53 protein-coding genes, 2 tRNA genes and 3 pseudogenes (2 of these 58 cut by a window edge) are annotated in these 56103 nt (G+C 60.6%); 38 read left to right on the forward strand and 20 right to left on the reverse strand.

What is annotated here, in order from left to right:
* Together ISN39_RS05220 and ISN39_RS05225 are read right to left on the reverse strand one after the other, a co-directional pair.
* Positions 1-1179, reverse strand: the 5' portion of a protein-coding gene (locus ISN39_RS05220) for a glycosyltransferase (protein ID WP_074067359.1). It extends 3 nt beyond the left edge of the window; only the first 1179 of its 1182 coding nucleotides appear in the window; the start codon lies at positions 1177-1179; its stop codon lies beyond the left edge, outside the window.
* A gap of 6 nt (positions 1180-1185) precedes the next feature.
* The gene (locus ISN39_RS05225) at positions 1186-1761 is read right to left on the reverse strand and encodes a polysaccharide biosynthesis/export family protein (protein WP_022714777.1); all 576 of its coding nucleotides are present in this window, start codon (positions 1759-1761) and stop codon (positions 1186-1188) included.
* 192 nt (positions 1762-1953) lie between these two features.
* On the opposite strand from ISN39_RS05225, the gene ISN39_RS05230 reads away from it, so the two are divergent.
* On the forward strand, positions 1954-4092 hold the full coding sequence (locus tag ISN39_RS05230) for a Wzz/FepE/Etk N-terminal domain-containing protein (protein ID WP_194729385.1): 2139 nt from the start codon (positions 1954-1956) through the stop codon (positions 4090-4092).
* Here ISN39_RS05230 and ISN39_RS05235 read toward each other — a convergent pair whose 3' ends face one another.
* Both ISN39_RS05235 and ISN39_RS05240 read right to left on the reverse strand, forming a co-directional pair.
* On the reverse strand, positions 4093-5316 hold the full coding sequence (locus ISN39_RS05235; protein ID WP_194729386.1) for a GNAT family N-acetyltransferase: 1224 nt from the start codon (positions 5314-5316) through the stop codon (positions 4093-4095).
* 123 nt (positions 5317-5439) lie between these two features.
* The gene (locus ISN39_RS05240; RefSeq protein WP_074067363.1) at positions 5440-5649 is read right to left on the reverse strand and encodes a DUF2842 domain-containing protein; all 210 of its coding nucleotides are present in this window, start codon (positions 5647-5649) and stop codon (positions 5440-5442) included.
* 111 nt (positions 5650-5760) lie between these two features.
* Here ISN39_RS05240 and ISN39_RS05245 point away from each other — a divergent pair, with 111 nt between their 5' ends.
* A complete protein-coding gene (locus tag ISN39_RS05245; protein WP_194729387.1) occupies positions 5761-6864 on the forward strand; it encodes a COX15/CtaA family protein in 1104 nt (367 codons plus the stop codon).
* Between the two features lie 21 nt (positions 6865-6885).
* On the opposite strand, the gene ISN39_RS05250 is transcribed toward ISN39_RS05245, so the two are convergent.
* The 4 genes from ISN39_RS05250 to ISN39_RS05265 all read right to left on the reverse strand — a co-directional run bounded on the left by ISN39_RS05250 (position 6886) and on the right by ISN39_RS05265 (position 10539).
* Positions 6886-7677, reverse strand: coding sequence for a sulfite exporter TauE/SafE family protein (locus ISN39_RS05250; protein ID WP_194729388.1), 792 nt, complete (start codon positions 7675-7677; stop codon positions 6886-6888).
* Between the two features lie 21 nt (positions 7678-7698).
* Positions 7699-8631, reverse strand: a complete 933-nt coding sequence (argC, locus tag ISN39_RS05255) for an N-acetyl-gamma-glutamyl-phosphate reductase (protein WP_194729389.1) — start codon at positions 8629-8631, stop codon at positions 7699-7701.
* 78 nt (positions 8632-8709) lie between these two features.
* Positions 8710-9663, reverse strand: a complete 954-nt coding sequence (gene speB, locus ISN39_RS05260) for an agmatinase (RefSeq protein ID WP_194729390.1) — start codon at positions 9661-9663, stop codon at positions 8710-8712.
* An 84-nt stretch (positions 9664-9747) separates the two neighbouring features.
* Positions 9748-10539, reverse strand: coding sequence for a phenylalanine 4-monooxygenase (locus ISN39_RS05265; protein WP_194729391.1), 792 nt, complete (start codon positions 10537-10539; stop codon positions 9748-9750).
* A gap of 152 nt (positions 10540-10691) precedes the next feature.
* On the opposite strand from ISN39_RS05265, the gene ISN39_RS05270 reads away from it, so the two are divergent.
* Positions 10692-11153, forward strand: a complete 462-nt coding sequence (locus tag ISN39_RS05270) for an Lrp/AsnC family transcriptional regulator (protein ID WP_074067377.1) — start codon at positions 10692-10694, stop codon at positions 11151-11153.
* A 75-nt stretch (positions 11154-11228) separates the two neighbouring features.
* Here the strand turns inward: ISN39_RS05270 and rpsI are convergent, their stop codons facing one another.
* The 3 genes from rpsI to ISN39_RS05285 form a co-directional block, all read right to left on the reverse strand.
* Positions 11229-11696: a 30S ribosomal protein S9 gene (rpsI, locus tag ISN39_RS05275; protein WP_022714787.1), complete on the reverse strand. Its 468-nt coding sequence runs from the start codon at positions 11694-11696 to the stop codon at positions 11229-11231.
* 2 nt (positions 11697-11698) lie between these two features.
* The gene (rplM, locus tag ISN39_RS05280; RefSeq protein ID WP_022714788.1) at positions 11699-12163 is read right to left on the reverse strand and encodes a 50S ribosomal protein L13; all 465 of its coding nucleotides are present in this window, start codon (positions 12161-12163) and stop codon (positions 11699-11701) included.
* 229 nt (positions 12164-12392) lie between these two features.
* On the reverse strand, positions 12393-12818 hold the full coding sequence (locus ISN39_RS05285; RefSeq protein ID WP_039844541.1) for a PaaI family thioesterase: 426 nt from the start codon (positions 12816-12818) through the stop codon (positions 12393-12395).
* A 73-nt stretch (positions 12819-12891) separates the two neighbouring features.
* Here ISN39_RS05285 and ISN39_RS05290 point away from each other — a divergent pair, with 73 nt between their 5' ends.
* Entirely contained in the window at positions 12892-13722 is an 831-nt protein-coding gene (locus ISN39_RS05290; RefSeq protein ID WP_074067380.1) for an enoyl-CoA hydratase, read from the forward strand.
* A 295-nt stretch (positions 13723-14017) separates the two neighbouring features.
* Here ISN39_RS05290 and ISN39_RS05295 read toward each other — a convergent pair whose 3' ends face one another.
* A complete protein-coding gene (locus ISN39_RS05295; RefSeq protein ID WP_194730107.1) occupies positions 14018-14854 on the reverse strand; it encodes an EamA family transporter in 837 nt (278 codons plus the stop codon).
* Positions 14855-15324: 470 nt separating this feature from the next.
* A complete protein-coding gene (locus ISN39_RS05300) occupies positions 15325-15648 on the reverse strand; it encodes a hypothetical protein (protein ID WP_022714793.1) in 324 nt (107 codons plus the stop codon).
* A gap of 97 nt (positions 15649-15745) precedes the next feature.
* On the opposite strand from ISN39_RS05300, the gene ISN39_RS05305 reads away from it, so the two are divergent.
* From ISN39_RS05305 to ISN39_RS05315, 3 genes and pseudogenes are all read left to right on the forward strand, one after another.
* Positions 15746-16174, forward strand: a complete 429-nt coding sequence (locus ISN39_RS05305) for a CoA-binding protein (RefSeq protein WP_022714794.1) — start codon at positions 15746-15748, stop codon at positions 16172-16174.
* Positions 16175-16278: 104 nt separating this feature from the next.
* Positions 16279-17562 (forward strand): O-acetylhomoserine aminocarboxypropyltransferase, encoded by a 1284-nt coding sequence (locus ISN39_RS05310; RefSeq protein ID WP_194729392.1) that lies wholly within the window; start codon positions 16279-16281, stop codon positions 17560-17562.
* 19 nt (positions 17563-17581) lie between these two features.
* Positions 17582-17746 (forward strand): annotated as a pseudogene (locus tag ISN39_RS05315) (DUF1214 domain-containing protein); the annotation flags it as partial.
* A gap of 93 nt (positions 17747-17839) precedes the next feature.
* Here the strand turns inward: ISN39_RS05315 and ISN39_RS05320 are convergent.
* From ISN39_RS05320 to ISN39_RS05330, 3 genes are all read right to left on the reverse strand, one after another.
* Positions 17840-18583 carry a DUF4239 domain-containing protein gene (locus ISN39_RS05320; RefSeq protein ID WP_194730108.1) on the reverse strand — a complete coding sequence of 248 codons (744 nt, stop codon included), beginning with the start codon at positions 18581-18583 and terminating at the stop codon, positions 17840-17842.
* A 59-nt stretch (positions 18584-18642) separates the two neighbouring features.
* The gene (locus tag ISN39_RS05325) at positions 18643-19029 is read right to left on the reverse strand and encodes a hypothetical protein (RefSeq protein WP_194729393.1); all 387 of its coding nucleotides are present in this window, start codon (positions 19027-19029) and stop codon (positions 18643-18645) included.
* Between the two features lie 247 nt (positions 19030-19276).
* Positions 19277-19600: a hypothetical protein gene (locus ISN39_RS05330; RefSeq protein ID WP_194729394.1), complete on the reverse strand. Its 324-nt coding sequence runs from the start codon at positions 19598-19600 to the stop codon at positions 19277-19279.
* A 405-nt stretch (positions 19601-20005) separates the two neighbouring features.
* On the opposite strand from ISN39_RS05330, the gene ISN39_RS05335 reads away from it, so the two are divergent.
* Entirely contained in the window at positions 20006-20350 is a 345-nt protein-coding gene (locus tag ISN39_RS05335) for a cupin domain-containing protein (protein ID WP_194729395.1), read from the forward strand.
* Here ISN39_RS05335 and ISN39_RS05340 read toward each other — a convergent pair.
* A complete protein-coding gene (locus ISN39_RS05340; protein WP_194729396.1) occupies positions 20347-20838 on the reverse strand; it encodes a MarR family transcriptional regulator in 492 nt (163 codons plus the stop codon). The two genes, ISN39_RS05335 and ISN39_RS05340, sit on opposite strands and share 4 nt — an antisense overlap.
* Before the next feature lie 151 nt (positions 20839-20989).
* On the opposite strand from ISN39_RS05340, the gene ISN39_RS05345 reads away from it, so the two are divergent.
* Both ISN39_RS05345 and ISN39_RS05350 read left to right on the forward strand, forming a co-directional pair.
* Entirely contained in the window at positions 20990-21793 is an 804-nt protein-coding gene (locus ISN39_RS05345; protein ID WP_194729397.1) for an SDR family oxidoreductase, read from the forward strand.
* A gap of 270 nt (positions 21794-22063) precedes the next feature.
* Positions 22064-22831, forward strand: a complete 768-nt coding sequence (locus ISN39_RS05350) for a DUF1194 domain-containing protein (protein WP_194729398.1) — start codon at positions 22064-22066, stop codon at positions 22829-22831.
* 33 nt (positions 22832-22864) lie between these two features.
* Here ISN39_RS05350 and ISN39_RS05355 read toward each other — a convergent pair whose 3' ends face one another.
* Positions 22865-24109 (reverse strand): cytochrome P450, encoded by a 1245-nt coding sequence (locus tag ISN39_RS05355; RefSeq protein ID WP_194729399.1) that lies wholly within the window; start codon positions 24107-24109, stop codon positions 22865-22867.
* Between the two features lie 50 nt (positions 24110-24159).
* Positions 24160-25413, reverse strand: a complete 1254-nt coding sequence (locus tag ISN39_RS05360; protein ID WP_194729400.1) for a GGDEF domain-containing protein — start codon at positions 25411-25413, stop codon at positions 24160-24162.
* Between the two features lie 367 nt (positions 25414-25780).
* On the opposite strand from ISN39_RS05360, the gene clpP reads away from it, so the two are divergent.
* From clpP to ISN39_RS05395, 7 genes and pseudogenes are all read left to right on the forward strand, one after another.
* The gene (gene clpP / locus ISN39_RS05365) at positions 25781-26410 is read left to right on the forward strand and encodes an ATP-dependent Clp endopeptidase proteolytic subunit ClpP (RefSeq protein WP_039844551.1); all 630 of its coding nucleotides are present in this window, start codon (positions 25781-25783) and stop codon (positions 26408-26410) included.
* Positions 26411-26712: 302 nt separating this feature from the next.
* The gene (gene clpX, locus ISN39_RS05370; RefSeq protein ID WP_022714809.1) at positions 26713-27990 is read left to right on the forward strand and encodes an ATP-dependent Clp protease ATP-binding subunit ClpX; all 1278 of its coding nucleotides are present in this window, start codon (positions 26713-26715) and stop codon (positions 27988-27990) included.
* Positions 27991-28391: 401 nt separating this feature from the next.
* Entirely contained in the window at positions 28392-30809 is a 2418-nt protein-coding gene (gene lon / locus ISN39_RS05375) for an endopeptidase La (protein WP_074067394.1), read from the forward strand.
* Positions 30810-31014: 205 nt separating this feature from the next.
* Entirely contained in the window at positions 31015-31290 is a 276-nt protein-coding gene (hupB, locus tag ISN39_RS05380) for a DNA-binding protein HupB (RefSeq protein ID WP_028739578.1), read from the forward strand.
* An 899-nt stretch (positions 31291-32189) separates the two neighbouring features.
* Positions 32190-32807 (forward strand): annotated as a pseudogene (locus ISN39_RS36110) (reverse transcriptase domain-containing protein); the annotation flags it as partial.
* Positions 32808-32894: 87 nt separating this feature from the next.
* A pseudogene (locus ISN39_RS05390) lies at positions 32895-33500 on the forward strand (DMT family transporter); the annotation flags it as partial.
* A gap of 81 nt (positions 33501-33581) precedes the next feature.
* Positions 33582-35792 carry an esterase-like activity of phytase family protein gene (locus ISN39_RS05395; RefSeq protein ID WP_194729401.1) on the forward strand — a complete coding sequence of 737 codons (2211 nt, stop codon included), beginning with the start codon at positions 33582-33584 and terminating at the stop codon, positions 35790-35792.
* A 64-nt stretch (positions 35793-35856) separates the two neighbouring features.
* Here ISN39_RS05395 and ISN39_RS05400 read toward each other — a convergent pair whose 3' ends face one another.
* Positions 35857-36843 carry an aldo/keto reductase gene (locus ISN39_RS05400; RefSeq protein WP_194729402.1) on the reverse strand — a complete coding sequence of 329 codons (987 nt, stop codon included), beginning with the start codon at positions 36841-36843 and terminating at the stop codon, positions 35857-35859.
* 215 nt (positions 36844-37058) lie between these two features.
* On the opposite strand from ISN39_RS05400, the gene ISN39_RS05405 reads away from it, so the two are divergent.
* The 21 genes from ISN39_RS05405 to ISN39_RS05505 form a co-directional block, all read left to right on the forward strand.
* On the forward strand, positions 37059-37460 hold the full coding sequence (locus ISN39_RS05405; protein WP_194729403.1) for a cupin domain-containing protein: 402 nt from the start codon (positions 37059-37061) through the stop codon (positions 37458-37460).
* Positions 37461-37677: 217 nt separating this feature from the next.
* Positions 37678-37754 (forward strand) — tRNA-Asp (locus tag ISN39_RS05410).
* Between the two features lie 47 nt (positions 37755-37801).
* A tRNA-Asp gene (locus ISN39_RS05415) sits at positions 37802-37878 on the forward strand.
* Positions 37879-38124: 246 nt separating this feature from the next.
* Positions 38125-38490, forward strand: coding sequence for an NADH-quinone oxidoreductase subunit A (locus tag ISN39_RS05420; protein ID WP_194730109.1), 366 nt, complete (start codon positions 38125-38127; stop codon positions 38488-38490).
* Positions 38481-39065, forward strand: coding sequence for an NADH-quinone oxidoreductase subunit B (locus ISN39_RS05425; protein WP_194729404.1), 585 nt, complete (start codon positions 38481-38483; stop codon positions 39063-39065). Before ISN39_RS05420 ends, ISN39_RS05425 begins: the two co-directional genes overlap by 10 nt.
* Before the next feature lie 15 nt (positions 39066-39080).
* Positions 39081-39683 carry an NADH-quinone oxidoreductase subunit C gene (locus ISN39_RS05430; protein ID WP_194729405.1) on the forward strand — a complete coding sequence of 201 codons (603 nt, stop codon included), beginning with the start codon at positions 39081-39083 and terminating at the stop codon, positions 39681-39683.
* A 73-nt stretch (positions 39684-39756) separates the two neighbouring features.
* Positions 39757-40947 (forward strand): NADH-quinone oxidoreductase subunit D, encoded by a 1191-nt coding sequence (locus ISN39_RS05435; RefSeq protein ID WP_194729406.1) that lies wholly within the window; start codon positions 39757-39759, stop codon positions 40945-40947.
* Positions 40947-41219 carry a hypothetical protein gene (locus ISN39_RS05440; protein WP_194729407.1) on the forward strand — a complete coding sequence of 91 codons (273 nt, stop codon included), beginning with the start codon at positions 40947-40949 and terminating at the stop codon, positions 41217-41219. Before ISN39_RS05435 ends, ISN39_RS05440 begins: the two co-directional genes overlap by 1 nt.
* 16 nt (positions 41220-41235) lie before the next feature.
* Positions 41236-42366 (forward strand): NADH-quinone oxidoreductase subunit E, encoded by a 1131-nt coding sequence (locus ISN39_RS05445; protein ID WP_074067405.1) that lies wholly within the window; start codon positions 41236-41238, stop codon positions 42364-42366.
* Between the two features lie 12 nt (positions 42367-42378).
* Positions 42379-43683: an NADH-quinone oxidoreductase subunit NuoF gene (gene nuoF / locus ISN39_RS05450; protein ID WP_194729408.1), complete on the forward strand. Its 1305-nt coding sequence runs from the start codon at positions 42379-42381 to the stop codon at positions 43681-43683.
* A gap of 4 nt (positions 43684-43687) precedes the next feature.
* Positions 43688-44296 carry a 5' DNA nuclease gene (locus ISN39_RS05455; RefSeq protein WP_074067412.1) on the forward strand — a complete coding sequence of 203 codons (609 nt, stop codon included), beginning with the start codon at positions 43688-43690 and terminating at the stop codon, positions 44294-44296.
* A 221-nt stretch (positions 44297-44517) separates the two neighbouring features.
* Entirely contained in the window at positions 44518-46599 is a 2082-nt protein-coding gene (nuoG, locus tag ISN39_RS05460) for an NADH-quinone oxidoreductase subunit NuoG (protein ID WP_194729409.1), read from the forward strand.
* Between the two features lie 11 nt (positions 46600-46610).
* Positions 46611-47654, forward strand: a complete 1044-nt coding sequence (gene nuoH / locus ISN39_RS05465; protein ID WP_074067417.1) for an NADH-quinone oxidoreductase subunit NuoH — start codon at positions 46611-46613, stop codon at positions 47652-47654.
* Between the two features lie 40 nt (positions 47655-47694).
* Entirely contained in the window at positions 47695-48186 is a 492-nt protein-coding gene (gene nuoI, locus ISN39_RS05470) for an NADH-quinone oxidoreductase subunit NuoI (protein ID WP_028739580.1), read from the forward strand.
* 142 nt (positions 48187-48328) lie between these two features.
* Complete coding sequence (locus ISN39_RS05475; protein WP_074067420.1) at positions 48329-48943, forward strand: NADH-quinone oxidoreductase subunit J; 615 nt, start codon at positions 48329-48331, stop codon at positions 48941-48943.
* A 24-nt stretch (positions 48944-48967) separates the two neighbouring features.
* A complete protein-coding gene (gene nuoK / locus ISN39_RS05480; protein WP_022714828.1) occupies positions 48968-49276 on the forward strand; it encodes an NADH-quinone oxidoreductase subunit NuoK in 309 nt (102 codons plus the stop codon).
* A gap of 7 nt (positions 49277-49283) precedes the next feature.
* A complete protein-coding gene (gene nuoL / locus ISN39_RS05485; protein ID WP_194729410.1) occupies positions 49284-51284 on the forward strand; it encodes an NADH-quinone oxidoreductase subunit L in 2001 nt (666 codons plus the stop codon).
* Positions 51284-52795: an NADH-quinone oxidoreductase subunit M gene (locus ISN39_RS05490; RefSeq protein WP_194729411.1), complete on the forward strand. Its 1512-nt coding sequence runs from the start codon at positions 51284-51286 to the stop codon at positions 52793-52795. Before nuoL ends, ISN39_RS05490 begins: the two co-directional genes overlap by 1 nt.
* Before the next feature lie 18 nt (positions 52796-52813).
* Positions 52814-54259, forward strand: a complete 1446-nt coding sequence (nuoN, locus tag ISN39_RS05495; RefSeq protein WP_074067425.1) for an NADH-quinone oxidoreductase subunit NuoN — start codon at positions 52814-52816, stop codon at positions 54257-54259.
* Positions 54259-55023: a biotin--[acetyl-CoA-carboxylase] ligase gene (locus tag ISN39_RS05500; RefSeq protein WP_194729412.1), complete on the forward strand. Its 765-nt coding sequence runs from the start codon at positions 54259-54261 to the stop codon at positions 55021-55023. The genes nuoN and ISN39_RS05500 overlap by 1 nt, the downstream gene beginning before the upstream one ends.
* Before the next feature lie 8 nt (positions 55024-55031).
* Positions 55032-56103, forward strand: the 5' portion of a protein-coding gene (locus tag ISN39_RS05505) for a ribonuclease J (protein WP_074067428.1). 599 nt of this gene lie beyond the right edge of the window; 1072 of the gene's 1671 nt are visible here — the first part of the coding sequence; its start codon is at positions 55032-55034; its stop codon lies off the right edge, out of view.

Consider the following 56103-nt stretch of genomic DNA (forward strand, 5'->3'; position numbering starts at 1 on the left):
AGAAAGATTTACGGATGCCTCATAGGTTTCGGAGGCTGAAGACCCCTCCGCGAGCGCGTGGTACAGTTTCAGGACATCTCTTGCCATTACGGAAGAGGAAAAAACGGACTTCACCGAGTCGATCGAAGGCATCACGGCATTATGCCAGCCGGGTGTCGTCAGCGCGTCGGCCATGACGCGGGCTAGGTCATCCGCGTTGTCGGGCGCGACGAGGGCAGGGCTGCTCCTGCCGAGCACTTCCGGAATGCCGCCGACGCGGCTGGCGATGACCGTCTTTCCGGCGCCGAGCCCTTCGAGGATGATGTAGGGCATTGCTTCGGCGCGGGATGGCACCACCAGGTTCTGCGCCATCGCGAAGGCTTCCTGCACACGCATCGGCGGCAGCATGCCGATACGCTTGCCGAGGCCGCGCTCGACCATCATGTCGCGGTATTTCTCCCGGTCCGGCCCGTCGCCGATCATCAGCGCGGAAAGAGGGCGACCAATCAGCCGCTCGGTCTTGGCAAATGCATCCACAAACAGATCGGGACCCTTAAGGTCCCGGAGCATGCCGACATAGATGAAATGTACGGCATCGGATCGTGTCGGAATGATCTGGAAATCCCGCTCCCCGATCCCGTTGTAGATCAGCCGCGTCATGGGTCTCGGCCGGCCCACTTTCTGCGCATAGGTGTCGCGCTCGTATTCGCAGATGAAGACGAGGGCATCAGTGAAATATTCCTGCAACCGCTCCATCCGCAGGACGAACTGTCCGGTGAGCGACGAGCGGGAATAGTGCAGGCTTCCGCCGTGGGCGGTATAGAGGCGGGCTACGCGATACCTGTTCACCCGCAAGGCTGAGCCGACAAGGCGCGCGAGCACGCCGCCCTTGGCGCCGTGTCCGTGCAGCACGTCCGGCCGCAAACTTTTGATTTTCTTGTATGTCTCCCATATCACGCCGATATCGGAAAGCGCCACGGAACGCCGGATCGGTATGCGCGTCAGCCCGAGCGAGAGAAAGGGACGGATATCGTCGAAAAGCCGGTCCTCGTGCTCGCCGCCGGTGGAGCTGTCGCAGAGGATGCCGATCTCATGCCCGGCCGTGCTGTGTTCTTCCACCAGATCGCGGACATGGCGAAATATCCCGCCGACGGGCGATCTGAAACAATGGAGTATGCGGAGGGGGCGCTGTTCTGCCATCAGCGATCAGAACAGCCGTTCGCGGACATAGATCGTGTCGCCGGCGATGATTGAGGACGAAATGTTGACGCGTCCGGTCAGCACCTGGCCGTTGATCTTGCGGGTGACGTCGACCGTGCCCTGATTGGCGCGGGAGGTGAAGCCGCCGGCAACGGCGATCGCGTTCTGCACCGTCATGCCCGGTACATAGGAATACTGGCCGGGCTGACCGACTTCACCCATGATGAAGATGGAACGGTAGCGGTCGACATCGATCGTCACATCGGGATCGCGCAGATAACCCTGCTGCAACTTCTGGGCGATCTGGCCGGAAAGCTGCTGCAGCGTGCGTCCGCGCGCCGGCACCTGTCCGACGAGCGGGAAGGCGATGTAGCCTGCCTGATCGACCATATAGGTATTGGTCATGCTCGGCTGATCGAAAACGGTGATGCGCAGCCGGTCGCCGCTGTCGAGCGTATAGGGCTGGATCGTTGCCTGATTGAAAGCTCTCGGCGCGGGCTTATAGGTGTTGCAACCGCTCAATGCCGCCGTCATGGCGACAAGGCTCAGAGCCAGAAGCGTCTTGGGCTGGACGAAAAGCATCCGCGTTATGCTCACAGGAAACGAACTCGGTGCTGCCGTTATCGATCCGTTAGGGTTAATGGCTGGTAAAAATACGCCGCATTTTTTGCTTTTTGCCCGTCACGCTTCGCTTTGCTTACGCCGGGCAACATTAACCCTCGGGTTACTATAGTCGTTTACGCTTCGCGCCATGTTTGTTCTCGGAGTACGAGTATGTCCGGCGTAACGGGTAATCAGGATGTGGACATCGACCTTGGCCAGCTCGTTCGAGCCGTCTGGGCCCGCCGGCTGAAGGTTGTCGCCGTCACGCTGATCGGGGCAGGGGTCGCCTTTGCCGGCGCCAAGATGATCTCGCCGAAATACAGTGCCGAAACGCGTCTGCTGATCGAGCAGCGTGCACCGGCTTTCGCCAACACCCAATCGAACGACGGCAATGCCGGTCCGCTGCTCGACGAGTTGAACATTGCGAGCCAGGTTCAGCTTCTGCAGTCCGCCGATATCATCAAGCAGGTCATCAACAGCGAGAAGCTCTATGAGCTGCCTGAATTCGACGATGCCGTCAACGGCTCTGCGCTGAGCGACATCCTTGTGGCGCTCCATATCAAGAAGAACCCGCTTGAAAATCCGCCTGAAGAGCGCGTGATCGATGCGTTCATCGAGCGCCTTCAGGTCTACCAGGTTCCCGGTTCGCGCGTCATCGGCATCACCTTCACGTCGAAGGATCCGAAGATTGCCGCGCGCATTCCGAATGCCATGGCGAATGTCTATCTCGCGACGCAGAGCGGCGCCAAACTCGATACGAACTCGGAGGCCACCCGTTGGCTCGAGCCGGAAATCGAGAACCTTCGCAAGAAGGTAAACGACGCCGAGCAGAAGGTTGCCGAATACCGCGCCAAGCACGGTCTCCTGCCGACGAACGGAGGCAGCAACTTTCCGCAGCAGCAGCTGAACGATATCTCTGTTGAGCTGACCCGCGTACGCGGCGAAAAGGCGAATGCCGAGGCGCGCGCCCAGTCCGTCCGCAACGCGCTCGCCTCCGGTGAGGCGTCGGATACGTTGCCGGACATCATGTCCTCGCAGTCGATGCAGCGGCTGAAGGGCACTGAGTCGGGCCTCCAGTCGCAGATTTCCGATCTCAGCACGTCGCTGCTCAACAACCATCCGAAGTTGAAGAGCCTGCGGGCGCAGCTTGCAGACATCAAGACGCAGATCCGCCAGGAGACGCAAAAGATCCTGGCCAGCGTAGAGGGCGAGGCGAAGGTCGCCGGCCTTCGTGCTGCCGAACTCGAGCGCCAGTCCGGCACGTTGCGGGCAAACAGCGCCCAGGCGGGCGAAGACGAGGTCGGCCTCAATGCCCTGCAGCGCGAGGCGAACGCCCAGCGCCAGCTGCTCGAGACCTACCTCGCTCGCTACCGGGAAGCCGCTTCCCGCGCCGACAGCAATTCGAGTCCGGCGGATGCGCGCATCGTCTCGCGCGCCATCGAGCCTGTCGATCCGTACTTCCCGAAGGTCGTGCCGATCGTCGTCGTCGCTGCCGTCGCGACGTTGGTCATGAGCGCGATCGTCATCATGCTCGCGGAACTTTTCAGCGGCCGGGCACTGCGTCCGGTCGACGGCAGCGTCGAGCCGGCTGCGCCGATCGAAGAAAAAACGCAGGCCGCCGCTGCGCCGAAAGCCAAGCGTGACGTCAAGCCCAGCATGCTTTCGGCACCGGTGGAAGAAGAGCCTGCGCAGGAGGCGCCTGCACCTTTGGAAGACGAAAGCGAATTCTCGATCAGCTCTGTCGCCCATTATCTCACGAGCAGCCGGGCAACGCTCGCTGTCGCGATATCGCCGACTGGCGACGATGGTTCCGCGGCGACCGTTTCGCTGGCCCGCGCGCTTGCCGACGTCGGTCAGCGCGTGGTTCTGGTCGACATGACCGGCTCCGGCTATCCGACCGAGTTGATGGGCGACGACCCGAATGCGCCGGGCGTCACCGATCTGCTCTGCGGCGCTGCCGCTTTCGGCGAAACGATCCATGGCGACCGTGATTCAGATGCTCATCTGATCCCGCAGGGCATCAGCGACATCCGTCAGGCGATGCGCGGCGCAGACCGGCTTTCGCTGCTGCTCGACGCATTGTCCTCAGCCTATGATCTCGTGATTGTCGAGTGCGGTGCAGCCGATGTTGCCGGCGTCTCCCGCCTGACGCGCAGCAAGGATGTCGAGATCATCCTTTCGATGCCGGACGTGATCGAAGAGGAGTTCGTCGTCGCGATGACGGAATTCGAAAAGGCGGGCTATCAGCGCGTCGTGCTGATGTCCGGCGACGAGACAATTGCGGAGGACCTCCCGCGCCGCGCGGCCTGATCAGACGCCGATCTTTGAACGAGCGCGCTGCGCGAATTTATAGAGGCCGGGCCGAGCCTTGATGTGGGCCTTGCTCCGCGTGATGGCCCGGTGCGCAAGCCCGGCGATCCTTCCCACGAAGGACAGCGGCAGCACTATATCGTGATGATCCGTTTCGATCGGTGCCCAAGAACGTTTGTAGACCTGATCGCCGAGACCGAAATCGAAGAGGGTGACGCCCGTCCCGTGCAATTTGGAAATCATCTGCCAAAAGAGGAATTCGCCCGGGCTTGCATCCGCCGCAATGCTTTCGTTGATCGAACTGAACTGGCAGATCACGTGATCGCCCTTGCGCGAGATACCGGATAGCGCAGCGATATGCCCTTCGTTTTCGCCCTTGAGGCGGATCGCATGCATCTCAAGCCCGAAATCGTCGCCCTCGCGGATATCGATCAGGCCATGGAGAAAGGTCCGCGTTTCGGCGTCCGCAAACACGTCGGGCAGCCCGAGTGCCTTGAAGCGCTCGGCCTTCTGAGCGAAGAACTGGTCAAGAAAGGCGTGCTGCTGGCCGGCCGTCCCGCCAGCGACATAGTCGAAGCCGCCGATGGCTTCGAGCCGTTTCGACTGCACCCGGAACTTCTTCCGGCGGCTCTTGGAGTTCAATTGCCTGAGCGTCGCCTCGAAATTTTCAAGCAGCGGCAGCTGATAGGCGTGGTTCTGGTTCTGCACCAATGGCAACAGACCGAGCGGGCTCTTCTGGCCGCGCCATTCCAGCGGGATGTTCTGCAAGAGCAGCAGATCGGCCTTGCCGCGAAGGGCGTGACGAAGGCTCTCGGCGAAGCAGTGCGCATCGAGGTCAACGGCGCGGCGCAGAAAATGCTCCGTGATAAGTCCGGTATTGATGTTGCTGTGATTGGCGCCGATGAATTTCGCGATCCGCACGCCATGGGAGCGCTCGATTTCGACCGGCAGGATAAAGGCCGATTCTGGCCCGCAGACGCCTCGCAAAATGGCGAGCGGCCGCCGATAGGCGCCGACCCAGCTATGGCACCAGTCATAGCCCTGATGGAGAGACGTCAGATTGTCGAGCTCCAAGGCGCGCCAATCCTTTTCCAGCGGCGCCATTGTGTCGAAGACCGTGACATCGAGTTCCGCGCTCAGCGAGCGAGGGTTCGCAATGCCTTCCTCGACTTTCGCCGCTTCGTCGAGCGGTCGTTGATGGGCATCGAGCTTTTGCGTCTGCACGGGTCTTCTCCGGTCAAGATGGCTTGGCCGGAAGCATAAAGGGCGAGCGCCTTCATTTGGCTTAAATGCAATAGGGCAGACCGTCTTTTCCGCGGATCACGGTTATTCCGGCGTTAACGGCGTTCACTTCTGCCGCGGACCGGCCATCCATTTGATGATCAGCATCGCCGGCAGGACCCAGACAAGGCCCGTCACCGAGAAATAGAGGAGGTGGACCCACCACGACGATTCCCCAAGTGTCGCGACGGCAATCGTGTTCGCCAAAAGCGCATAAAGAAGCACGAGAACGACGATGAGGATCGTGCCGATGAATTTGCGCAAGCGGATGGGCATGAATTCTCTTTCCGGAGTATGTGGACCCGCGCGACGGCATGCCGCAAAGGTTCGGGGCTTGTTTTGCATGAGCCGTTGGGGCAAATCAACTGCCGGAAAGAAGGAACAATCATGGCCGTCGCGAACTTGACCACGCAACAGACGATCTTGAGCGAGGTCCGCAGGTTGGACCGGAACCGCCGCGCACTGCGCATCTGGCTGGGTATCGTGCTCCTCGCGCTCGTCTGTCTCGTGCTCGTCGGCGGCGCGACGCGTCTTACCAATTCCGGCCTTTCGATCACGGAATGGAAGCCGATCCACGGCGTCATTCCGCCGCTCACTGCCGCTGAATGGGAGGAAGAATTCAAGCTCTACCAGCGCATTCCCGAATTCCAGCAGCTAAACAGCGACATGACCGTGGAGGATTTCAAGACCATCTTCTGGTGGGAATGGGCGCACCGGCTGATCGCCCGCGGGATCGGCGTCATCTTCGCTCTGCCGCTTGTCTTTTTCTGGCTGACGGGCATGGTCGAACGGCGGCTGCGCTGGCCGCTCGCCGGCATCCTGGCGCTCGGAGGCCTGCAGGGCTTCATCGGCTGGTGGATGGTCTCGTCCGGTCTTTCGGTGCGGACCGACGTCAGCCAGTATCGCCTCGCGGCGCACCTCGTCATGGCCTGTCTGATTTTCGCCGCCTGCATGTGGATCATGCGCGGCCTTTCCCCGCATTCGAACGACGCCGCGCCCACCGAAAGCTCGCGGGCATGGGCGGCGATAATTGCCATTTTCGCGCTCTTCCAGATCTATCTCGGCGCGCTGGTGGCCGGTCTTGATGCCGGCTTCACCTACAATACCTGGCCGCTGATGGACGGCGCGATCATCCCCTCCGATCTTCTCATCCAAAAGCCCGCTTGGATCAATTTCTTCGAAAACCCGAAGACCGTTCAATTCTTCCATCGCGCCGGCGCCTACGTGCTCTTCGCGCTCGCTTTCATCAATATGGTGGTTGCGCTCCGCGCAGCTCCCCAAACCACACACGCCCGCCGCGCTGTCGTTCTCTTCGCGCTCGTCACGCTGCAGGCCGCAATCGGCATCGCTACGCTCCTTCTGCAGGTCCCGTTTCATTGGGGTCTTTTACATCAGGCAGGCGCCCTGATCGTCTTGGGCTTCGCCGTCGCCAACTGGCGCGGCTTCTACGGTGAGTTTGCGCACGACACGATGATTGCGGAAAGGGACTGAGCAGGAGGTTGCGTCAGGCGCTTACCGCAAGATCCCGTCGAGCGCTGGCATGCCGATGATGGCGGCCGCGGCGATGAGCAAATAGCAGATCAGCCGGAACGTGCTCTCCTTCGCCAAGCCGAACAGCTTCGAGCCGCCATAGAGGCCGAGCGCATAGCCCGGCAGGATGACGGGCGTCAGAGCAAAGACGGCCTGCACGAAAAGCCCTCCGGCATAATAGCTGATTGCGCTGAAGCAGGTGGAGATCGAGAAGTAGAGGATGACATTTGCCCGGACGCGGGTAAACTCGCTCTTGCCGCCGAGCCAATAGGCAACGACCGGCGGGCCGCCAAGCTGTGCCGCGCCGCTGAAAAGACCGGCGATAAGGCCGACCCCGGCACTGAGCGGCGCGCGCGGCTCGCCGTGATGGCGCCAGCCTGACAAGAGGAGCGCCAGCAGCGATATAGCCACGGCGGTGATGATCCAGCGCAGCGTCAAGGTATCCATCAGCGCAAGTGCAACTGTGCCCGCGGGAACGCCGAGAGCCGCGCCGATCGCCATCGCGAAGACTTCACGCCGGTTGGCGCTGCGCCAGGCAGGCGGGATCATCCCAAGTGTCGCAAGCCCGTCGATGAGAAGCAAAACGGGAGAAATCAGCTTCGGGCCGACAATCGCGCCGCCAAGCGGAATGAAGATCAGCGCCGCCCCGAAGCCCGAAAAGCCGCGCGCGAGCCCGGCAATGAAGGCAAAGAAGATTAGCGCATAGATGCCGTGATCCGGCAGCGCAGCGGAAAACCATTCAGCAACGCCGGCCGAAAGCGTATCGATCGGCATGTCCTTGGGGCTCCGGAAGGTTTACGAGGCGAGCATCAGATCCATGTTTTGGACGGCCGCCCCCGAGGCGCCCTTGCCAAGATTGTCGAGCAGAGCGACGAGGTTGACCTGACTGGAGCCCGGCGTGCCGAACACGAAGAGCTTCATCGTGTCCTTCCCGGCAAGCTCCACGGCATCGATACGGGCAAGTGTACGACTCTCCTCGAGCGGAACGACCGTGACGATATCCTGACCGGCATAATGCGCTGTCAGGGCCGCATGGATGCTTTCGAGCGTCGCATCGCCCGAGAGATCGTCGAGATGCAGCGGCACCTGGACGATCATGCCCTGCGCGAACTTGCCGACCGAAGGCGAGAAGATTGGCGCTCGGTCGAGCAGGCCATGGATTTTCATCTCCGGCACATGCTTGTGTGTCAGCGGCAGGCCATAGAGGAAATGCGGCGCGGTGATTGCATCGTCGCGGCTCTGGTCTTCAATCTGCGCGATCATCTGCTTGCCGCCGCCGGTATAGCCGGAGACCGCATTGACGGTGACTGGATAGCCGTCCGGCAGAATGCCTGCAGCGCGCAACGGCCGGATGAGGCCGATGGCGCCCGTCGGGTAGCAGCCGGGGTTGGCGACAAAACGGGCGGCCCTGATCTTTTCGGCCTGCTCCTTGTCCATTTCGGCAAAGCCGTAAGCCCAGCCGGGATTGACGCGGAAGGCGGTCGACGTGTCGATAACGCGCACATTGTCGTTCGCCGAAACCATCTGGACGGCTGCTTTCGACGCGTCGTCGGGCAGGCAGAGGATGGCGATATCGGCGCTGTTCAGCATGTCCTCGCGCATCGCGGCATTGCGGCGTTCAGCCTCCGGAATGGACAGAAGCTCGACATCGCGGCGGCCGGCCATGCGCGTGCGGATCTGCAGACCCGTTGTGCCGTGTTCGCCATCGATGAAGATTTTCGGTGCCATGATAATCCTGCGCTTTCAATGAGTTCGGATTGCTTGCGGAATCAGTGTGCCATGAAGTTGAATCAGTTTGATAACGGCCTAGCGTGCCGCTGCGTGCCTCTCGGCGCGGAGCCCCAGCATATACATCGCGACCGTCGCCCCTGCAATGGCGGTGATATCGGCGTGATCATAAGGCGGCGAGACCTCGACCACGTCTGCGCCGCGGATATCGAGCTGCTGCAGGCGCTGCAGGACCGAAAGGATCTTGGCGCTCGACGGCCCGCCCGCTACTGGCGTGCCGGTGCCTGGCGTATAGGCCGGATCGAGGCAGTCGATATCGAAGGTCAGATAGGCCGGAGCGTCCTTGGTGTGCGAGACGATTGCCGAGGCGATCTCAGCGGCATTCATTTCTTCGACCTGATGGCCGTAGAGGATGCGAATGCCGAAATCCTCCGGCGCGTGGGTGCGGATACCGATCTGGATGGAGCGGCCCGGGTCGATGATGCCGTCGCGGGCCGCGCGTGCGACGAAGGAGCCGTGATCGATCCGCCGGTTATCGTCGAGCCAGGTATCTTGATGCGCGTCGAACTGCACCAGCGCCAGCGGACCGTGCCTGGCCGCATGCGCCTTGAGGATCGGCCATGTGACATAGTGGTCGCCGCCTAGCGTGAGCAGGAAGGCGCCGCTGTCAAGAATCATATTCGCCTGCCGCTCGATTGCCGCCGGCGTCTCCTGGTGATTGCCGTAGTCAAGCAGGCAGTCGCCGTAGTCGATCACCGCCATTTCGGCGAAGAGATCGCGATTGAAGGGATATTGCGGATCGTTGTCGAAGATCGCCGAGGCGCGACGGATCGCCTGCGGCCCGAAGCGCGTTCCCGGCCGGTTGGAGGTTGCCGCATCGAAGGGAATACCCCAGACGACGACGTCGGCGCCTGTCAGAACCTTGGTGAACCGACGCCGCATGAAGGAGAGCGCTCCGGCAAAGGTTGGGTCAGTGGCCGACGATGTGAGGCTGGTCGCCATAAAGGCGTGATCGATCGACTTCTCTGCCATGGCGTCCCTTCATCACATGTTGGCAGGACGTTGGACAATCACGGCCGACAAGGCAAGCCCCGAACGAAACGAAATTCCTGTCGCTCAGGACGCCTTGGCTTCGAATGCCGGCGGAAAGTCGCCGAGAGCCTTGGCCTCGTTGATGCGGGCACCGATATCTTCCTCGATGATCGACTCCAACTGCGAAAAGCTGTCGATCACGTAGTAAATCGGCTGGACGATATCGATCCGGTAGGGCGTTCTCAGCGCTGTCATCAGGTCGAAAGGCCGGAATTCGCATGCCTTGCCTTCCATTGCCGCCCGCGTCTCGTTGGGCGAGGAGACGATGCCGGCGCCGAAGCAGCGGCGTCCCTGCGGGGTGTTGATGAGGCCGAATTCCACAGTGAACCAGAAAATCCGAAACAGATGCCAGGAATACCCCTTGCCGAGGCCGACGGCCTTCTCGCCGAAGCGGCGGACGAAATTGGCGTAGCTCTGGTTGGTCAGCAGCGGACAATGGCCGAAGACCTCGTGGAAGATATCCGGCTCTTCGATATAATCGATATGCTCGCGGCGCCGGATGAACGTCGCCAGCGGAAACTTGCCCTGCGACAGCAATTCATAGAAGCGCGACGGCGGGATGAGGGCAGGGACGCCTTCCACGCCGAAGCCGGTGGTTTCGTTAAGACGCCGATTGACGTCGCGAAGCTGCGGAACTTTTTGCGGCTTCAGCCCGAGGGTCTTCACGCCGTCCAGATATTCCCGGCAGGCCTTGTCGGCGAGCAGCGTCATCTGGCGCTGATAGAGCTCGCTCCAGATTTGGTCTTCTTCAGCGGTGTAGTGATAGATGCCGTTCGCATCCGGCAGGTTCGCCGTGTAGGTGCTTTCCTTGGTCATGAGCGGCCTCCCGTCCTCTGATCCAATGAGCCGGGCGATTTCGACCTCCGGCTGTCATGTCACCATTATATCCCTGGGAATGCGGGTAAACATTTCAGCATTGCCGGATTATGGTTGGAAAATGGGAGAATAATCCGTGAGGAGGGGAAAGAATGAAAGAAAATTTGAAGGCGGCCCGCAAGCTCCTGCAGCTTGTGCAGGCCGGCAGCACTCTGTCGCTCGCCGAGCTGGCGGAAAAGGCCGGCATGTCGCAAAGCACCGCCTGGCGCAAGATGCAGGAACTCGAGACGGAAGGCGTCATTCGCAAGCGTGTGGCGCTCCTCGATCCGGCAAAGCTCGATCTCAAGCTCTGCATCATCGCCCATGTAACCTTGGAGGACCACCACGAAGAGGCGATCGAAGCCTTTGCCGCCGCAGTGCGCGACCGGCCCGAGATCATGGAATGCTATGCGCTATCGGGGACGTTCGACTATATGCTGAAGATCAGGGCGCGCGACGTCGAAGCCTACGAGGCCTTCATGACACGCTACCTGATGCGCAATCCACATGTGCGCAATGTGGTTTCGAGCTTCGTCCTGCGCGAACTGAAGTCGACGACAGAGCTGCCGATCTGAGGGCCGGCTGCGAGTGGTGGCAAAAGAAAAGGCCGGGAAAGACCCGGCCTTTGCAAAATCCGTATTCTGGAGCGATTAGCGCTTCGAGAACTGGAACGAACGGCGGGCCTTGGCCTTGCCGTACTTCTTACGCTCGACGACGCGGCTGTCGCGGGTCAGGAAGCCGCCCTTCTTGAGCACGCCGCGAAGGCCCGGCTCGAAGTAGGTGAGGGCCTTCGAGAGACCGTGACGAACGGCACCGGCCTGGCCGGAAAGACCGCCGCCTGCAACCGTTGCAACGATGTCGAATTGGCCGTCGCGGGCTGCAGCGACGATCGGCTGGCGCAGGATCATCTGCAGGACCGGACGGGCGAAGTATGCCGTGAAGTCCTTGCCGTTGACGGTGATCTTGCCGGAGCCGGCCTTGAGCCAAACACGGGCTACGGCATCCTTACGCTTGCCGGTCGCATAGGAGCGGCCAAGCGAGTCGACCTTGCGGACGTGAACCGGAGCAGCTGCTTCCGACGACGTGCCGAGGTCCTTCAGGGAAGAGAGGTCAGCCATTATCAGGCGCTCCTTACGTTCTTCTTGTTCAGCTTGGCGACGTCGAGGACGGTCGGCTGCTGTGCTTCATGGGGATGGTTGGAACCGGAGTAGACGCGGAGGTTCTTCATCTGGCGACGGCCGAGCGGACCACGCGGGACCATGCGCTCAACGGCCTTTTCGAGGACGCGCTCCGGGAAGCGGCCTTCGATGATCTGGCGAGCGGTGCGCTCCTTGATGCCGCCGGCATAACCGGTGTGCCAGTAGTAGACCTTGTCGGAATACTTCTTGCCGGTGAAAACGACCTTGTCGGCATTGATGACGATAACGTTGTCGCCGTCGTCAACGTGAGGCGTGAAGGTTGCCTTGTGCTTGCCGCGCAGACGCATGGCGATGAGGGAAGCGAGGCGGCCAACGACAAGCCCTTCGGCGTCGATGATCACCCACTTCTTCTCCACCTCTGCAGGCTTCTGGGAGAAGGTTGCCATAGTGATTCTCTCCTTTGGATCCCTGAACCCGAGGGCCAAGGGCGTTTCTTGTTGCTTGGTTTGACGCACCCGAAAGCGCGCCAAAAAGAAAGCAGCCCGGAAAGGCTGCGTTTCTGGCGCGGTGTATAGAGGGAAAGGCCTTAACGGTCAATATCATCCGTCTGCGCCACCGTAAAAAATACGAAACAAAATCAATGTGTTAATTATGTGGTAATATGATACCGTAATTTTATCGCGGTGGAATCGAATAAGTTGCCGTCGCATGGGCCACCAGCTCGGCCGGATTTTCCTGAAAGATGGCGGCGTCGATAACGGCGAGCCGCTTTCCGAGCTTGAGGATCCGGCAGGTGCAGGTTGTCGGCTGCGGCTTCGGCAGGCGCAGGAAATTGATGTTGAGGCTGGTCGTGACGGCAAGTGCGACCGGGCCGATATGGGCAAGCACCGCTGCATAGGCGGTGACGTCCGCCAGCGTGAAGAGGGCAGGACCGGACACGGTGCCGCCAGGGCGCAGATGCCTTTTTGACGGATCGAACCGCGTCGAGACACTGCCGGGCGTAATATCCGTCACGGTAAAGACGCGCCCGTCCGTGTGGATCTGCGGGAAATCGGTCTCCAGAAACTGGTGGACCTCCTCGATCGTCATGACCGGCTGCATCGCTTCTCCTCGAAATTGCCGATAGCTTGTGACAGAACTGTTAGCACGAAATCGCAATGCAAGGAGTTAGTCCATGGCCGAAGTCGTATCCTTCCGGAAGGGCGCAAACGAGGATGGGAGTGTCCTCGTTACCCGCTCGCTTGCCGATGGCGTGCTGCGGCTCACGCTCAACAACCCGCCGGCGAACGTGCTTTCGATCGCGGTGATGGAACTGTTGATGGGCGAGCTTCAGAAAGCCGCTGAAGACGGCGAAGTCCGCGTAGTGGTCATCGCCTCGACCGGCGATGTGTTCTCTGCGGGGCACGATCTCAAGGAGATGACGGAGCATCGTGCCGATGCCGATGGCGGGGTGGCCTTCTTCGAGGAGACATTTGCGCTTGCAGCCGATCTCATGCTGGAGATCACCCGCCTGCCGAAACCGGTGATCGCGCAGATCGACGGCCTTGCGACCGCAGCCGGCTGCCAGCTCGTCGTCTCCTGCGACCTTGCGATCTGTACCGACACCGCGACCTTCTGCACACCTGGCGTCAATATCGGGCTGTTCTGCTCGACGCCAATGGTCGCCGTTACGCGCGCCGCGCACCGGAAGCAGGCGATGGAAATGCTGCTGACCGGCGAAACGATCGATGCTTCGACCGCCAAGGACTTCGGCCTCGTCAACCGGATCGTACCCAAGCAGTATCTGACGCAGGTCGTGAGCAAATACGCTTCCGTCATCGCTTCGAAATCACCCTTGACGCTGAAGATCGGCAAGGAGGCCTTCTACCGCCAGCTCGAAATGCCGACAGAAGAGGCATACAGCCATGCGGCCCAGGTGATGGTCGACAACATGCTGACTGCAGACGCGGAAGAGGGCATCGGCGCGTTTCTTGCAAAACGGGTGCCGAGTTGGACCGGCGAGTAGCGCGCTCGACATTCTGCGGGACGAGCAGACAAGGCCAAAAGGCGAGTCGTGCTCATTATGCGAAATCGCTCGACGATTTAAGCCCGCTAAATCTGTTGGACTGCATAGATTGAGCGGCGATCGGAAAGGTCAGTGGGCAACGACAATCAACGGCCCTTGGCGTCTATGCTTTCGAGAAACGATCCGCAGCTTTTGGCTCAATTTGCAATTTGCTTGCGATCTGGCTGTTGCAGAACGTGAGAAGGGCGAGCGGATCTCAAAAGAGGTTATTCCAGCGCAATCTGCCGCGTAGTTCTTACCCGAGCTTCAGGATCAGTCCGCCGCTCGCGATGATCACGCCTGCGACATAACGCCATGGGCTGGCTTTCTCCTTCAGGACCAGCACCGAAATGATGAGCGCGAAGAGGATCGACGTTTCCCGCAGCGCGGCAACGGTGGCGACGGGCGCCTTGGTCATGGCCCAGAGGGCGAACCCGTAGGAGGCGATCGAACCGGCGCCGCCAATCAGACCGCGCCACCAATTGTAGCGGACATGAACCGCGACTGCGAGAAGGCCGCGGCGCGAGATCGCCCATGCAAAGAGCAGCACCGGCGGCAGCAGCGCCATCCACAGCGTATAGGACACCGCATTGCCGGAGACGCGTGCGCCGATGCCGTCGACATAAGTATAGGTAGCGATGACGCAGGCGTTGACGAGCGCGAGCATGATGGCATGTTTGCTGCCGCGCCGCGCCTCGAAGGCAAGGGTCAGAATGCCGGCGCAGATCGTCATCGTGCCGATGAGCGCGCCGCCCGAAAGGCTTTCGTTCAACACGAAGCCGCTTGTGGCGGTGATGAGGAGCGGCGCACAGCCGCGCATCAGCGGATAGACGAGGCCGATATCGCCTGCGCGGTAAGCGGCCGCGACCAATTGAAAATACGCAAATTGCAGGACGGCCGACGCTCCGATGAAGGGCCAGGCCGTTGGCTGCGGCAGCGGCAGAAAGGGCAGGAACGGCAGCGCCGCCACTGCCCCGCCGGCCGAAACAAGCGCCGCGTCCAGCGACTTGTTGGTCCCCGCCTTGATGATCGCGTTCCATGTCGCATGCAGGAATGCACCGAAGAGAACGAGCAGAATGACGTCGAGGGGCACGATGCGGACCGGAATGAAAGGGAAGGCTATCTGGGGAGAATGGGTATGGGCCGTGTTGACGCGAAAATCAATCTTGCGAGCGGATTTTGCAACCGGTGGCTGGTCTCCTGCTTGAAAATGAGAATCGTCATGCTCGGTTCCGGCGCTAACGTGCAGCATCATCGGGGCGTAGCGTGCGCGCTCGAAATACGTTTATTTTGGCCGCGCACACTCAACTATGAGGTGTTTCTAATAGACGCAAGAACGAAAAAGGAACAAAACGAAGACAAAAGAAGTTTAATAGATGATAATATTTCTCCGCTTAGTCCATTCTCGATTTATACTTCTGTAATATAGAGATTGTTCTATAATTTTGCTATATCCATTTTGATGCAAATCCAAGTAGCAATTCGAACCGCTTCTGATTTACAATGGCCGGAAGCTGCGTGTTTCCGGCTCTTGCGAAATCGTTTTCGCGTCCCGAACACCTGCTACAGGGAGTGGTTTGGTATGAAGAACATCCCGTCAAGATTGTCGATACTCTGGCAGTTGAGGACGGGGCAGGACCGGTCGTCTCTGGTCGGTATGTTCTTCCACTCCGCATATTCGTTAGCGTCGCAGTACCGACTGTTGCGGACGTAGCGATCGTAAAGCGGAAGGCCGCGCGGCGAGGTCCAGCGGAAGATGACGGCGCCTTGATTGTGGATGGCGGCGCGGGCACTTTGGCAGGTCATGGACATCGGATTGTAGCGGGAGATCGCCAGCGATGGTGAGGCCGCAAGGAAAAGCGCTGCGGCGAGAGCGAGTTTTTTCATGGGTTATTCCTCCTTGGGAACCCGGATGCCTATATATACGCCCGAAGGAACTGTCAGTTTCAACGCTCTGCAAATAATGTCGACTGGAGGAAAGCTGATGAATCACGACCGTTATCCGGACGATTACATTGCCGGAATTTTGAACTCCGTGAAGACGATCGCGCTGACCGGGGCGTCGCCCAATCCGGCCCGGCCGAGCAACGGCGTGATGGGCTATCTCCTGTCGCGCGGCTACAATGTCATTCCCGTCAACCCCGGGCAGGCGGGCAAGCAGATCCAGGGCCAGCTCGTCTATGCCCGGCTTGCCGATATCCCGGTGCCGGTCGATATGGTCGACGTGTTCCGCGCCTCGGAATATCTCCATGGCGTCGTTGATGAGGCTCTGGCTCTTCCCTTGCGGCCGAAGGTGATTTGGTCGCAGCTCGGCGTGCGCGATGATGCTGCCGCAGCGAAGGCGGAGGAAGCTGGCATAAAAGTTGTGATGGACCGCTGCCCGGCAATCGAAATCCCGCGCCTTGCCGCGTGAGTGCACGGATTTTTCTCCAGACGCCCGATGGTTGAAACGCAAAGCGATTAACATTTGCGGATCGTAGTCTATGCTCCCGCCATCGATAGCGACGGGAGGACGACATGGCGACGAGCGATCCGGGTTTCAACACGCTGGCAATCCATGCCGGTGCGCAGCCGGATCCGGCGACGGGCGCGCGGATAACGCCGATCTATCAGACGACAGCCTTCGTCTTTAACGATTCCGATCACGCGGCCTCGCTCTTTGGCCTGCAGGCCTTCGGCAATATCTATACTCGCATCATGAACCCCACGCAGGCGGTGCTGGAGGAGCGCGTGGCAGCCCTTGAGGGCGGTACGGCAGCGCTTGCCGTGGCTTCGGGTCACGCGGCGCAGGTCATCGTCTTTCATACGATCATGCGTCCGGGCGAGAATTTCGTCGCGGCCAGGCAGCTCTACGGCGGCTCGGTCAATCAGTTCGGCAATGCCTTCGGGAATTTCGGCTGGCAGGTGCGCTGGGCCGATTCCCTCGATCCGGCAAGCTTTGAAAGCCAGATCGATGAGAAGACGCGGGCGATCTTCATCGAAAGCCTGGCCAATCCCGGCGGCACGTTCGTCGACATCGCGGCGATTGCCGAAGTGGCCCACAGGCACGGCCTGCCGCTTATCGTCGACAACACGATGGCGACGCCTTACCTCATCCGGCCGATCGAGCATGGCGCCGACATCGTCGTGCATTCGCTGACGAAGTTCCTCGGCGGCCATGGCAATTCGATGGGCGGCATCATCATCGATGGCGGCACCTTCGACTGGTCAAAGTCCGGCAATTATCCAATGCTGTCCACCCCGCGCCCGGAATATAACGGCATGGTGCTGCATTCGACCTTCGGTAATTTCGCCTTCGCGATCGCCGCCCGCGTGCTCGGCCTTCGCGACCTCGGCCCGGCCATCTCGCCCTTCAACGCCTTCCTGATCCTCACCGGCATCGAAACGCTGCCGCTAAGAATGCAGCGCCACAGCGACAATGCCATAGCGGTCGCCAGATGGCTGAAAGCACACAGCAAGATCGCCTGGGTGAATTATGCGGGTCTCGAAGACGATCCGAACCACACCCTGCAGCAGCGCTATTCGCCGAAGGGTGCAGGCTCGGTCTTCACCTTCGGCGTCAAGGGCGGCTACGAGGCGGGCAAGGCGCTGGTGGAGGGCCTGGAGCTCTTCTCCCACCTCGCCAATATCGGCGATACGCGCTCTCTGGTCATCCACCCGGCTTCGACCACCCACCGCCAGCTGACCGACGAACAGAAGGCCGCCGCCGGCGCCGGTCCCGATGTCGTCCGCCTCTCGATCGGCATCGAGGACGTAAAGGACATCATCGCCGACCTTGAACAGTCACTTTCGAAGATCTGATGTTGTTCATCACAAACGTCTGATTTTTCCGCACGCCCAGAATGAATCATCGGGCAAGGACAAGGAGCCCAACTGGCTGCCTGCTCCCAAGGGGCCGTTCTCGGCGATCATGCGCCTCTACTGGCCGAAGGCGGAAGCATTGAATGGAACGTGGAAACAACCACCGATGACAAAGGTCCAGTAGGCCTTGGCATACCTCACGACCACGGAGCGCGTAGAGCGCCCGTGGTCGACTTGCCAACAGGACGCCGCCGAATAGGTCGTAACGAGACCAGCCCTATTGCTTTCCGATATGGGCGAGGGCGGACCTCAGCGGCGCATCCGAGACGTGGATGACCCCGAGATACGGATGCGCCATGTCGACGACTAGGAAGACCGCCGCGGCCACCGACAGCGAACACACCAGCATCACGCAGATCACGGTGGGATTTGCCGGAGCCTGAAGCCCGAACGTCGCGAACAGCCATGCCAGCCAGAACACCAGGATCACGAGAAACGCGGTCGGCAGTCCTTCGCCGTTGGTCTCGACCATCATCCAGTGCGCTTCCGCAAGGTTGCCGCTGACCTCGAGGGCGCGTGCCTGAAGCATCCGGTGAGCTTCGTCGTTCGGAGCCAGGGACCGGAGTTCGACCTGTATCGGCTCGACGGTCTGGGATACGTCATAGGGATCGATGGGGGCCTCATTCGGGAGCGGATCGCCCCAGCCCTGCCGCAGCCTGTCCTCGATCAATTCACGAAGACGCGCCCGCGCTCCTGACGTCTCCGGTCCGTACTGCGCCATCAACCTGTCGAGCAGCACCACGCGTGCGACCGAGCTGCGCAGTTCGGCCTCCGTGTCGTCATAGACGTTCTTCGCAGACGCGATGAGCAGACCAAGGGCGAGTGCCGACAGCGTTCCGACGACGGCCGTCGCCAGCCGGATCACGTCTCGGGACTCGGAGTCGAGATGATGATCCGGTATGCGGGAACGCAGCAGCATGCCGAGCAGGGCCGCCCCGAACAGGCAAGCGAAGACGGCCATGCCGATGAAGATGGAACTCAAGTTGTGGCCTCCTTGGCAATGTCCGGGCAGGTCGCCCCTTACTTCGGGCAGACATCCCAGAACCCCGTCGTCTTGGCGCTGTTGGTATAGTACCAGCAGTAGCCCGGCTGTGGAGGTGTTCCGGCGTCGGACGCTGCGCCCGCGCCCGCGATAAAGCCGATGGCGGCACCTGCGGCGATCGCACAGCCAGGCCGCCAGTAGCGGTTGGGACTGACGACTACCACCCCGCGTGGCCGGGGGCGACGGGTGGCCGCCCCTGCGGCGCAGCCTCTCGGGCCGTAGGCCGCGGCCGCGCAACCATGGCGGCCACACGCTGCGGCTGCCCGACGGGCCTCCGCAGGCGACGCCAGGAAGATCGGAGCAGCCGCAAGCACGAGAAGAACAAGGAGCGTTGCGACATTGGTGACGAGCGAAATGGTTTTCACGTGAATGCCTCCAGGTTTTTTCAATGAAGTCAGGCTTGCGGCCTCCGGGGTGCTTCTTTGTATTGGTGTGGGAACTCCGACCCGGATTGCTTTGGAGAAGCCTTCGGACAGGCCGTTCTTGCGTGCGCGTTCGTCGATGTGGGCCAGCGCCCTGAGCTCCGAGAGCGGAATCGTCGTATCGACAGCGCCGCGGTCGTAGGCATAGTCGGGAAGGTAGCCGTTGACCAGATCGCTCAGGCCACTTCGGCTAAGCCAAAATTTTGACCCGCTCAGCTCTCGGAGCCTTCAGCGCGTTCGCCACTTCCACTGGATTGAAACGTTTGTCACCCGTCGCGACGCAACGGGCGGTAGTGGGGTCTTCGAGGTTGATGCAGCTACCCGTACCGTGGACCCGCTCGAATTCTCCATCGCCAGCAGTTTTGCGCATATCGCCTTGAACCGAGGCTCTAGCGAGTGATTTCTCGAACTTCCAGCTGTCACGATCAACGATCTCTCGAATCTTGGCTGTTCGGCCAATCTCCAAGAAGGCATCAATGATAAACAGTGACACCTCTGGATCGGACGGTTTCATGGGGCACCTTCTCGGTTGCATTGCTTCGTCTATTCTGGTCGCGGGAACAGCCGGCGCAAGCGTAACAGCACAGGCTGGTTTGTTTCAGGGACGAAGACTGGGTAGGTCCGAGCTGGATGATCCGCAAAATGTGACACCTCCTACTGGTGGTGCGGGGCGGCGGTCTTCGCGTCGGCACGAGAGCAGCGCCACGCAAGTCAAATCATGAATTGTGCGCACAGACCGGCCGTTAGGGCACAACCGCACAGGTTGTGTAGTCAAACATATGTATCTGATGTGACCGACCGACTTGGCTACAGGTATGCGATGAACCTATAGTGGGTATTTGATGTTGCACGTCGGAAAACCCTGCAACTTCAAAGAGCGCATTGTTAAACGTATCTGATGAACCACATCTGAGGTCCCATGGCAAGCCACATCACCTTCGGCATAGACGGAACTGAACCCGAGTTCGGCGCACCGGATGCGGACCGCATCGTTTCCGGCAATCCGCAGTTCCGCACCTGGAACCTGGAGGAGGCCGAAGGCGGCCTCTATTCGGGCATCTGGGAGGCGACGCCCGGCAAATGGCGGATTTCCTATGACGAGTGGGAATATTTCAACGTGCTCTCCGGCCACTCGATCGTCACCGAGGACGGCGGCGAGCCGGTGCATCTGAAGGCAGGCGACCGGATGATTCTAAAGTCCGGTTTCAAGGGAACCTGGGAAGTCGTTGAAACGACTCGCAAGGATTATGTGATCCGGGTTTAGGGCGCAGAGCCTCTGTCCTTTTCAGGGCCGGCGAGGAATTTCTTCGCAAAGTCCGGCGAAGCGATGCGGTTCATCGCATTGCGCAGCGCTGCCGATTCCTCTTCGCCGAAGGCGTTGTCGAAACGCGAATGCGCCTCGCGCCAAAGCAGATGCGCCTCTTCCCATTTTTTGACGCCGATCTCCGTCAATCTTGCCCGCTTCACGCGGCGGTCCTTCTCGTCAGGCACGAGTTCCACAAGCCCGTCGCGGATGAGGGGCTTGAGTGTGTGTCCGAGTGCGGAAAGATCCATCACCAATCCATCGGCCAGAGATTTCAGGGAAGGGTTGCCGTTGAAGTGAATCTGGCTGAGCAGGCCGTATTGCGTCGCCTTGAGCCCGCTTGGTGCCAGCACATCGTCATAGAGCTGGCCGAGTTGCCGGGTGGCGCGGCGTAATGCGCTGTTGCTGCAATAGGCCCAGCTTTCAAATCCTTCTGTCTTCTCGTCCATAATCGCTCTCCTGAGGCGATGTCTGCGGATTGTTGATGATCAGTCAATCGCCACTCGGGAATTTTTCCATCGATCGCTCTTGCGGAAAATCAGGTTCCGATCAATATGGTGGCATATACCACTAAATTCAGATCTCGGAAAGGATTGACCAATGTCTCGCTCGTCTCTTGGAACTGCACTCGTGACCGGCGCCTCCTCGGGGATCGGCGCGACCTATGCCGATCGCCTGGCAAAACGCGGCTATGATCTCCTGCTTGTCGCCCGCGATGCCAGTCGCCTGCATGCGCTTGCCGAAAAGCTGGCGGCAGAGCAGGGCATCAAGGCAGAGGTGCTGCCGGCCGATCTCACGGAGCGTGAAGATGTCCGCAAGGTCGAACAACGGCTGCGTAATGATGAAGACATCACTCTTCTCGTCAACAATGCCGGAATCGGTCCGAAAGGCACGCTGCTGGAGGATGATATCGACTATCTCGAAACGATGATCGAATTGAATGTCGTAGCCGTGAACCGGCTCGGCATCGCCGCGGCGCAGACATTCGCCAGACGCGGCGAGGGCGCCATCATCAACATCGCGTCGGTCGTAGCGCTGATCGCCGAGCGTTTCAACGGCACCTACAGCGCCACCAAGGCCTTCGTGCTCAATCTGACGCAGGCGATCAACGCCGAAGCGGGGCCAAAGGGCGTGAAGGTCCAGGCCGTGCTTCCCGGATTGACCCGGACCGAAATTTTCGACCGTGTCGGCAGCTCCTTCGATCGCTTCCCGCCGACGATGATCATGGACGTGACGGACATGGTGGATGCGGCACTGGCAGGCTTCGATCAGGGCGAACTCATCACCATTCCCTCTCTTCCGGACAATGCCGACTGGAACGCGTTCACCGCTGCCCGTTCGGCGCTTGGCCCCAACCTCTCGCACGACCACCCGGCCGCCCGCTATGGTGTCCCGAGGGCCTGAGGCGGCGCGCCTTGGGACTGCGGCGAACCAACGCAGTCCCAAGTGCCCTTTTTTGAGCAAGCGTTCCGTTTTGATCGAGGCGCTAATTCCGAAGTATTACTACAGCTGACCGCGAGCAAATCACGTTCGCTCATTATATTATATTTAGCTAATTTAACTTGAGATCGCTTTCCACTATTGAAACCGCCATCCGGCCCGATCGCCGCGCCGGCAATTTCGTCCGTACGCCTCTTTTCACGCAATCAATCAACTCTTCTTGGGGAGGGTGACATGCAGGTGTGGAGGGAAACATCCAGAGGGCACCGCCATATCGCTGAATTGCTTGCCGGCCTTTCGATGGCTGCGACAATATTCAATGTCGCCGTGGCCGGCGAGCCTGTGGATATGCAGCTGGTGATCGCGGCTAACGTATCGACATCAATGGATGCGGAGGAAAAGGCGCTGCAGCAGCGGGGCTTCGTCGAAGCGTTCCGGCGCCCGGAAATCATCGAAGCGATCGCAGCAGGCAGGCACGGCCGGATCGCCGTCACTTATGTCGAATGGGGCGGCGACGGACAGCGAAGGCTAGTCATGCCATGGACCATCATCACGAATGAGATCGATTCCTGGATGTTTTCGCTGAAGCTTGAGGTGAGTTTACCGGCAAAGATACGCCGAGGCACGTCCATAATCGGCATACTTTCCTATGCCGATTATCTGATCCGCTCCAGCGGCTATGAGGCGACGCGCTCGCTCATCAATATCTCCGGCGATGGCGTCAACAACAAGGGGCGCGATGTCATGCCCGTCCGCGCCGGCGTCCTTGCCCGCGGCATCACCATCAATGCCTTACCTGTTGTGTATGGCGGATTGCTGGGCGATGAAGGAGAGGTCATATCGCCCGAATACTTGCTTGCCTATTTCCGGAGCGAGGTGATCGGCGGACCGGACGCCTTTGCTGAGCCAGTCGCAGCTCCCGAAGAATATTCCCCGGCAATCTATCGCAAGCTTTTGCGCGAAATCTCCAACATGAGCGAAAATCGCAGCGATCGGCGATAAGGCCCGGCATCGCTGAGCTTTGGCGGACAATCGTCACCAGGCGAGATTCAGCGCATCCAGCCCGTGGAAGTGGTAGACGTCCTTCACAGACGGCGTCTTCGCCAACTTGAGGCCCGGCAGCCGTTCGAAGAGGATCGGCAGGACGACGTTGAGTTCGAGCCTGGCGAGCGGCGCGCCGATGCAGAAGTGAATGCCGGCCCCGAAGGAGAGGTTCGGCGCTTCGTTGCGGTCGGGCCTGAAGCTGAGCGGATCGGTGAATTTCGCCGGATCGAGATTGGCGGCGGCAAGGATCAGGCTCACCTTGTCGCCGCGATTGAAAGAGATGCCATCGATCTCGACGGGCTCCAAGGCCCAGCGCTGGAAGATATGCACCGGCGCGCAGATACGCAGCGTTTCCTCGACCGTGCGCTCCGTCGCCGCTTCGTCTTTGAACAATTCGGCGGGATCACAGCCGCTTTCCAGGATGACGCGGACCGAGTTGCCGATCTGGTGCACGGTCGCCTCGTGGCCGGCATTGAGGAGCACGATCGTTGTCGAGACCAGCTCGGCATCGGTCAGGTACTGGCCCTTGTGCTCCGTGTGGATCATGTGCGTCAGCAGATCGTCGCGCGGGTTGGCGCGGCGCTCGGCAATCACCGCCTTCACATAATTGGAAAATTCGCTTGCGGCTCGCTCGGCGCCGTCCTCGTCTTCGCGCGTGCGGCCGAAAAGATACATGCGGATATAGGCATGTGACCAGGCAAGAAGCTGCGGTCCCATTTCTTCCCGAATGCCAATCATGCGGGCGATCATCGTCACCGGGATGATATCGGCGAAGGCGGAAAGCAGTTCGACCTCGCCCTTGTCCTTGAAACCGTCGATGAGCTTGTTCGCGAGCTCCGCAAGCTCCGGCTTCATCTTCTCGACATGGCGTGAGACGAAGGCGCGGTTGACGAGGGTGCGCAGGCGCGTGTGCTCCGGCGGCTCGAGTTCGAGCAGCGAGTAGCGCTCGGCCAGATCGAAATTTGCCAGATGCTGCTCCGGCTCGGCAAGGCCCAGCTCTTCGCGCGTGGCGATATGCAGGATCTGGCGGCCGAAGCGCCGGTCGCGCAGCAATCCGTTCACATGGTCGTAGCCGGTGAAGAACCACTGCTTTTGCTGTTCCCAGTAAAAGGTCGGACAATGGCAGTGCAGCGCCTCATAGACGTCGTTCGGATTGCCGTAGAAAGCCGGATCGCTGCTGTCGAGGGAAACGCGGCGGGTGGCGGGATCGATCGAGAAAAAGGGCGCTATCATCATGTTCGCAGGCTTAGCGGATTTGACATGCCCCGAAAAGATGGATCGGAAGGTCAGCCGGCGCGCGACAGCGAGCCCATCCGCCGGAGCGCGTCGACCTGATCGTCAACCGTCGGGACCAGCTCGCCGGCATTCTTGTCCATTTCCGCAGGTGCGGGGGCGGCGGCTTCTTCCGCTCCGAAAATGACGCTGCAGTTCCGGCCAGCGGCCTTTGCCGCATAGAGTGCGCGGTCGGCTGCGGAAATCAGCTTGTCCATATTGGTTTCGGCCGCAGAACTGAGCGCAATGCCGATGCTGACGGTGGCCGGCACGATCGCCTCGCCGGTTGCGACCGGCACGCGGCAGAATTCGGCGCGGATCGATTCGGCAAGCGCCTCTGCCTCCATCTGGTCGGCAACGATCGCGAAGGCCGCGAATTCCTCGCCTCCCATGCGGCCGAAGACGTTATCCGGCACGAACTGGCGCGCCGTCCTCGCAAAAGCCGAAAGAACGGCGTCGCCCGCCTGATGGCCGAAACGGTCGTTGACGCGTTTGAAACGATCGAGATCGAAAAGCAGGACTGCGATCTGGCGCTTGTCGTCGAAGGCCTTCTCATGCATTGCATCGAACCGGGCGAAAAGGCCGCGGCGGTTCCAGACGCCGGTCAATGAATCGGTGAGGCTCAAGGCGCGCAAGTGCTTTTCCGAACGTTCCATGATCATGCGGCAGGTGAATGCGAAGGCGATCGTCAGCAGAAAGGCGCTCGCCATGGCAGCTGCGCCGCTGTAGTTGGTCGCTTCCGCGTCGCTCGGCAAGGTCACGGCCATCGTCAGAGCCACGGCAAAGCAAAGCCATGCCTGGACGATGAAGACGGCGGCAAGTTTGCCGCGCGTCGGTTCGCGGCGCATGCCGGCGCTGCAGACGGCCATGGCAAGGCCGGTGGCGCCGGTCGCCGAAGCAAGATTGTAAAGGATGACGCGGTTGCCGGAGTCGTCGTTGACCCAGGGCAGGTAAACGCCGGCAAGCCATATCGCCGGCGGCAGCAGCGCCCACCATTCGATCTTCCGGCGATCGAGCGCCATGAAGCCTGCAACCCAGGCGCTCTGGCCGAGGAGTGCGGTCGCGTTGCCGGCCTCGATCGATAGGATATCGGGGATTTGGCTGCGCAGCGCGATCATGGCAAAACCGGTGCCGCTCAACAGGAAGCCGAGACTCCAATAAAGATAGGCCCTGTTGCGGACGTTATGGCGCCAGGCCATGAACAGCAGCAACGCGAGCGTCATGGCTTCCGCGCACCAGATGGCTAATCCTGTAGTAATATTGAACACGGCAACACCCCTTGGAATGCGGGCATTCTCGCCGCCGAAATTCTCCAGTCGATTAATGCCGGAACGCCTTCTGCCCTATATTCGCCATTAGGCTTTCCACAAGGTAAACCGCCTCGGGACTATCCGAGTGGTATTTAGGGTTCGTTCATCCTGTCGCGGAGAAAAGCTGTGAGCCCCCTTGGTGGCCTCTCCCGGTCAAGCGGCGGCTGGGAGATAGCCCTGTCATGAGGTTCATCCTGCGCCGGCTCCGCTTCTTAACGTTATCCTTATGCGTGTCTTGAAGAAGAGGGCGGTGACACTCTATGTAGGGATGAAGCATTTTCTTTGATTCCCGGCGGCAGCCGGCAGACGTTGGCAAAGGACGCACATGAGAAACCCAGTCGATACCGCTATGGCCCTCGTGCCGATGGTCGTGGAACAGACCAATCGCGGTGAACGCTCCTACGACATCTATTCCCGCCTGCTGAAGGAACGCATCATCTTCCTCACGGGCGCCGTCGAGGATCACATGGCGACGCTCGTGTGCGCCCAGCTTCTCTTCCTCGAGGCCGAAAACCCGAAGAAGGAAATCGCGCTCTATATCAATTCGCCGGGCGGCGTCGTGAGTGCCGGCATGGCGATCTATGACACGATGCAGTTCATCAAGCCCGCCGTTTCGACGCTCTGCATCGGCCAGGCGGCCTCGATGGGCTCGCTGCTTCTGGCCGCCGGCCACAAGGATATGCGCTTTGCCACTCCGAATTCCCGCATCATGGTTCACCAGCCCTCCGGCGGCTTCCAGGGGCAGGCATCCGACATCGAGCGCCACGCCAAGGATATCCTGAAGATGAAGCGCCGGCTGAACGAGGTCTACGTGAAGCATACCGGCCGCAGCTACGAAGAAGTTGAAAAGACCCTCGACCGCGACCACTTCATGGATGCCGACGAGGCTCAGAGCTGGGGCGTGATCGACAAGGTCCTGACGTCGCGCATCGAAATGGAAGGCGATCAGGCCTAGTAATTAATAGGGATGGTGTTTTTGCCGCCACAGTTCTATCCCATTTGTGATTGAACAAGGGGTTTAATGCGGTAGCGAAGACGCTAATAGTAACTATTAATGCTATGTTGAATCTGTATGACATAGCATTCGGCATTCGAAGGGGAGTTCGTTGCCGCCGGAACCCGGGCATGTTTTGGTTGGGTACCGGTTTTTACCCCTTAAAGCCTTGGCCGGCTGATGCTCCGGTGGGAGCAGGCCGGCGGGCCATTGAGTGGACCGCGATTTCACCTTGAAATGCGGCGTGCTGGAAGGAAAGTGATATGAGCAAGGTCAGCGGCAGCAACGGCGGCGACTCCAAGAATACCCTGTATTGTTCGTTCTGCGGAAAGAGCCAGCACGAAGTCCGGAAGCTAATCGCCGGGCCGACCGTCTTCATCTGCGATGAATGCGTCGAACTGTGCATGGACATCATCCGCGAGGAGAACAAGTCCTCGATGGTCAAGTCCCGCGACGGCGTTCCCACGCCCCAGGACATCATCAAGGTTCTCGACGAATACGTCATCGGCCAGCGGCAGGCGAAAAAGATACTGTCGGTTGCCGTCCACAACCATTACAAGCGCCTGGCGCATGCCACCAAGAACAGTGAAGTCGAACTGGCGAAGTCGAACATCATGTTGGTCGGCCCGACCGGTTGCGGCAAGACCTATCTCGCCCAGACGCTCGCCCGCATCATCGACGTTCCCTTCACGATGGCCGATGCAACGACGCTGACCGAAGCCGGCTATGTCGGTGAAGACGTCGAAAACATCATCCTGAAGCTTCTGCAGTCTGCCGACTACAATGTCGAGCGCGCCCAGCGCGGCATCGTCTATATCGACGAGGTCGACAAGATCTCCCGCAAGTCCGACAATCCCTCGATCACTCGCGACGTGTCGGGCGAGGGCGTGCAGCAGGCGCTTCTGAAGATCATGGAAGGCACCGTCGCTTCCGTTCCTCCGCAGGGCGGCCGCAAGCATCCGCAGCAGGAATTCCTGCAGGTCGACACGACGAACATCCTGTTCATCTGCGGCGGCGCCTTCGCCGGTCTCGACAAGATCATCTCGGCACGCGGCGAGAAGACCTCGATCGGCTTCGGTGCGACCGTCAAGGCGCCGGATGACCGCCGCGTCGGCGAAGTGCTGCGCGAACTCGAGCCGGAAGATCTGGTGAAGTTTGGCCTCATTCCGGAATTCATCGGTCGTCTGCCGGTCCTGGCAACGCTCGAAGACCTCGATGAGGATGCGCTGATCCAGATTCTGTCGGAACCGAAGAACGCGCTCATCAAGCAGTATCAGCGCCTGTTCGAGATGGAAGACGTGGAACTCACTTTCCACGAGGATGCGCTCCGCGAAATCGCCCGCAAGGCGATCGTACGCAAGACCGGTGCCCGCGGCCTTCGCTCGATCATGGAAAAGATCCTGCTCGATACGATGTTCGAACTGCCGGCGCTGGAAGGCGTTCGCGAAGTCGTTATCTCCGAGGAAGTTGCCCGCGGTTCTGCCCGTCCGCTCTACATCTATGCGGACCGTCAGGAGGAAAAGGCAAACGCCTCGGCCTGATGCCGGTCCTCGTATGGTTAGATTTAGGGGCTTGCCGAAGGCAGGCCCCTTTCTATTTGAAAAACCGTGTATGGTCCTGTTAATAATGGCTGGCAAGACTGGGAAAACGCTATTGCTGACGTTGCGGAATGTTCCGTCCTTAAAGATGATGGAATGATTCCATAGCGGGTTTTCCGGCCTTGTGTTTTAGCCGGTTCGAAAGCGGTAAGCGTCGATCCAGTTAGGCGCTTCATTGTACTAGCGTTCCGTTGTAATAAAGCTGTCACAACCGTGGAACGCGGGCGTTAGCGTGGCTTGAAATGCATAGTCAGAACCTCCACTTGTAGCCCAAGTGAGAGTGCCGGCCAATCGCATGCGGCCGCGCAAAGAGCCCGGAAACGGGACGATGGAAAGGAAATAAAATGACGAAGAAAACGTCTGTAGCGAGCAGCACTGCCTATCCTGTTTTGCCCCTGCGCGACATCGTGGTCTTCCCCCATATGATCGTGCCGCTGTTCGTCGGACGGGAAAAGTCGATCCGTGCGCTTGAAGAGGTCATGGGTTCTGACAAGCAGATCATGCTGGTCACCCAGATCAACGCAAGCGATGATGATCCAGATCCTTCAGCAATTCATAATGTCGGCACGGTTGCCAATGTTTTGCAGCTCCTGAAGCTGCCCGACGGCACCGTGAAGGTTCTTGTCGAAGGCCGCGCCCGTGCCGAGATCGATGCCTATACCAGCCGCGAGGATTTCTACGAGGCGCTCGGCCATGTGCTCGAAGAGCCGCATGACGACCCGGTCGAGCTGGAAGCGCTGTCGCGCTCCGTCGTTTCGGAGTTCGAGAGCTATGTGAAGCTCAACAAGAAGATCTCGCCTGAAGTGGTCGGCGCTGCCAGCCAGATCGACGATTATTCCAAGCTCGCCGATACGGTTGCCTCGCACCTGTCGATCAAGATTACCGAAAAGCAGGAGATGCTGGAAACTACCAGCGTCAAGGCTCGCCTCGAAAAGGCGCTCGGCTTCATGGAAGGCGAGATTTCGGTCCTGCAGGTCGAAAAGCGCATCCGCTCGCGCGTCAAGCGCCAGATGGAGAAGACCCAGCGCGAATACTACCTGAATGAGCAGATGAAGGCGATCCAGAAGGAGCTCGGAGACGGCGAGGAAGGCCGCGACGAGATGGCCGAACTGGAAGAGCGCATCTCCAAGACCAAGCTTTCCAAGGAAGCGCGCGAGAAGGCCGACGCGGAGCTGAAGAAGCTGCGCCAGATGAGCCCGATGTCTGCCGAAGCAACCGTCGTCCGCAACTATCTCGACTGGCTGCTCGGCATTCCGTGGGGCAAGAAATCGAAGATCAAGTCGGACCTCAACCACGCAGAACAGATCCTCGAAGCCGATCACTTCGGCCTGGACAAGGTCAAGGAGCGGATCGTCGAGTATCTCGCCGTGCAGGCGCGTGCAGCCAAGCTCAAGGGGCCGATCTTGTGCCTCGTCGGCCCTCCGGGCGTCGGCAAGACCTCGCTTGCGCAGTCGATTGCCAAGGCGACCGGCCGTGAGTATGTCCGCATGGCGCTCGGCGGCGTTCGCGACGAAGCCGAAATCCGCGGTCACCGCCGCACCTATATCGGCTCGATGCCCGGCAAGGTCATCCAGTCGATGAAGAAGGCGAAAAAGTCCAATCCGCTCTTCCTGCTCGACGAGATCGACAAGATGGGCATGGATTTCCGCGGCGATCCGTCCTCGGCCCTGCTCGAAGTGCTCGACCCGGCCCAGAACTCGACCTTCATGGATCACTACCTGGAAGTCGAATACGACCTGTCGGACGTGATGTTCATCACGACGGCGAATACGCTGAACATTCCGGCACCTTTGATGGACCGCATGGAGATCATCCGTATCGCCGGCTATACCGAAGACGAAAAGCGAGAAATCGCCAAGCGGCACCTGCTGCCGAAGGCCATCAAGGAACATGCGTTGCAGCCGGAGGAATTTTCGGTCAGCGACGATGCCCTGATGGCGATCAGCCAGCAATACACCCGCGAAGCAGGCGTGCGTAACTTCGAACGCGAACTTATGAAGCTCGCCCGCAAGGCGGTGACCGAGATCATCAAGGGCAAGTCGAAGTCGGTCGCCGTCACGGCTGCCAACATCGACGACTATCTGGGCGTTCCGCGCTTCCGCCACGGCGAAGCCGAGCGCGAGGATCAGGTCGGCGTGGTCACCGGTCTTGCCTGGACCGAAGTCGGCGGCGAGCTGTTGACGATCGAAGGCGTGATGATGCCGGGCAAGGGCCGCATGACGGTCACTGGCAACCTGAAGGAAGTCATGAAGGAGTCGATCTCCGCTGCGGCCTCGTACGTTCGCTCGCGCGCTGTCGATTTCGGCATCGAGCCGCCGCGCTTTGACAAGAGCGACATCCACGTGCACGTGCCGGAAGGCGCGACGCCGAAGGATGGCCCGTCGGCCGGTGTCGCCATGGCAACCGCGATCGTCTCGATCATGACCGGCATTCCGGTCAACAAGGATGTCGCCATGACCGGCGAGATCACCCTTCGCGGCCGCGTTCTGCCGATCGGCGGCCTGAAGGAAAAGCTGCTCGCAGCGCTTCGCGGCGGCATCAAAAAGGTGCTGATCCCGGAAGAAAATGCCAAGGATCTGGCGGAGATTCCGGACAACGTGAAGAACAACATGGAGATCATCCCGGTATCCCGCATGGGCGAGGTGATCAAGCATGCGCTGGTTCGCAGGCCTGAACCGATCGAATGGGATGGAACGGTTGAAACGCCGGTCATCGCGACGGTCGAGGGCCTCGATGAGACAGGTGCAGCCATCGCTCACTGAGCGCTGCCTGCCACATTTATGTCAAAATGCTGCAAAACTCGGAAAAGGCTGGCTTAAAACGCCAGCCTTTTTTGTGAAAACGTCACAGAGCCGCTTGCTTTTCCTTGATTTGCAGGGCTTTTGGGTTGCGGCGGGCCTGATGAAACTTATTCTGTGCCTGGCTTACAGATTTGAGTCGTTTCGAACCATTGAAAGGGGTGGAAACATGAACAAGAATGAACTCGTGTCCGCAGTTGCCGAAAAGGCTGGCCTCACCAAGGCTGACGCTGCTTCTGCTGTCGACGCTGTTTTCGACGTTGTCCAGGCTGAACTGAAGAAGAAGGGCGACATCCGTCTCGCCGGCTTCGGCAGCTTCACCGTTTCTCATCGCGCTGCCACCAAGGGCCGCAATCCGTCCACCGGCGCCGAAGTCAATATTCCGGCTCGCAACGTGCCGAAGTTCACGCCCGGCAAGGGCCTGAAGGATGCCGTTAACGGCTAATGAGATTTCTGGCCGCCGGATAACGAGACTGGCAGCCCAGGTTTGGAGGGGTTCGGCGAAAGCCGGACCCTTTTCCACTTGTGCGCCAGGCATGGCGCGTGGTGTGCGAACACCGTTTGGCCGGGGTGGTATCCGGCCGATGACTTGGAGGTGAGCGTCCTCTGCGGGCCCTGGTGATGGGAACCGTTAGCTGAACAGCAAGGGCGTTGCCGCGAGGCGGGGTCTGAAGGAAGCTGTAGGCAAAGTGCCGGCCTGACGAACAGGAAGCGCATATGAGGCGTCCGCATCCGGGCGAGGGAGCAAGTGTGCCCGAAGCCCGATATCACCCGGAGGGTGCGGGCGTAGATGCGACAGGTATTTGGCACGAAGGTCACGCGTCTTACCCTGGGAGGTCTGCCGACCTGCCCCTGATTTTCAGGTGTTGCTACCGGCGTCGAAAGGTGTCGGGATGGGGCGGCAGAAGTCAGCAGACGCCGTAGTAGCCGGACCAACCGGTGAAGGGCCGAACATGGAGTGCCGTACGGAGGCCGGTCTTTCGATGGTGAGGACAGACGCAGAAGACGGGGCTGAGAGGCTCCGTGCCCATGCTGAGAGCAGCGGCCGGAAGCCGCGATGGCAGACATTGGGTGCATCAGACACCACGGCAGGACCGTCATCCTCTCGACCGGAGGCGAATGAGCGACTGATGGAGACGATCCTCAGCGCGAGAACCTGATGGCGGCTTACCGCCGGGTGGTAGCGAACAAGGGTGTGCCGGGCATCGATAAGATGACGGTGGAACAACTGAAGCCTTACCTCACGACGCACTGGCCACATCAGGGAAGACTTGCTGGCGGACCGCTACAGACCGGCGCCGGTGGCGGAGCGCCCATGATGCGGTTCTGGCCGCGCGGGCCTATGTGGCCGGCGGTCACCGCTTTGTGGTCGATCTTGATTTGGAGAAGTTCTTCGACCGGGTGAACCACGACGTGCTGATGGCACGCGTGGCGCGTAAGGTCACCGACAAGCGGGTGCTGCGGCTGATCCGCCGCTACCTGCAGGCCGGGTTGATGACGGGCGGGATCGAAACGACACGCAGCGAGGGCACCCCGCAAGGTGGGCCGCTTTCGCCGCTGCTATCGAACATTCTGCTCGACGACCTCGACAAGGAACTGGAGCGGCGCGGCCATGTCTTTTGCCGCTACGCCGACGATTGCAACGTCTATGTGCGGTCGCGACGTGCCGGCGAGCGGGTCATGGCCTCGCTCATCAACTTCCTCGCCGAACGGCTGAAGCTCACGGTTAACGGTGCCAAAAGCGCCGTGGACCGACCGTGGAAGCGCACCTTTCTCGCCTACACCATGACCGCCCATAAAGCGCCGCGCTTACTGATTGCGGCGCCGAGTGTGAAGCGGCTGCGGGACAGGTTGAAAGGGGCGTTTCGCGCAGGGCGCGGTCGCGCCCTTGCCACCACCGTCAAAGACCTCGCCCCGATCCTACGCGGCTGGATTGCCTATTTCCGGCTGACCGAAGGAAAAGGGGTCCTGGAGGAACTGGATGGCTGGCTGCGGCGCAGACTGCGCTGCATCCTGTGGGCGGGGAGGGGTCAGCAGATCCGGTGCGATTCCTCCGTGCCGATCTGGCAGGCGATCGCGCTGGTGATGACATCGCCGTTTTTCATCATTCTCGGTGCGCGACTCTTGCTCAGGGAACGCGTTGGTCCGGCCCGTTGGACGGCAACGATCGCCGGCTTTGCCGGTGCGATGATCATCTTGCAGCCCTGGTCGGTCAATTTCACTTGGGCGGCCCTGCTTCCGATCCTCTCGGCGCTGCTCTGGGGCGCTTCCTCGCTGATCACCAAGAACCTGACGGGCATCGAGCGGCCCGAAACCATCACGGTCTGGCTGCTGGTGCTTCTGACGCCCATCAATGGCGGGCTTGCGCTGGCGGCCGGCTTCGAATTTCCGGCGGGCGTCACGCTGGGGCTTTTCGTACTCGCCGGCCTGATGACCGTGCTCGCGCAATATTTTCTCACACTTGCCTATACAGCGGCCGACGCTGCCTATGTGCAGCCCTTCGACGATCTCAAGCTGCCGCTCAACGTCTTTGCGGGTTGGCTCGTCTTCGGCTATGCGCCTACCGGTTACCTCTGGCTCGGAGCGGCATTGATCTTTTGCGCCTCCCTCTTCATCATGCGCAACGAACTGCGCCGCGAGCAGACGGCTGCATAGACAGGGCGGTGCAAAACGCGCCGGCTGTCATGTGTCTGTCATCAGCGTCCCTCAAAAATCCCCCGTTTCGATATTCGACACATGGGGGATTTCATGACCATTTCATCGCGCAAGGCAACACTGGCTGCCGTGCTTCTCGCGTCCGTTGCTTTCCCGGCCGCTGCGGAGCCTGTTTTCAATCGTATTGCGTCCTTCCCGGTTGCCGCAAACCTGCCCGCCGGCAAGGACAAGCTTTCCACGACCTCCGCCGAAATCATCACCGCCACCGATGACGGCAGGACGCTGATTTACAGCGACAGCCCGCTCGGCGCGATCGGCTTCGTCGACATCATCGATGCCAAGGCCCCGAAGGCCGTCGGCGCGCTGATGATGGACGGCGAGCCGACATCCGTTACGTCGGCAGCCGGCAAGGCGCTCGTTGCCGTCAACACCGGCGAGAGTAAGCAGAAGCCTTCCGGCCATCTGGCAATCGTCGACGTTGCCACCAAAAAGATCGAGAACACCTGCGATCTCGGCGGTCAGCCGGATTCGATCGCGCTCAACAAGGACAAGACGCTCGGCACCATCGCCATCGAAAACGAGCGCGACGAAGACGTCAACGACGGCAAGATCCCGCAGATGCCGGCAGGCGATCTCGCTATCTTCCAGGTCAAGGACGGAACGGTCGATTGCAGCACGATCAAGCACGTTGCGCTGACCGGCCTCTCGGCCGTCGCGCCGGAGGACCCGGAGCCGGAATTCGTCGCCTTCAACGGCCAGGATGAGATCGCACTGACACTGCAGGAAAACAACGAGATCGTCATCATCGACGCCAAAACCGCACAGGTGAAGACGCATTTCTCCGCAGGCAGCACCGACCTTTCCGGTATCGACACGAAGAAGGACGGGGCGCTGAAGTTTGCTGGCGAACTGAAGGGTGTTCTGCGCGAACCGGACGCTGTGAAATGGCTGGACGACAACCGTCTCGTCGTCGCCAACGAAGGCGATTATGAAGGCGGCTCGCGCGGGTTCACGATTTTCGATAAGACCGGCAAGGTTCTCTACGAATCCGGCAGTTCCTTCGAGCGCGCCGTGGCTGATCTCGGCCATTATCCGGACGGCCGCTCCTCCTCGAAGGGCGTCGAACCGGAGGGCCTGGAAGCAGCCACCTTCGGAAGCCAGCAATATTTCTTCGTGCTTGCCGAGCGCGCTTCTGTTGTCGGCGTCTACAAGGACACGGGCGCCGACCCGGAGCTCTCGCAGATATTGCCATCGGGCGTTTCGCCGGAAGGCGCTGTCGCCATCCCCTCGCGCAACCTCTTTGCGACCGCCAACGAAGTCGATCTCGGAAAGGACGGCGGCCCGCGCTCGCATGTGATGATCTACGAGCTTGCCGAAGGAGAGAAGGCCTATCCGCAGATCGTCGCGGCCGAGAAGGATGGCAACCCGGTCGGCTTTGCCGCCCTTTCGGGCCTTGCTGCCGTTCCGGAAAAGCCCGGCAAGCTCTTTGCGGTCAGCGACAGCGTGCTCGGCATGCAGCCGACGATCTACACGATCGACGCGACGCAGAAGCCGGCCGTCATCACCGAGACGCTGACCGTCAAGCGTGACGGTGCTGCCGCCCAGAAGCTCGACATCGAGGGCATCGCCGTCGATGAGAAGGGCTGGTTCTGGCTCGCTTCCGAAGGCAACAGCGAAAAGCTGCTGCCGCACGCGCTCTACCACGTCAATCCGAAGGGCGAGATCAAGGCCGAGGTCGCCCTGCCGAAGGAACTGACCGCCAACGAAATCCGCTACGGCTTCGAAGGCGTGACGATCATCGGCTCCGGCGATGATGCAACGCTGTGGATGGCAATTCAGCGTGAATGGAAGGACGACGAGAAGGGCTTCGTCAAGCTCGTCTCCTACAATCTGAAGAGCAAGGAATGGGGCGCCGTGCGCTACCCGCTCGACAAGTCCGAAAACGGCTGGGTCGGTCTTTCGGAAATCTCTGCCCATGGCGACAACGTCTATATCATCGAGCGCGACAACCTCGTGGCCGATGCAGCGAAGTTGAAGAAGCTCTATAAGGTGGCGATCGCCGATCTCAAGCCCGCCAAGCTCGGCGGCGAGCTGCCGGCCGTCGAGAAGACCGAAGCCTACGACTTCGTCAACGAGCTGAAGACGGCCACCAACGGCTACGTGCTCGACAAGATCGAAGGCTTCACCTTCGACGCTGGCGGCAAGGCCTATGCCGTCACCGACAACGACGGGGTCAGCGACTCCTCAGGTGAAACCCTGTTCTTCCCGGTCAACCTGGTCGGCACGAACTGAGGTCCCAGAACTGAAAGGAAATGGCCGGGTCAAACCCGGCCATTTTTGGTTCTGAAAGTTACGCTTACCAGCGCTGATGCACATGCGGTGCAATCAGCCGCTCGTAGATCTCGCGGGTCGCGTCCATCACGTCGTGGGAGAGCGGCGCGAGATCGGCGGCCGCTGCGTTGGCCCTTGCCTGTTCGGCGTTGCGCGCGCCGGGGATGACCACGGTCACGGCATCGTTCATCAGGATCCAGCGAAGCGCAAAGGCTGCCATAGAGGCGCCCTGCGGCACCAGCTTGCGCACCTCCTCGACCGCTTGCAGGCCGACCTCGAAGGGAACGCCCGCGAAGGTCTCGCCGACATCGAAGGCCTCGCCGTGGCGGTTGAAATTGCGGTGGTCGTCGCTTGCGAACTTGGTGTCGCGGGTGATCTTGCCGGAGAGCAGGCCACTTGCGAGCGGCACGCGGGCAATCACGGCGACGTTCCTGCGGCGGGCTTCCTGGAAGAACAGGCGATCGGGGCGCTGACGGAAGATGTTGTAGATGATCTGGATGCTTTCAACGCCCGGAAACTCGATCGCTTTCAAGCCTTCCTCCACCGTCGAAACGCTGACACCATAGCCCTTGATCTTGCCGGCCTTCTGCAGCTCGTTGAGACCGTCGAAGACTTCCGAACGGTAAAGCACCTCCGTCGGCGGGCAGTGGAGTTGGACGAGGTCGAGACTGTCGACCTGCAGGTTCTTCAGGCTGCGGTCGATGAAGCCTTCGAGATTGGCCTTGGTATAGCCGCCGGCGACATGCGGGTTCAGCCTTCGGCCGGCCTTGGTGGCGACCATCGGGCGCGTGCCGCCACGGCTCTTCAGCACGTCGGCGACGATCTTTTCCGATCGGCCGTCGCCATAAACGTCCGCTGTGTCGATGAAGGTGATGCCGGCGTCGAGCGCCGCATTGAGGGCCGCCCGGCCGTCAGCCTCGCTAACCTCGCCCCAGGAACCGCCTATCTGCCATGCGCCGAACCCGACATTGGTGACTGAAAACGGCATGCGGCCGAAAGAATGCTGTTTCATGGGAATCCTCCATTCGTGATGAAAAGCTCGCACGGCGACTATCAGCCAGGCCCCGGGCGGACAAGCGCCTGCGGGGGAAATAGGGCGCCGACGTTGCTTATTCGAGAACGGTGCCGATTGGTCTGGCATATCTTCCCGCTCCACTTCAAATGGGTCGACCGATGACCTACTTTCTGTGAGGGACGCGCCGGATCAAAAAACGAAGAGGCAATAGCATGGAAATTAAGACAGCCGGTTCCCGGCCATCGGCGAAGGCTTCGGCGGACTATTTCGCTGGCACCGTGCGGCTTGATCCGTTGATCGAAGCGCCGGATCCGGCCCGCGTGAGGGTCGTGCACGTGACATTCGAGCCGGGAGCGCGCACCGCGTGGCACACGCATCCTCTGGGCCAGACGCTGATCGTCACGTCCGGCAAGGGGCTTGTGCAGAGCTGGGGCGGCGACATCCGCGAAATCCGGCCGGGCGACACCGTCTGGTTCGCGGCCGGCGAAAAGCACTGGCATGGCGCAGCCCCGGAAACGGCGATGACGCATATCGCCATCCAGGAATCACTGAATGGCAGCGTCGCCGACTGGATGGAGCAGGTCAGCGACGAGCAATATGCCGGAAAGGCCTGAAGCGGCGTCAGACGCGAGAAAATGCGTCGGAAGTCCTGTCAACGCTCAGCTCTTGTGCGGCGGCTGGACTTCGCCTTGAAAACAATTTCCGGACTGTCATGGTTTTGTCTCCAAACCTGCTTGACACTCAAATGCGAACCCCTTAGTTAGCCGCTCATCGAAGCGGCCTGTCCGTTTTGACAAGGATGCGAAAGCTCCGGATGACTTGAAATGAAGTGCGGGTGTAGCTCAGTCGGTTAGAGTGCCGGCCTGTCACGCCGGAGGTCGCGGGTTCGAGCCCCGTCACTCGCGCCATTTTAAGATGTGCCGCAAGGCGCTTTCCGGCCTTTCCTTCAAGATGCGCGGGTGTAGCTCAGTCGGTTAGAGTGCCGGCCTGTCACGCCGGAGGTCGCGGGTTCGAGCCCCGTCACTCGCGCCATTCTTTTCTCCGAGCCATGCAGTTTTTGGTTGGCTGCCATGCAACCTCTCGCAACTTGTGCGTATTTGTCGCGACATCGTTGCATCTGCTTGATAATGTCGCATCCTCACAGGTGGAATTGGCTTTCTAAAAGTCTTGCACCATTGCTCCGGCTGCGCTAACCACGGCTTGTTGCAACGCACGTTCGCTTGCCGGGCATTTGCCCGTTGCGCTGCCTGGCGCATTCGGCAAGCAGGGATGAACATGATGACTGAACTGCTCAGTTCCTATATTCCGATCGCTATCTTCATCGGCATTGCCCTCGTCATCGGCCTGGCGCTTCTGATTGCGCCGTTTGCCGTGGCCTACAAGGCGCCCGATTCGGAAAAGCTTTCCGCATACGAATGCGGCTTCAACGCCTTCGACGATGCTCGCATAAAGTTCGACATCCGCTTCTATCTCGTGTCGATCCTCTTCATCATCTTCGACCTCGAAGTCGCCTTCCTCTTCCCCTGGGCCGTTTCCTTCGGCGCCATCGGCTGGTTTGGCTTCTGGTCCATGATGGTCTTCCTTGGTGTGCTGACCATCGGCTTTATCTATGAATGGAAAAAGGGAGCCCTGGAATGGGAGTAGCCCCAAGCGACAAGGCGCTCGTCGCACCGCATCCGAAAGGCGTGATCGACCCGGCAACGGGCAAGCCGATCGGCAGCGACAGAGCCTTCTTCGGTGAAATCAACGATGAGTTGGCTGACAAGGGCTTTCTTGTTACCTCGACCCGCGATCTCATCACCTGGGCCCGTACGGGCTCGTTGATGTGGATGCAGTTCGGTCTGGCCTGCTGCGCTGTCGAAGGCCTGATGCAGGTTTCCGGTCCGCGTTACGACATGGAGCGCTTCGGTGTTGCTCCGCGCGCTTCGCCGCGCCAGTCGGACGTCATGATCGTTGCCGGCACGCTGACCAACAAGATGGCACCCGCGCTCCGCAAGGTCTACGACCAGATGCCCGAGCCGCGCTACGTGATCTCGATGGGCTCCTGCGCAAACGGGGGCGGCTACTATCACTATTCCTATTCGGTCGTGCGTGGTTGCGACCGCGTCGTTCCTGTCGATATCTACGTGCCGGGCTGTCCCCCCACGGCGGAAGCGCTGCTTTACGGCGTGCTGCTTCTGCAGAAGAAGATCCGGCGGACCGGAACGATCGAGCGCTAAGGGCGGAGGACTGTCATGAGTGAAGCCTTGAGCGAACTGTCTTCGTATCTCCGCGAGATGCGCGGCGATCTATTTCTTGATGCGTCCATCAGCCATAATGAGCTGAACGTAACTGCAGCGCCGGAAACGATTCTGGCCCTATTGACGTTCCTGCGTGACGACGCCCGCTGCGGCTTCATCAGCATGATCGATATTTGCGGTGTGGATTGGCCGCAGCGCGAGAAGCGCTTCGACGTCGTGTACCACCTGCTGTCGCCCAAGCAGAACCTGCGCATCCGCATCAAGGTTGCTGTGGCTGACGGCGAGTCGGTGCCGTCGGCAACCGCGGTCTACCAGGGTGCTGAGTGGTTCGAGCGCGAAGCTTGGGACATGTACGGCATCCCTTTCTCCGGTCATGCCGACCTTCGCCGTCTTCTCACCGACTACGGTTTCGACGGCCATCCGCTGCGCAAGGATTTCCCGACGACAGGTTACGTCGAGGTGCGTTACGACGATACAGCCAAGCGCGTCGTCTACGAGCCCGTCGAGCTGAAGCAGGAATTCCGCAATTTCGATTTCATGTCCCCCTGGGAAGGCACGGATTACGTACTGCCGGGAGACGAGAAGGCTGCGAAGTAACGATGAGCCTCGTATCTCTTGAAGCCTCTCGGTTCGCCGTCTCATGCCAATTGCCAGCGCGGAGCGCGTCGCTATGATTGAACATAACGTTCGCAACTTTACGATCAATTTCGGTCCGGAACACCCGTCCGCGCACGGCGTTCTGCGTCTCGTGCTCGAGCTCGACGGCGAGATCATCGAGCGGGTCGATCCGCATATCGGCCTTCTGCATCGCGGCACTGAAAAGCTGATCGAGACGAAGACCTATCTGCAGGCCGTTCCGTATTTCGATCGCCTCGACTATGTCGCGCCGATGAACCAGGAACACGCGTTCGCGCTCGCCGTCGAAAAGCTGCTCAAGCTCGAAATTCCGATTCGCGGCCAGCTGATTCGCGTTCTTTACTCGGAAATTGGCCGAATCTTGTCGCACATCATGAACGTGACGACGCAGGCCATGGACGTCGGCGCTATGACGCCGCCGGTTTGGGGCTTCGAAGAGCGTGAAAAGCTCATGGTGTTCTACGAGCGCGCCTGTGGCGCGCGCATGCACTCGGCCTACTTCCGTCCGGGCGGCGTTCACCAGGATCTCCCGCCGGAGCTCGTCGAGGACATCGGCAAGTGGTGCGATCCGTTCCTGAAGGTTCTGGACGATATCGAAGGCCTCCTCACCGACAACCGCATCTTCAAGCAGCGTAACGTCGATATTGGCGTGGTGTCGCTGGCGGATGCCTGGTCGTGGGGCTTCTCGGGTGTGATGGTTCGCGGTTCCGGCGCTGCCTGGGACCTGCGTCGCTCGCAGCCCTACGAATGCTATTCCGATCTGGAATTCGATATCCCTATCGGTAAGAACGGCGATTGCTATGACCGTTACCTGATCCGCATGATCGAAATGCGCCAGTCGGTTCGCATTATGAAGCAGTGCGTCGAACGCCTGATGGGCAGCGCCAAGACAGGCCCTGTTTCGTCGATCGACGGTAAAGTGGTTCCGCCGAAGCGCGGCGAGATGAAGCGTTCGATGGAAGCGCTCATCCACCACTTCAAGCTCTACACCGAAGGCTATCACGTGCCGGCCGGCGAAGTTTATGCGGCCGTCGAAGCGCCGAAGGGCGAATTCGGCGTCTACGTCGTCTCGGATGGCAGCAACAAACCGTACCGCTGCAAGATCCGTGCACCTGGCTATGCTCACCTGCAGGCGATGGACTTCCTCTGCAAGGGCCACATGCTCGCTGACGTGACGGCTATTCTCGGCTCGCTCGACATCGTGTTCGGCGAGGTGGACCGCTGATGCAGCTAGCCGCGCTTTCAGCAGCCGTTTTCCTCATGGCATCCGGAGCGTTCGCTCAGGATAATCAGGGATTCGGCCAGAAGCTGGGCGCGCAGGATGTAGCGCCTCCGGGCGGCCAGGCCTCTATGGGCGAGCTATTGTCTAGGGGCTATGAAATCAAGGCTGCCGTTCCGAACGGCAACAAGTTCGTTGTGTTTATGCAGAAAGACCAGTCGGCCTATGCTTGCGAGATGCAGTCTCTGACAGCCTCGCGGTGTGGGACCCTAAACTGACAAGGCGTGAGGAAGAATGTCCGTTCGTCGACTAGCCGAAGATCAATTCCAGCCTGCCGCATTCGCCTTCAATGACGAAAACGCGGTTTGGGCGGACAAAACGATCAAGAAATATCCCGCAGGCCGTCAGCAGTCGGCGGTCATCCCGCTGTTGATGCGGGCGCAGGAGCAGGACGGCTGGGTCACCCGCGCGGCGATCGAGAAAGTCGCCGACATGCTGGACATGGCCTATATCCGTGTCCTCGAAGTCGCGACCTTCTACACCCAGTTCCAGCTGGGTCCGGTCGGAACGCGCGCGCACGTCCAGGTCTGCGGCACGACGCCCTGCATGCTGCGCGGCTCTGAAGGCCTGATGAAGGTCTGCAAGAGCAAGATCCACGATCACCCGTTCGAGCGCAATGCCGAAGGCACGCTCTCCTGGGAAGAGGTCGAATGTCTCGGGGCCTGCGTTAACGCACCGATGGTGATGATCGGCAAGGACACTTACGAAGACCTGACGCCGGAGCGCCTCGAAGAGATCATCGACACGTTCAATGCCGGCAATGGGGCGAGCATCAAGCCCGGCCCGCAGATCGACCGTCATTTTTCCTCGCCCGAAGGCGGTCCGACGACGCTTCTGGCGCCGGATCCCAAGCCGAAGGCCTCCGCAAAAAAGGCCGTCAGCGATGCCGTCAGCCTTCCGCCCTCCGAGGCCGGCCGGCCGAAGAGCTCGGACGCCGAAACCAATCCGGCGCTGAAGACGCCCCATACCGCGCCGAAGGCCGCGGCCAAGAATGTCAAGGCCGTCGAGGCTGCACCGCTGCCTGCACCGGCCGAAAAGCCCGCAAGGGCAGCCGCGGCTCCGGCCGTGAGCAAGCCGGCGCTGACCGACAAGAACCGGCCGGTCGGCATCGAAAAGCCGACAGCTCCGGACGATCTCAAGCTGATCTCGGGCGTCGGTCCGAAGATCGAGGCCATTTTGAACGAACTCGGCATCTTCACCTATGCGCAGGTCGCAGGCTGGAAGAAGGCCGAACGCGAATGGGTCGATGGATACTTGAATTTCAAGGGCCGCATCGAGCGCGACGACTGGGCCAAGCAGGCCAAGGCGCTCGCCAAGGGCGGCGAAGCGGAATATATCAAGGTCTTTGGCAAGAAGCCGCGGTAAGAGGTGTGAAGCATGTTACAAGATAAGGACCGCATCTTTACCAACATCTACGGCCTCAAGGACAAGTCCCTGAAAGGCGCGATGAGCCGCGGCCACTGGGACGGCACCAAGCAGATCCTCGAAAAGGGCCGCGACTGGATCGTCAACGAGATGAAGGCGTCCGGCCTTCGCGGCCGTGGCGGCGCAGGTTTCCCGACCGGTCTCAAATGGTCCTTCATGCCGAAGGAAAGCGATGGCCGGCCGCACTATCTCGTCGTCAATGCCGACGAGTCGGAGCCCGGCACCTGCAAGGACCGCGACATCATGCGCCACGATCCGCATACGCTGATCGAAGGCTGCGTGATTGCGAGCTTCGCCATGGGCGCGAACGCCGCCTACATCTATGTCCGCGGCGAATATATCCGTGAGCGTGAGGCACTACAGGCGGCGATTGACGAATGCTATGATGCCGGCCTGCTCGGCAAGAACAACAAGCTCGGCTGGGACATGGAAATTTATATCCATCACGGCGCCGGCGCTTACATCTGCGGCGAAGAAACCGCCCTGCTCGAAAGCCTTGAGGGCAAGAAGGGGCAGCCGCGCCTGAAGCCGCCGTTCCCGGCCAATATGGGTCTCTACGGCTGCCCGACGACGGTCAACAACGTCGAATCGATCGCCGTTGCCCCGACGATCCTTCGCCGCGGCGCCGGCTGGTTCTCCTCGATCGGCCGTCCGAACAATGTCGGCACCAAGCTTTTCATGCTCTCCGGGCACGTCAACAAGCCGTGCACCGTCGAAGAGGAAATGGGCATCACCTTCCGTGAGCTCGTCGATCGTCACGCCGGCGGCATCCGCGGCGGCTGGGACAACCTGCTCGCCGTCATTCCCGGCGGCGCCTCGTGCCCGATCGTTCCCGCCAAGGACATCATCGATTGCCCGATGGATTTCGACGGCCTGCGCGCTGTCGGTTCGTCCTTCGGCACGGCCGCCGCGATCGTCATGGACAAGTCCACGGACGTCATCAAGGCGATCGCCCGCATCTCGGCTTTCTTCAAGCATGAGAGCTGCGGCCAGTGCACGCCGTGCCGCGAAGGCACCGGCTGGATGTGGCGCGTGATGGAGCGCATGGCCAAGGGCAACGCCCACAAGCGCGAGATCGACATGCTCTTCCAGGTCACCAAGCAGATCGAAGGCCACACCATCTGTGCGCTCGGCGATGCCGCCGCATGGCCGGTGCAGGGTCTGATCCGTAACTTCCGGCCGGAGATCGAAGCGCGCATCGATCAGTACACGGCGAGCGCAATGGATCACGGTGCGGTTCTCGAGGCAGCGGAGTAAGAAGATGGCGAAGGCATCCGGTAGCACAGGGAAGGATGGAGCGGCCGATTTCCCGGCAGACTTCGGCCGTCTGGCAGCCGAGATGCTGGAGCGGGCTCTGCCGATGCATCCGCTGATGGCGCCGCCCGTAGCGGCGATGGCTGCGGCAACGGCGATCGGCTTCGGTTTCTCGACGCAGATAGCTGGCGCTTTCTTCGGCGCTCTGCAGGGCGCGTTCGAGGAGACCAACAGGCTGGCGGAAGCGCTTGACGACACGCCGCCGGAAGAACCAAAGCCGGAAGTGCGCATCAAGCCGGAGAATATCCGGCCGGCGGCGGTGGAGAAGGCCAAGCTTTCGATTGTCGGCGCAACTGGATCAAAGCCTACGGCACCGAAGAAGCCGGCGGCACGCGCGAAGAAGGCAGACGACCTGAAGCTGATCGCAGGCATCGGTCCGAAGCTCGAGCAGGTGCTGAACGCAAAGGGCATTCGGACCTTCGCCGAGATCGCCGCCTGGACGGATGCGGAAATCGCAAAGCTCGACGCCGAACTTGGTTTCAACGGCCGCATCGCACGCGACGACTGGACCGGTCAGGCGAAGGCGCTTTGTGCGAAGGGCCGGAAGCGGACGTGATCTTTTCGGCTGACCCAAGCAGCCGGAGGGGAATGGCGAAACGGCAAGCGGGCAGGGGCCTGCGAACTGCCCGCCGATCGGGTTTCGGGTTTTCCGAATCCTGGAAGGACAATTGGGCGACACCGGTGCCTGCGGGGACAAAATCCCGCCTGGCAGCGGTCATGTTGCAAAATAGGTTTGTTTGCCGCCATCCGGCGAACGGGAAACAGGACTGAGTGACGATGGCAAAACTGAAGATAGACGGCAACGAGATCGAAGTCCCGGATCATTACACGCTCATCCAGGCGTGTGAGGAAGCCGGCGCTGAAGTTCCGCGCTTCTGCTTCCATGAGCGGCTGTCGGTCGCCGGCAATTGCCGTATGTGCCTTGTCGAGGTGAAGGGCGGCCCGCCGAAGCCGCAGGCATCCTGCGCTATGGGCGTTCGCGACATTCGCGGCGGACCGAACGGCGAACTGCCGGAAGTCTTCACCAACACGCCGATGGTCAAGAAGGCCCGCGAAGGCGTAATGGAATTCCTGCTGATCAATCACCCGCTCGATTGCCCGATCTGCGACCAGGGCGGCGAATGCGACCTGCAAGACCAGGCGATGGCCTTCGGCATCGATACCTCGCGCTATCAGGAAGACAAGCGCGCCGTCGAGGACAAGTATATCGGCCCGCTCGTCAAGACGGTCATGAACCGCTGCATCCACTGCACGCGCTGCGTCCGCTTCACGACGGAAGTCGCCGGCATCTCGGAACTCGGCCTGATCGGCCGCGGCGAGGACGCCGAAATCACCACCTATCTCGAGCAGGCGATGACCTCCGAGCTGCAGGGCAACGTCGTCGACCTTTGCCCGGTCGGCGCGCTGACCTCGAAGCCCTTCGCCTTCACGGCCCGTCCGTGGGAACTGAACAAGACGGAATCGATCGACGTCATGGACGCGCTCGGCTCCGCAATCCGCGTCGATACCCGCGGCCGCGAAGTCATGCGCATCCTGCCGCGCGTCAACGAGGCGATCAACGAGGAGTGGATTTCCGACAAGAGCCGCTTCATCTGGGACGGTCTGAAGACGCAGCGTCTCGACAAACCCTATGTCCGCAAGGGTGGTCGCCTGCAGCCCGCGACCTGGGCGGAAGCCTTCGGCGCGATCAAGACTGCAGTTTCCAAGACGACCGGCGAAAAGATCGGCGCGATCGCCGGCGACCTCGCTTCGGTCGAGGAAATGTACGCGCTCTCCGAACTGGTGAAGTCGCTCGGTTCCGAGAACCTCGACTGTCGCCAGGATGGGACGGCACTTGATCCGTCGCTCGGCCGCGCAAGCTACCTCTTCAACCCGACGATCGAAGGCATCGAACAGGCTGATGCGCTGCTCATCATCGGCGCGAACCCGCGCTTCGAGGCTGCCGTGCTCAATGCCCGCATCCGCAAGCGCTGGCGCCGCGGCGGCTTCCCGATCGGCGTGATCGGCGAAGGCGGTGACCTGCGTTATGATTACGAATATCTCGGTGCTGGTCCGGATACGCTGAAGGATCTGGTGGATGGCAACCATGCCTTCGCCAAGGTTCTGGCGGAGGCCAAGACGCCGCTGATCATCATCGGCCAGGGCGCGCTTTCCCGCACGGATGGCGCGGGTGTTCTGGCAAGCGCCGCAAAGCTCGCCGTCAACGTCGGCGCGGTAGTCGAAGGCTGGAACGGTTTTGCCGTCCTGCACTCGGCCGCATCGCGTGTCGGCGGCCTTGACCTCGGCTTCGTGCCCGGCGCCAAGGGCGTCAACGGGGCTGCCATGCTGGCCTCCATGGACGTGCTTTTCCTGCTCGGCGCCGACGAGCTGGACTTCACCGCCAAGAAGGCCAAGCTCACGGTCTATATCGGCTCGCACGGCGACAACGGCGCGCACCATGCAGACGTCATTCTGCCGGCTGCCGCCTATACTGAAAAGTCGGGCACTTGGGTCAATACCGAAGGCCGCGTCCAGATGGGCAGCCGCGCCGGTTTCGCACCGGGCGATGCCCGCGAGGACTGGGCGATCCTGCGTGCGCTCTCCGACGTCCTCGGCAAGAAGCTTCCCTTTGATTCGCTTGCCGAACTGCGCTCGAAACTCTATGCGGCGTTCCCGCATTTCGCCGCCGTCGACGAGATCGCCGAAGGCGACAGCGCCAAAATTGCCGCACTGGCCAAAAAAGCCGGGAAGATGAACAAATCCGGGTTTGCGTCACCGGTCAAAGACTTCTATTTGACGAACCCGATCGCACGCGCCTCGGCTGTCATGGCCGAATGCTCGGCATTGGCCCGCAACAACTTCAAAGTCGCGGCAGAGTAAGGGCAGGGACTATGGACTCTTTCTTTTCCACATATGTCTGGCCGGGGATCATCATGGTCGGCCAGTCGCTTCTCCTGCTGGTCTGCCTTCTGGTCTTTATTGCCTACGTGCTCCTTGCCGACCGCAAGATCTGGGCTGCGGTGCAGCTTCGCCGCGGCCCGAACGTCGTCGGCCCCTTCGGCCTGTTCCAGTCCTTCGCCGACCTTCTGAAGTTCGTCTTCAAGGAGCCGATCATTCCGGCGGGCGCCAACAAGGTCGTCTTCCTGCTTGCGCCGCTCGTCGCCGTGCTTCTGGCGCTGTCCACCTGGGCCGTCGTGCCGCTCGCAGATGGCTGGGTGATTGCCGACATCAATGTCGGCATCCTCTATATCTTCGCGATCGCCTCGCTCGAGGTTTACGGCATCATCATGGGCGGCTGGGCTTCGAACTCGAAGTATCCGTTCCTGGGTGCGCTTCGTTCGGCCGCGCAGATGGTGTCCTACGAAGTCTCGATCGGCTTCGTCATCGTCTGTGTCCTGCTTTGCGTCGGTTCGCTGAACCTGACCGACATCGTCAATGCGCAGCATGACGGCCTCGGAACGATGCTCGGCCTGCCGGCGTCCTTCCTGGATTGGCATTGGCTCGCGCTGTTCCCGATGTTCATCGTCTTCTTCGTTTCCGCGCTTGCCGAAACCAACCGTCCGCCCTTCGATCTTCCGGAAGCCGAATCGGAGCTGGTCGCCGGCTTCATGGTCGAATACGGCTCTTCGCCGTACATGATGTTCATGCTTGGCGAATATGCGGCCGTCTGCCTGATGTGCGCGCTGACGACGATCCTCTTCCTCGGCGGCTGGCTGCCCCCGGTTGACGTTTGGTTCCTGAACTGGGTACCGGGTATCATCTGGTTCACGCTGAAGGCCTGCCTGGTGTTCTTCATGTTCGCGATGGTCAAGGCCTTCGTGCCGCGCTACCGCTACGACCAGCTGATGCGCCTCGGCTGGAAGGTCTTCCTTCCGCTGTCGCTCGCCATGGTCGTCATCGTTGCATTCGTGCTGAAGCTGATGGGATGGGCATGATGATGTCCGCCCTCGTTTCCAGCAATTTTGGAGGTTGAAGATGGCAAGCTTGTCCAACGCCGTCAGCTCGCTGTTCCTCAAGGAATTCGTTGGCGCATTCTTCTTGTCGATGCGCTATTTCTTTCGCCAGAAGGCTACGATCAACTACCCCTTCGAAAAGGGTCCGGTCAGCCCGCGCTTCCGCGGCGAACATGCGCTGCGCCGCTATCCGAACGGCGAAGAGCGCTGCATCGCCTGCAAGCTCTGCGAAGCGATCTGTCCCGCTCAGGCGATCACCATTGAAGCTGGACCGCGCCGCAATGACGGCACGCGCCGCACGGTGCGCTACGACATCGACATGGTGAAGTGCATCTATTGCGGCTTCTGCCAGGAGGCCTGCCCGGTCGATGCGATCGTCGAAGGCCCGAATTTCGAATTCGCCACGGAAACCCGCGAAGAGCTTTATTTCGACAAGCAGCGGCTTTTGGACAATGGCGACCGGTGGGAACGCGAAATCGCCCGCAACATGGCGATCGACGCACCGTACCGCTGATTGGAATTTGAAATGCCGCGCGGCGGGCGCTCGCCTCCCGCGGTCAACATGCACCGGAGCTTTGCGGGCTTGACGTCACGCCAAGCTCCATTCGGGCAGGGAAACTCCCGGCTGCCCGGGGGAAGATGAAAAAGGCACCAACATGGGTCTGCAGGCTCTATTTTTCTATCTTTTCGCCTTTGTCGCGGTAGCGTCGGCGTTCATGGTCATCTCGGCGAAGAATCCGGTTCATTCGGTTCTGTTCCTCATCGTGACCTTCTTCAATGCCGCAGGCCTCTTCCTGCTGCTCGGCGCCGAGTTCCTGGCGATGATCCTGCTCGTTGTCTATGTCGGCGCAGTCGCGGTCCTCTTCCTCTTCGTGGTCATGATGCTCGACATCGATTTTACGGAGCTGCGCGCGGGCGTTCTTGAATACGCCCCGATCGGCGGCCTGATCGGTCTGGTTCTTGCGGCCGAACTCATCGTCGTTGTCGGCGGCAGCGTGATCTCTCCGGAAGTCGCAAAGACCGTCGCGATGCCGATCCCGGCCATTACCGAGCGCACCAATACCGCCGCCCTCGGCGACGTGCTCTATACGAACTACATCTACTTCTTCCAGATCGCCGGCCTGGTCCTTCTCGTCGCGATGATCGGTGCGATCGTGCTGACGCTGAGGCACCGTACCAACATCAAGCGGCAGAATATTCCAAGACAGGTTGCCCGCACGCCCGCGACCGCCGTTGAGGTGGTCACGGTCAAGCCGGGGCAGGGCCTCTAAAGGCAGGGACAAGGAACAAAGAACATGGTCATCGGTCTTTCCCATTACCTGACGGTCAGCGCCATCCTCTTCACAATCGGCATTTTCGGCATCTTCCTCAACCGGAAGAACGTCATCGTCATCCTGATGTCGATCGAACTCATCCTGCTTGCGGTCAACATCAACATGGTCGCCTTCTCGTCGTTCCTGAACGACATCGTCGGCCAGGTCTTCGCATTGTTCATTCTGACGGTTGCTGCGGCTGAGGCAGCGATCGGTCTTGCAATTCTCGTTGTCTTCTACCGCAACCGCGGCTCGATCGCGGTCGAAGACGTTAATATGATGAAGGGCTGAGCGGCTCATGTTCCTCTATAAGGCTATTGTCTTTCTTCCCTTGATCGGCGCGATCATCGCCGGCCTCTTCGGCCGTGCGATCGGCGCCAAGGCATCGGAATACGTCACCTGCGGCCTGATGATCGTCGCCGCTGTCCTGTCCTGGTACGTCTTCGTCACCGTCGGCATGGGGCATCTCGAAGGCGGGCCGATCAAGGTCGAGGTCCTGCGCTGGATCCAGTCCGGCGGCATCGATGCTTCCTGGTCGCTGCGCGTCGACACGCTCACCTCCGTCATGCTGATCGTCGTCAACACGGTCTCGACGCTGGTGCACATCTACTCGATCGGATACATGCACCATGATCCGCATCGTCCGCGCTTCTTCGCCTATCTCTCGCTCTTCACCTTCGCCATGCTGATGCTGGTGACCTCTGACAACCTCGCCCAGATGTTCTTCGGCTGGGAAGGCGTGGGTCTGGCTTCGTATCTGCTCATCGGTTTCTGGTACAAGAAACCGTCGGCAAACGCCGCCGCAATCAAGGCCTTCGTCGTCAACCGCGTCGGCGACTTCGGCTTCGTGCTCGGTATTGCCGGCATCTTCGTTCTGTTCGGTTCGATCAACCTCGACACGATCTTCGCCAATGCCTCGAGCTTCGCGCCGCATGAGGGAGCCGAAGCCGCGGGTGAAGTCGTACTTAACCTCTTCGGCATGCAGCTCGACAAGGCGCATGCGCTGACCGGCATCTGCCTGTTGCTCTTCATGGGCGCGATGGGCAAGTCCGCTCAATTCCTGCTGCATACCTGGCTGCCGGACGCTATGGAAGGCCCGACGCCGGTTTCGGCACTCATCCATGCCGCGACCATGGTCACCGCCGGCGTCTTCCTCGTCGCCCGCATGTCGCCGCTCTTCGAATTGTCGCCCGATGCACTGGTCTTCGTCACCATGATCGGCGCGATCACCGCCTTCTTCGCGGCGACCGTCGGTCTCGTGCAGAACGACATCAAGCGCGTCATCGCCTATTCGACCTGCTCGCAGCTCGGCTACATGTTCGTGGCGCTCGGCGTCGGGGCTTACGGCGCAGCGATCTTCCACCTCTTCACACACGCCTTCTTCAAGGCGCTTCTCTTCCTCGGCGCCGGCTCGGTGATCCATGCCGTCGACGGCGAGCAGGACATGCGTTACATGGGCGGCCTTCGTAGGCACATCCCGGTCACCTTCTGGATGATGACGATCGGCACGCTGGCGCTGACCGGCGTCGGCATTCCGTTCACGCCGGTCGGTTTCGCCGGCTTCTTCTCGAAGGACGTGATTATCGAAGCGACCTACGCCTCGCATTCACCGGTTGCAGGCTTCGCCTTCACGCTTCTGGTGATCGCGGCCCTGTTCACGAGCTTCTATTCCTGGCGTCTTGCCTTCCTCACCTTCTTCGGCACGCCGCGTGCCTCGCACGAGGTGATGCACCACGTCCACGAATCGCCGCAGGTCATGCTCGTGCCGCTCTATCTTCTGGCGGTCGGCGCGGTTCTCGCGGGTGTCCTGTTCGAGGGCTACTTCTACGGCCACCACTATGCCGAGTTCTGGAAAGGCGCGCTCTTCACCGGCGCCGAGAACGAATTGCTGGAAGAATTCCACCACGTGCCGGCGTGGGTGGCGCTGAGCCCGTTCATCGCGATGCTTCTCGGCTTCGTGACGGCTTGGTACATGTATATCAAGTCGCCCTCGACGCCGCGCGTTCTCGCGCAGCAGCACCGCGTGCTTTACCAGTTCCTGCTCAACAAGTGGTACTTCGACGAGCTCTACGATTTCCTCTTCGTCCGTTCCGCCAAGGCGCTCGGCCGCTTCCTGTGGAAGAAGGGTGATATCGGCGTCATCGATGCTTACGGCCCGAACGGCGTTGCCGCCCGCGTCGTCGACGTCACCAATCGCGTCGTCCGCCTGCAGACCGGTTACCTCTATCACTATGCCTTCGCGATGCTGATCGGCATTGCCGCACTCGTTACCTGGATGATGCTCGGGAGTTCCTTCTGATGACCGATTGGCCTATTCTTTCAACGGTCACCTTCCTGCCGCTCGTCGGCGTGGTGCTTCTGCTGCTGATGAGCGAAAACGGCCCGAGCGGCAGGCGCAACGTGCTCAACATCTCGTTGATCACGACCATCGTCACGTTCATCGTTTCGCTGTTCATCTGGATCGGTTTCGACAATGCGAACCCGGGCTTCCAGATGGTCGAGAAGCATGGCTGGCTCGGCACGGGCATCGGCTATCATGTCGGCGTCGACGGCATCTCGATGCTGTTCGTCGTCCTGACGACGGTCCTCATGCCCTTCTGCATTCTGGCGAGCTGGCTCTCCATCGAAAAGCGCCTGAAGGAATACATGATCGCCTTCCTCATCCTTGAAGTGATGATGGTCGGTGTCTTCGTGTCGCTCGATATCGTGCTCTTCTACGTCTTCTTCGAAGCGGGTCTCATTCCGATGTTCCTCATCATCGGTGTCTGGGGTGGCAGGGACCGCGTTTACGCAAGCTACAAGTTCTTCCTCTACACGCTGCTCGGTTCGGTACTGATGCTGCTCGCCATCATGGCGATGTACTGGCAGGCCGGCACGACGGATATTTCCGCGCTGCTCGCCTACAAGTTCCCGCCTGCCATGCAGACCTGGCTGTGGCTTGCCTTCTTCGCCTCCTTTGCGGTGAAGATGCCGATGTGGCCGGTTCACACCTGGTTGCCGGATGCGCACGTCCAGGCACCGACGGCCGGGTCCGTCATCCTGGCAGGCGTGCTGCTGAAGCTTGGCGGTTACGGCCTCATCCGCTTCTCGCTCGGCATGTTCCCGGTCGCGTCCGATTTCTTCGCGCCGATGGTCTTCGCCCTGTCGGTGATCGCCATCATCTACACCTCGCTGGTCGCGATGATGCAGGACGACATCAAGAAGCTGATCGCCTATTCGTCGGTTGCCCACATGGGCTACGTCACCATGGGCGTCTTTGCGGCGAACATGCAGGGCGTGCAGGGCTCGATCTTCCAGATGCTGTCGCACGGCATCGTTTCGGGCGCGCTCTTCCTTTGCGTCGGCGTCGTCTATGACCGCACCCATACCCGCGAGATCGTGGCCTATGGCGGCCTGGTCAACAACATGCCGAAATATGCCGTCGCCTTCATGGTCTTCACCATGGCGAATGTCGGCCTTCCGGGCACCTCGGGCTTCATCGGCGAATTCCTGACGCTGATGGGCGTCTTCCGCGTCAATACCTGGGTAGCGCTCTTCGCCGCAACCGGCGTGATCCTGTCGGCAGGCTACGCTCTGTGGCTCTACCGCCGCGTGATCTTCGGCGCGCTGGAAAAGGAAAAGCTGAAGGCGCTTCTCGATCTTTCGCCGCGCGAGCAACTGATCCTCTATCCGTTGGTGGCACTGACGATCTTCTTCGGCGTCTATCCGGCGCCGGTCTTCGATGCGACGGCCGCCTCCGTGGATATGCTGGTGAACAACTATACGGCCGCCGTAAACGCTGCGCACGACGTTGCGCTGTCGATGAATTGATGACGGGACTTTTTGGACATGACCGCTGAAACCATTCTCGCAAGCCTGCATCTTTCCGCGCCGGAGATCATCCTCGCGGTCGGCGCCCTTGTCCTGCTCATGATCGGCGTCTTTGCGGGCGAGCGGTCGGGCCGTATGGTGAGCGTTCTGGCGCTGATCCTGTTTGCGGCCTCTGCGCTGTGGCTGATCTTCGTGCCGGGCGATGGCCTCGCTTACGGCGGCGTCTACCAGGCGGACGGTTTCTCCCGCTTCATGAAGATCACCGCGCTCGTCGGCTCCTTCGCAGCGCTCTTCATGTCGATCGGTCTTGCCAGGGAAAACCAGCTCGACAAGTTCGAGTTCCCGGTCCTGCTCGTGCTCTGCACCCTCGGCATCTTGCTGATGATCTCGGCAAACGACCTGATCGCGCTCTATCTCGGTCTCGAGTTGCAATCGCTGGCGATCTACGTCGTGGCGGCGATCAACCGGGAGAACCTGAAGTCCACCGAAGCGGGCCTCAAGTATTTCGTTCTCGGCGCGCTTTCCTCGGGCTTGCTGCTTTACGGCATGTCGTTGGTCTACGGCTTCACCGGCCATACGCATTTCGACGATATCGCCCAGGCGCTTTCCGCCGAAGGTGCCCGCTCGCTTGGCCTGGTCTTCGGCTTGGTCTTCATCCTCGCGGGCATCGCCTTCAAGATCTCGGCGGTCCCCTTCCACATGTGGACGCCGGACGTATACGAAGGTGCGCCGACCCCGGTCACCGCCTTTTTAGCAAGCGCGCCGAAGGTTGCGGCCATGGCCATGATGACGCGCATCGTCATCACTGCCTTCCAGCCGGTCATTGCCGACTGGCAGCAGGTCGTGGTCTTCATCTCGATTGCCTCGATGCTGCTCGGCTCCTTCGCCGCCATCGGGCAGCGGAACATCAAGCGTCTGATGGCCTACTCCTCGATCGGTCACATGGGCTATGCGCTCGTCGGGCTTGCCGCCGGCAACCAGACCGGCGTGACGGGCGTGATGCTCTACATGGTCATCTATATGGTCATGACGCTCGGCTCCTTCGCGATCATCATGTCGATGCGCCGCAAGGACGGCACGGTCGTCGAAGCTGTCGACGATCTCGCCGGCCTTTCCAGCACGAACCCCTTCATGGCGACGGTGCTGACGACCCTGATGTTCTCGCTCGCCGGCATTCCGCCGCTTGCAGGCTTCTTCGCGAAGTACTTCGTCTTCGTCGCTGCCATCGAAGCCAAGCTCTATGCGCTCGCCATCATCGGCGTTCTCGCGTCGGTCGTCGGCGCTTACTATTATCTGCGTGTCATCAAACTGATGTGGTTCGATGAAGCGACGGATGAGTTTGCCCGCGTTTCCGGCCCACTTCGCCTCGTGTTCGGCCTTTCCGGCCTGTTCGTTCTTGCCTATGTCGTCATCGGTGGCCCCATCGGCGGTGCGGCCGAGCTCGCGGCTGCGACGCTCTTTTGATGATGTTTCCCGTGCGGCGCCGGATATCGCTCGGCGATTTCCGGCACGAGGCGCTGTCGGAAACATCCTCCACCAACAGCGAATGCCTTGCCCGCGCCAGGGCAGGGGACGATGGTTTCCTGTGGGTGACTGCGGAAAAGCAGACCAGTGGCCGCGGCCGCCGCGGCCGCGCCTGGGCTTCGGAACGGGGCAATCTCTACGCTTCCCTTCTCTTGATCGATCCGGCGCCGATGGAGCGCCTTTCGTCGCTTCCGCTGGCAATCGCCGTTGCCGTGCATCAGGCAATCCGCATGGTTCTGCCGCCTGGCGCAGCACCGCTCGAGGTGAAGTGGCCGAACGACATCCTGATCGGCCGCAGGAAGACCTGCGGAATCCTCGTCGAAGGTGAAAAGCTTGCAGATGAGCGCTACGCGCTGGTGATCGGGATCGGCATCAACGTCGCCCTCATGCCCGACAATCCGCTCTACCCGGTGACCTGTCTGCGCCAAGAGGGAAGTACCGCCGCCCCCGAGGAACTCTTCGCCCATCTCTTTGCTTCGATGGCAGAGGTGCTCGATATTTGGAACGAGGGACGAGGCGTTCGCGAGATCACCGCCCGTTGGCGGGATGTCGCCTGCGGCATCGGCGAGAAGATCACGGTCAATCTGCCGGACCGCTCGATTTCCGGACAATTCGCCGGGATTGATGATAATGGCTTGTTGATGCTCAAAACCGGCACGGGCAAGATGATGCAGATTGCCGCCGGGGATGTATTTTTTGGATAGTGGAGCTTATGGCTAAGCAGGACGAACTGGTATTTCTGCCTTTGGGCGGTGTCGGCGAGATCGGCATGAATCTCGCGCTATACGGCTACGGCCCGGCAGATCACCGCCAGTGGATCATGGTCGATTGCGGCGTCACCTTCCCGGGTCCGGATCTTCCGGGCGTCGATCTGGTGCTGCCCGACATCCGCTTTCTCGCCGCCGAGCGCAAGAACCTCAAGGCGATCATCATCACGCATGCGCATGAGGATCACTACGGTGCACTGGCCGACCTCTGGCCGGGCCTGAATGTCCCCGTCTACGGCTCGCCCTTCACCGCGGGCCTGCTGGAAGCCAAGCGCAATTTCGAGAAGGATGCGATCGGCGAAGTGCCGGTGACGATCTTCAAGGCAGGCGATACGATCAATGCCGGTCCCTTCAGCATTGAAGGCGTGGCTGTCAATCACTCGATCCCCGAGCCGATGTCGCTGATGATCCGCACGCCGCTCGGCAATGTGATCCATACCGGTGACTGGAAGATCGACCACGAGCCGTCGCTCGGACCGCTGACCGACGAGACCCGCTTCCGCCAGCTCGGCGACGAGGGCGTGTTAGCGCTGATGTGTGACTCCACCAATGCGCTTCGCGACGGCGTTTCGCCGTCCGAAAAGGACGTTTCGGAAAGCCTGAGCAGGATCATCGAGAATGCCGAAGGCCGCGTGGCGGTCACCAGTTTCTCCTCGAATGTCGGCCGTATCCGCACCATTGCCGAGGCCGCTGAAGCCGCAGGCCGCGAAGTCTTGCTGCTCGGAAGCTCGCTGAAGCGCGTCGTCGATGTCTCGCGCGAGATCGGACTGATGGAAGGCGTCAAACCCTTCATCTCCGAGGACGAATACGGCTATATCCCGCGCGACAAGGTCGTGGTCATCCTGACCGGCAGCCAGGGCGAGCCGCGCGCAGCGCTTGCCAAGCTATCGCGCGACGAGATGCGCAACGTCGCACTCGCCGCCGGCGATATCGTCGTCTTCTCATCCCGCGCCATCCCCGGCAACGAGAAGGCGATCCAGGACATCAAGAACGGCCTCACCGAGCAGGGCGTGCACG

It is taken from the genome of Rhizobium sp. 007, from assembly GCF_015353075.1.
Lineage (GTDB): Bacteria > Pseudomonadota > Alphaproteobacteria > Rhizobiales > Rhizobiaceae > Rhizobium.

Coding starts and splice junctions, on each gene's coding strand:
- nuoI (WP_028739580.1), top strand. CDS start 47,695: ATGGCAAGCTTGTCCAACGCCGTCAGCTCGCTGTTCCTCAAGGAATTC.
- ISN39_RS05405 (WP_194729403.1), top strand. CDS start 37,059: ATGGAAATTAAGACAGCCGGTTCCCGGCCATCGGCGAAGGCTTCGGCG.
- nuoF (WP_194729408.1), top strand. CDS start 42,379: ATGTTACAAGATAAGGACCGCATCTTTACCAACATCTACGGCCTCAAG.
- ISN39_RS05250 (WP_194729388.1), bottom strand. CDS start 7,677: ATGCCGATCGATACGCTTTCGGCCGGCGTTGCTGAATGGTTTTCCGCT.
- ISN39_RS05445 (WP_074067405.1), top strand. CDS start 41,236: ATGTCCGTTCGTCGACTAGCCGAAGATCAATTCCAGCCTGCCGCATTC.
- ISN39_RS05245 (WP_194729387.1), top strand. CDS start 5,761: ATGGCCGTCGCGAACTTGACCACGCAACAGACGATCTTGAGCGAGGTC.
- speB (WP_194729390.1), bottom strand. CDS start 9,663: ATGGCAGAGAAGTCGATCGATCACGCCTTTATGGCGACCAGCCTCACA.
- ISN39_RS05345 (WP_194729397.1), top strand. CDS start 20,990: ATGTCTCGCTCGTCTCTTGGAACTGCACTCGTGACCGGCGCCTCCTCG.
- ISN39_RS05225 (WP_022714777.1), bottom strand. CDS start 1,761: ATGCTTTTCGTCCAGCCCAAGACGCTTCTGGCTCTGAGCCTTGTCGCC.
- nuoH (WP_074067417.1), top strand. CDS start 46,611: ATGGACTCTTTCTTTTCCACATATGTCTGGCCGGGGATCATCATGGTC.
- ISN39_RS05230 (WP_194729385.1), top strand. CDS start 1,954: ATGTCCGGCGTAACGGGTAATCAGGATGTGGACATCGACCTTGGCCAG.
- ISN39_RS05300 (WP_022714793.1), bottom strand. CDS start 15,648: ATGAAAAAACTCGCTCTCGCCGCAGCGCTTTTCCTTGCGGCCTCACCA.
- ISN39_RS05435 (WP_194729406.1), top strand. CDS start 39,757: ATGATTGAACATAACGTTCGCAACTTTACGATCAATTTCGGTCCGGAA.
- nuoK (WP_022714828.1), top strand. CDS start 48,968: ATGGTCATCGGTCTTTCCCATTACCTGACGGTCAGCGCCATCCTCTTC.
- ISN39_RS05270 (WP_074067377.1), top strand. CDS start 10,692: ATGAAAGAAAATTTGAAGGCGGCCCGCAAGCTCCTGCAGCTTGTGCAG.
- ISN39_RS05310 (WP_194729392.1), top strand. CDS start 16,279: ATGGCGACGAGCGATCCGGGTTTCAACACGCTGGCAATCCATGCCGGT.
- ISN39_RS05430 (WP_194729405.1), top strand. CDS start 39,081: ATGAGTGAAGCCTTGAGCGAACTGTCTTCGTATCTCCGCGAGATGCGC.
- ISN39_RS05290 (WP_074067380.1), top strand. CDS start 12,892: ATGGCCGAAGTCGTATCCTTCCGGAAGGGCGCAAACGAGGATGGGAGT.
- ISN39_RS05350 (WP_194729398.1), top strand. CDS start 22,064: ATGCAGGTGTGGAGGGAAACATCCAGAGGGCACCGCCATATCGCTGAA.
- ISN39_RS05395 (WP_194729401.1), top strand. CDS start 33,582: ATGGGGGATTTCATGACCATTTCATCGCGCAAGGCAACACTGGCTGCC.
- argC (WP_194729389.1), bottom strand. CDS start 8,631: ATGGCACCGAAAATCTTCATCGATGGCGAACACGGCACAACGGGTCTG.
- ISN39_RS05285 (WP_039844541.1), bottom strand. CDS start 12,818: ATGCAGCCGGTCATGACGATCGAGGAGGTCCACCAGTTTCTGGAGACC.
- ISN39_RS05265 (WP_194729391.1), bottom strand. CDS start 10,539: ATGACCAAGGAAAGCACCTACACGGCGAACCTGCCGGATGCGAACGGC.
- ISN39_RS05500 (WP_194729412.1), top strand. CDS start 54,259: ATGATGTTTCCCGTGCGGCGCCGGATATCGCTCGGCGATTTCCGGCAC.
- ISN39_RS05425 (WP_194729404.1), top strand. CDS start 38,481: ATGGGAGTAGCCCCAAGCGACAAGGCGCTCGTCGCACCGCATCCGAAA.
- lon (WP_074067394.1), top strand. CDS start 28,392: ATGACGAAGAAAACGTCTGTAGCGAGCAGCACTGCCTATCCTGTTTTG.
- nuoG (WP_194729409.1), top strand. CDS start 44,518: ATGGCAAAACTGAAGATAGACGGCAACGAGATCGAAGTCCCGGATCAT.
- hupB (WP_028739578.1), top strand. CDS start 31,015: ATGAACAAGAATGAACTCGTGTCCGCAGTTGCCGAAAAGGCTGGCCTC.
- clpX (WP_022714809.1), top strand. CDS start 26,713: ATGAGCAAGGTCAGCGGCAGCAACGGCGGCGACTCCAAGAATACCCTG.
- nuoL (WP_194729410.1), top strand. CDS start 49,284: ATGTTCCTCTATAAGGCTATTGTCTTTCTTCCCTTGATCGGCGCGATC.
- ISN39_RS05240 (WP_074067363.1), bottom strand. CDS start 5,649: ATGCCCATCCGCTTGCGCAAATTCATCGGCACGATCCTCATCGTCGTT.
- ISN39_RS05355 (WP_194729399.1), bottom strand. CDS start 24,109: ATGATGATAGCGCCCTTTTTCTCGATCGATCCCGCCACCCGCCGCGTT.
- rplM (WP_022714788.1), bottom strand. CDS start 12,163: ATGGCAACCTTCTCCCAGAAGCCTGCAGAGGTGGAGAAGAAGTGGGTG.
- ISN39_RS05440 (WP_194729407.1), top strand. CDS start 40,947: ATGCAGCTAGCCGCGCTTTCAGCAGCCGTTTTCCTCATGGCATCCGGA.
- rpsI (WP_022714787.1), bottom strand. CDS start 11,696: ATGGCTGACCTCTCTTCCCTGAAGGACCTCGGCACGTCGTCGGAAGCA.
- ISN39_RS05340 (WP_194729396.1), bottom strand. CDS start 20,838: ATGGACGAGAAGACAGAAGGATTTGAAAGCTGGGCCTATTGCAGCAAC.
- ISN39_RS05400 (WP_194729402.1), bottom strand. CDS start 36,843: ATGAAACAGCATTCTTTCGGCCGCATGCCGTTTTCAGTCACCAATGTC.
- ISN39_RS05330 (WP_194729394.1), bottom strand. CDS start 19,600: ATGAAACCGTCCGATCCAGAGGTGTCACTGTTTATCATTGATGCCTTC.
- ISN39_RS05305 (WP_022714794.1), top strand. CDS start 15,746: ATGAATCACGACCGTTATCCGGACGATTACATTGCCGGAATTTTGAAC.
- ISN39_RS05420 (WP_194730109.1), top strand. CDS start 38,125: ATGACTGAACTGCTCAGTTCCTATATTCCGATCGCTATCTTCATCGGC.
- nuoN (WP_074067425.1), top strand. CDS start 52,814: ATGACCGCTGAAACCATTCTCGCAAGCCTGCATCTTTCCGCGCCGGAG.
- ISN39_RS05320 (WP_194730108.1), bottom strand. CDS start 18,583: ATGGCCGTCTTCGCTTGCCTGTTCGGGGCGGCCCTGCTCGGCATGCTG.
- ISN39_RS05455 (WP_074067412.1), top strand. CDS start 43,688: ATGGCGAAGGCATCCGGTAGCACAGGGAAGGATGGAGCGGCCGATTTC.
- ISN39_RS05490 (WP_194729411.1), top strand. CDS start 51,284: ATGACCGATTGGCCTATTCTTTCAACGGTCACCTTCCTGCCGCTCGTC.
- ISN39_RS05475 (WP_074067420.1), top strand. CDS start 48,329: ATGGGTCTGCAGGCTCTATTTTTCTATCTTTTCGCCTTTGTCGCGGTA.
- ISN39_RS05335 (WP_194729395.1), top strand. CDS start 20,006: ATGGCAAGCCACATCACCTTCGGCATAGACGGAACTGAACCCGAGTTC.
- clpP (WP_039844551.1), top strand. CDS start 25,781: ATGAGAAACCCAGTCGATACCGCTATGGCCCTCGTGCCGATGGTCGTG.